Origin of the sequence: Microcystis wesenbergii FACHB-1317, assembly GCF_014696875.1 — a bacterium.
GTDB lineage: Bacteria > Cyanobacteriota > Cyanobacteriia > Cyanobacteriales > Microcystaceae > Microcystis > Microcystis wesenbergii_A.
Window position 1 is genome coordinate 1 of sequence record NZ_JACJQV010000052.1, and the last position, 40,545, is coordinate 40,545.

General features: G+C 42.7%; 48 protein-coding genes, 2 tRNA genes and 3 pseudogenes. 35 read left to right on the forward strand and 18 right to left on the reverse strand.

Features of this window, described 5'->3' with window-relative positions; genetic code table 11:
• Positions 1-511: 511 nt before the first annotated feature.
• From dnaK to rsgA, 4 genes are all read left to right on the forward strand, one after another.
• Positions 512-2,563 carry a molecular chaperone DnaK gene (dnaK, locus tag H6F92_RS02000; RefSeq protein WP_190356603.1) on the forward strand — a complete coding sequence of 684 codons (2,052 nt, stop codon included), beginning with the start codon at positions 512-514 and terminating at the stop codon, positions 2,561-2,563.
• Between the two features lie 242 nt (positions 2,564-2,805).
• Positions 2,806-3,930, forward strand: a complete 1,125-nt coding sequence (gene dnaJ, locus H6F92_RS02005; protein ID WP_190356604.1) for a molecular chaperone DnaJ — start codon at positions 2,806-2,808, stop codon at positions 3,928-3,930.
• A gap of 190 nt (positions 3,931-4,120) precedes the next feature.
• Positions 4,121-4,342: a sulfurtransferase TusA family protein gene (locus H6F92_RS02010; RefSeq protein ID WP_045358511.1), complete on the forward strand. Its 222-nt coding sequence runs from the start codon at positions 4,121-4,123 to the stop codon at positions 4,340-4,342.
• Positions 4,343-5,419 (forward strand): small ribosomal subunit biogenesis GTPase RsgA, encoded by a 1,077-nt coding sequence (gene rsgA, locus H6F92_RS02015; protein WP_190356605.1) that lies wholly within the window; start codon positions 4,343-4,345, stop codon positions 5,417-5,419.
• A 142-nt stretch (positions 5,420-5,561) separates the two neighbouring features.
• Here rsgA and H6F92_RS25630 read toward each other — a convergent pair whose 3' ends face one another.
• A complete protein-coding gene (locus H6F92_RS25630) occupies positions 5,562-5,750 on the reverse strand; it encodes an IMS domain-containing protein (RefSeq protein WP_265795878.1) in 189 nt (62 codons plus the stop codon).
• Positions 5,748-6,186, reverse strand: a pseudogene (locus tag H6F92_RS02020) (protein kinase domain-containing protein); the annotation flags it as partial. The pseudogene H6F92_RS02020 and the gene H6F92_RS25630, both read right to left, overlap by 3 nt.
• 445 nt (positions 6,187-6,631) lie before the next feature.
• Here H6F92_RS02020 and H6F92_RS02025 point away from each other — a divergent pair.
• Positions 6,632-6,704, forward strand: a tRNA-Gln gene (locus H6F92_RS02025).
• Position 6,705: 1 nt separating this feature from the next.
• Here the strand turns inward: H6F92_RS02025 and H6F92_RS02030 are convergent.
• Together H6F92_RS02030 and H6F92_RS02035 are read right to left on the reverse strand one after the other, a co-directional pair.
• On the reverse strand, positions 6,706-7,755 hold the full coding sequence (locus H6F92_RS02030) for an AI-2E family transporter (RefSeq protein WP_190356606.1): 1,050 nt from the start codon (positions 7,753-7,755) through the stop codon (positions 6,706-6,708).
• 21 nt (positions 7,756-7,776) lie between these two features.
• Entirely contained in the window at positions 7,777-7,950 is a 174-nt protein-coding gene (locus H6F92_RS02035; RefSeq protein ID WP_190356607.1) for a hypothetical protein, read from the reverse strand.
• A 62-nt stretch (positions 7,951-8,012) separates the two neighbouring features.
• Between H6F92_RS02035 and H6F92_RS26450 the strand changes: the two genes are divergently transcribed.
• Both H6F92_RS26450 and H6F92_RS02045 read left to right on the forward strand, forming a co-directional pair.
• A complete protein-coding gene (locus H6F92_RS26450; RefSeq protein ID WP_265795499.1) occupies positions 8,013-8,138 on the forward strand; it encodes a hypothetical protein in 126 nt (41 codons plus the stop codon).
• Positions 8,139-8,456: 318 nt separating this feature from the next.
• Entirely contained in the window at positions 8,457-8,849 is a 393-nt protein-coding gene (locus H6F92_RS02045; protein WP_190356608.1) for a DUF4278 domain-containing protein, read from the forward strand.
• A gap of 214 nt (positions 8,850-9,063) precedes the next feature.
• On the opposite strand, the gene H6F92_RS02050 is transcribed toward H6F92_RS02045, so the two are convergent.
• Positions 9,064-9,642, reverse strand: a complete 579-nt coding sequence (locus H6F92_RS02050; RefSeq protein WP_190356631.1) for a DUF4276 family protein — start codon at positions 9,640-9,642, stop codon at positions 9,064-9,066.
• A gap of 11 nt (positions 9,643-9,653) precedes the next feature.
• Positions 9,654-10,553 (reverse strand): annotated as a pseudogene (locus H6F92_RS02055) (AAA family ATPase); the annotation flags it as partial.
• A 548-nt stretch (positions 10,554-11,101) separates the two neighbouring features.
• On the opposite strand from H6F92_RS02055, the gene H6F92_RS02060 reads away from it, so the two are divergent.
• Together H6F92_RS02060 and H6F92_RS02065 are read left to right on the forward strand one after the other, a co-directional pair.
• Positions 11,102-12,379, forward strand: coding sequence for a M16 family metallopeptidase (locus H6F92_RS02060; RefSeq protein WP_190356609.1), 1,278 nt, complete (start codon positions 11,102-11,104; stop codon positions 12,377-12,379).
• Positions 12,380-12,382: 3 nt separating this feature from the next.
• Positions 12,383-13,642, forward strand: a complete 1,260-nt coding sequence (locus H6F92_RS02065; protein ID WP_190356610.1) for a M16 family metallopeptidase — start codon at positions 12,383-12,385, stop codon at positions 13,640-13,642.
• Between the two features lie 302 nt (positions 13,643-13,944).
• On the opposite strand, the gene H6F92_RS02070 is transcribed toward H6F92_RS02065, so the two are convergent.
• A tRNA-Asn gene (locus H6F92_RS02070) sits at positions 13,945-14,016 on the reverse strand.
• Between the two features lie 147 nt (positions 14,017-14,163).
• Between H6F92_RS02070 and H6F92_RS02075 the strand changes: the two genes are divergently transcribed.
• The 4 genes from H6F92_RS02075 to H6F92_RS02090 all read left to right on the forward strand — a co-directional run bounded on the left by H6F92_RS02075 (position 14,164) and on the right by H6F92_RS02090 (position 16,255).
• Positions 14,164-14,637, forward strand: coding sequence for a hypothetical protein (locus H6F92_RS02075; RefSeq protein WP_190356611.1), 474 nt, complete (start codon positions 14,164-14,166; stop codon positions 14,635-14,637).
• 411 nt (positions 14,638-15,048) lie between these two features.
• On the forward strand, positions 15,049-15,450 hold the full coding sequence (locus H6F92_RS02080) for a hypothetical protein (RefSeq protein WP_079208937.1): 402 nt from the start codon (positions 15,049-15,051) through the stop codon (positions 15,448-15,450).
• Positions 15,451-15,683: 233 nt separating this feature from the next.
• Entirely contained in the window at positions 15,684-15,917 is a 234-nt protein-coding gene (locus H6F92_RS02085) for a hypothetical protein (RefSeq protein ID WP_004159876.1), read from the forward strand.
• Positions 15,914-16,255 (forward strand): type II toxin-antitoxin system PemK/MazF family toxin, encoded by a 342-nt coding sequence (locus H6F92_RS02090; protein WP_004159877.1) that lies wholly within the window; start codon positions 15,914-15,916, stop codon positions 16,253-16,255. The genes H6F92_RS02085 and H6F92_RS02090 overlap by 4 nt, the downstream gene beginning before the upstream one ends.
• Here H6F92_RS02090 and H6F92_RS02095 read toward each other — a convergent pair.
• A complete protein-coding gene (locus H6F92_RS02095; RefSeq protein WP_190356632.1) occupies positions 16,236-16,604 on the reverse strand; it encodes a hypothetical protein in 369 nt (122 codons plus the stop codon). The two genes, H6F92_RS02090 and H6F92_RS02095, sit on opposite strands and share 20 nt — an antisense overlap.
• On the opposite strand from H6F92_RS02095, the gene H6F92_RS02100 reads away from it, so the two are divergent.
• From H6F92_RS02100 to H6F92_RS02120, 5 genes are all read left to right on the forward strand, one after another.
• Positions 16,595-16,813 carry a hypothetical protein gene (locus H6F92_RS02100; RefSeq protein WP_002757428.1) on the forward strand — a complete coding sequence of 73 codons (219 nt, stop codon included), beginning with the start codon at positions 16,595-16,597 and terminating at the stop codon, positions 16,811-16,813. The two genes, H6F92_RS02095 and H6F92_RS02100, sit on opposite strands and share 10 nt — an antisense overlap.
• Positions 16,806-17,090: a type II toxin-antitoxin system RelE/ParE family toxin gene (locus tag H6F92_RS02105; RefSeq protein WP_052276670.1), complete on the forward strand. Its 285-nt coding sequence runs from the start codon at positions 16,806-16,808 to the stop codon at positions 17,088-17,090. The genes H6F92_RS02100 and H6F92_RS02105 overlap by 8 nt, the downstream gene beginning before the upstream one ends.
• Positions 17,091-17,274: 184 nt before the next feature.
• A complete protein-coding gene (locus H6F92_RS25635) occupies positions 17,275-17,481 on the forward strand; it encodes a DUF4160 domain-containing protein (RefSeq protein ID WP_242029967.1) in 207 nt (68 codons plus the stop codon).
• A 92-nt stretch (positions 17,482-17,573) separates the two neighbouring features.
• Positions 17,574-17,663, forward strand: coding sequence for a hypothetical protein (locus H6F92_RS26940; protein WP_242029968.1), 90 nt, complete (start codon positions 17,574-17,576; stop codon positions 17,661-17,663).
• A gap of 4 nt (positions 17,664-17,667) precedes the next feature.
• The gene (locus H6F92_RS02120) at positions 17,668-17,913 is read left to right on the forward strand and encodes a DUF2442 domain-containing protein (RefSeq protein ID WP_002737254.1); all 246 of its coding nucleotides are present in this window, start codon (positions 17,668-17,670) and stop codon (positions 17,911-17,913) included.
• Here H6F92_RS02120 and H6F92_RS02125 read toward each other — a convergent pair.
• On the reverse strand, positions 17,894-18,154 hold the full coding sequence (locus H6F92_RS02125) for a hypothetical protein (protein ID WP_190356633.1): 261 nt from the start codon (positions 18,152-18,154) through the stop codon (positions 17,894-17,896). The genes H6F92_RS02120 and H6F92_RS02125 overlap by 20 nt on opposite strands.
• Positions 18,155-18,210: 56 nt before the next feature.
• Here H6F92_RS02125 and H6F92_RS02130 point away from each other — a divergent pair.
• Together H6F92_RS02130 and H6F92_RS02135 are read left to right on the forward strand one after the other, a co-directional pair.
• Positions 18,211-18,318 (forward strand): annotated as a pseudogene (locus tag H6F92_RS02130) (EcoRI family type II restriction endonuclease); the annotation flags it as partial.
• 39 nt (positions 18,319-18,357) lie between these two features.
• Entirely contained in the window at positions 18,358-19,359 is a 1,002-nt protein-coding gene (locus tag H6F92_RS02135) for an adenine-specific methyltransferase EcoRI family protein (protein ID WP_190356613.1), read from the forward strand.
• 604 nt (positions 19,360-19,963) lie between these two features.
• Here the strand turns inward: H6F92_RS02135 and H6F92_RS02140 are convergent.
• The 3 genes from H6F92_RS02140 to H6F92_RS02150 all read right to left on the reverse strand — a co-directional run bounded on the left by H6F92_RS02140 (position 19,964) and on the right by H6F92_RS02150 (position 21,527).
• Positions 19,964-20,503: a hypothetical protein gene (locus H6F92_RS02140; RefSeq protein ID WP_190356614.1), complete on the reverse strand. Its 540-nt coding sequence runs from the start codon at positions 20,501-20,503 to the stop codon at positions 19,964-19,966.
• 247 nt (positions 20,504-20,750) lie between these two features.
• Positions 20,751-21,038 carry a hypothetical protein gene (locus H6F92_RS02145; RefSeq protein ID WP_190356615.1) on the reverse strand — a complete coding sequence of 96 codons (288 nt, stop codon included), beginning with the start codon at positions 21,036-21,038 and terminating at the stop codon, positions 20,751-20,753.
• Positions 21,039-21,236: 198 nt separating this feature from the next.
• Positions 21,237-21,527: a hypothetical protein gene (locus H6F92_RS02150; protein ID WP_190356634.1), complete on the reverse strand. Its 291-nt coding sequence runs from the start codon at positions 21,525-21,527 to the stop codon at positions 21,237-21,239.
• 44 nt (positions 21,528-21,571) lie between these two features.
• Between H6F92_RS02150 and H6F92_RS02155 the strand changes: the two genes are divergently transcribed.
• Complete coding sequence (locus H6F92_RS02155; RefSeq protein WP_190356616.1) at positions 21,572-21,844, forward strand: BrnT family toxin; 273 nt, start codon at positions 21,572-21,574, stop codon at positions 21,842-21,844.
• Positions 21,810-22,031, forward strand: a complete 222-nt coding sequence (locus tag H6F92_RS02160) for a hypothetical protein (protein WP_002757426.1) — start codon at positions 21,810-21,812, stop codon at positions 22,029-22,031. The genes H6F92_RS02155 and H6F92_RS02160 overlap by 35 nt, the downstream gene beginning before the upstream one ends.
• On the opposite strand, the gene H6F92_RS02165 is transcribed toward H6F92_RS02160, so the two are convergent.
• Positions 22,032-22,247: a hypothetical protein gene (locus H6F92_RS02165; protein WP_190356617.1), complete on the reverse strand. Its 216-nt coding sequence runs from the start codon at positions 22,245-22,247 to the stop codon at positions 22,032-22,034.
• Here H6F92_RS02165 and H6F92_RS26945 point away from each other — a divergent pair.
• From H6F92_RS26945 to H6F92_RS02205, 9 genes are all read left to right on the forward strand, one after another.
• On the forward strand, positions 22,231-22,449 hold the full coding sequence (locus tag H6F92_RS26945) for a DUF6888 family protein (protein WP_371731250.1): 219 nt from the start codon (positions 22,231-22,233) through the stop codon (positions 22,447-22,449). The two genes, H6F92_RS02165 and H6F92_RS26945, sit on opposite strands and share 17 nt — an antisense overlap.
• A complete protein-coding gene (locus H6F92_RS02170; RefSeq protein WP_158202151.1) occupies positions 22,446-22,655 on the forward strand; it encodes a DUF6887 family protein in 210 nt (69 codons plus the stop codon). Before H6F92_RS26945 ends, H6F92_RS02170 begins: the two co-directional genes overlap by 4 nt.
• Positions 22,656-23,089: 434 nt before the next feature.
• Positions 23,090-25,660 carry a DUF3536 domain-containing protein gene (locus H6F92_RS02175; protein WP_190356618.1) on the forward strand — a complete coding sequence of 857 codons (2,571 nt, stop codon included), beginning with the start codon at positions 23,090-23,092 and terminating at the stop codon, positions 25,658-25,660.
• Between the two features lie 137 nt (positions 25,661-25,797).
• The gene (gene trpB / locus H6F92_RS02180; RefSeq protein ID WP_190356619.1) at positions 25,798-27,045 is read left to right on the forward strand and encodes a tryptophan synthase subunit beta; all 1,248 of its coding nucleotides are present in this window, start codon (positions 25,798-25,800) and stop codon (positions 27,043-27,045) included.
• A gap of 286 nt (positions 27,046-27,331) precedes the next feature.
• The gene (locus H6F92_RS02185; protein ID WP_190356620.1) at positions 27,332-28,321 is read left to right on the forward strand and encodes a CAP domain-containing protein; all 990 of its coding nucleotides are present in this window, start codon (positions 27,332-27,334) and stop codon (positions 28,319-28,321) included.
• A 178-nt stretch (positions 28,322-28,499) separates the two neighbouring features.
• Entirely contained in the window at positions 28,500-29,129 is a 630-nt protein-coding gene (locus H6F92_RS02190; RefSeq protein ID WP_190356621.1) for a ribonuclease D, read from the forward strand.
• 354 nt (positions 29,130-29,483) lie between these two features.
• The gene (locus tag H6F92_RS02195; protein ID WP_002781787.1) at positions 29,484-30,134 is read left to right on the forward strand and encodes a DUF3318 domain-containing protein; all 651 of its coding nucleotides are present in this window, start codon (positions 29,484-29,486) and stop codon (positions 30,132-30,134) included.
• 114 nt (positions 30,135-30,248) lie between these two features.
• Positions 30,249-31,244: an anti-sigma factor antagonist gene (locus tag H6F92_RS02200; protein WP_190356622.1), complete on the forward strand. Its 996-nt coding sequence runs from the start codon at positions 30,249-30,251 to the stop codon at positions 31,242-31,244.
• The gene (locus H6F92_RS02205; protein WP_190356623.1) at positions 31,231-31,683 is read left to right on the forward strand and encodes an ATP-binding protein; all 453 of its coding nucleotides are present in this window, start codon (positions 31,231-31,233) and stop codon (positions 31,681-31,683) included. Before H6F92_RS02200 ends, H6F92_RS02205 begins: the two co-directional genes overlap by 14 nt.
• A 6-nt stretch (positions 31,684-31,689) precedes the next feature.
• On the opposite strand, the gene H6F92_RS02210 is transcribed toward H6F92_RS02205, so the two are convergent.
• From H6F92_RS02210 to petN, 4 genes are all read right to left on the reverse strand, one after another.
• Positions 31,690-33,135, reverse strand: a complete 1,446-nt coding sequence (locus tag H6F92_RS02210; RefSeq protein ID WP_190356624.1) for a serine/threonine-protein kinase — start codon at positions 33,133-33,135, stop codon at positions 31,690-31,692.
• 130 nt (positions 33,136-33,265) lie between these two features.
• Positions 33,266-34,519: an exonuclease subunit SbcD gene (gene sbcD / locus H6F92_RS02215; RefSeq protein ID WP_190356625.1), complete on the reverse strand. Its 1,254-nt coding sequence runs from the start codon at positions 34,517-34,519 to the stop codon at positions 33,266-33,268.
• A 42-nt stretch (positions 34,520-34,561) separates the two neighbouring features.
• Entirely contained in the window at positions 34,562-34,705 is a 144-nt protein-coding gene (locus H6F92_RS02220) for a hypothetical protein (RefSeq protein WP_002768280.1), read from the reverse strand.
• Between the two features lie 16 nt (positions 34,706-34,721).
• Complete coding sequence (gene petN / locus H6F92_RS02225) at positions 34,722-34,811, reverse strand: cytochrome b6-f complex subunit PetN (protein WP_012265708.1); 90 nt, start codon at positions 34,809-34,811, stop codon at positions 34,722-34,724.
• Positions 34,812-35,225: 414 nt separating this feature from the next.
• Here petN and H6F92_RS02230 point away from each other — a divergent pair, with 414 nt between their 5' ends.
• Both H6F92_RS02230 and aroB read left to right on the forward strand, forming a co-directional pair.
• On the forward strand, positions 35,226-35,621 hold the full coding sequence (locus H6F92_RS02230; RefSeq protein ID WP_190356626.1) for a hypothetical protein: 396 nt from the start codon (positions 35,226-35,228) through the stop codon (positions 35,619-35,621).
• A 199-nt stretch (positions 35,622-35,820) separates the two neighbouring features.
• Complete coding sequence (aroB, locus tag H6F92_RS02235; protein ID WP_190356627.1) at positions 35,821-36,921, forward strand: 3-dehydroquinate synthase; 1,101 nt, start codon at positions 35,821-35,823, stop codon at positions 36,919-36,921.
• Here aroB and H6F92_RS02240 read toward each other — a convergent pair.
• A complete protein-coding gene (locus H6F92_RS02240; RefSeq protein ID WP_190356628.1) occupies positions 36,898-38,034 on the reverse strand; it encodes a geranylgeranyl reductase family protein in 1,137 nt (378 codons plus the stop codon). The two genes, aroB and H6F92_RS02240, sit on opposite strands and share 24 nt — an antisense overlap.
• 389 nt (positions 38,035-38,423) lie before the next feature.
• Here H6F92_RS02240 and H6F92_RS02245 point away from each other — a divergent pair, with 389 nt between their 5' ends.
• On the forward strand, positions 38,424-39,611 hold the full coding sequence (locus H6F92_RS02245; RefSeq protein WP_190356629.1) for an AAA family ATPase: 1,188 nt from the start codon (positions 38,424-38,426) through the stop codon (positions 39,609-39,611).
• A complete protein-coding gene (locus H6F92_RS02250; RefSeq protein ID WP_190356630.1) occupies positions 39,608-40,198 on the forward strand; it encodes a DUF4276 family protein in 591 nt (196 codons plus the stop codon). The genes H6F92_RS02245 and H6F92_RS02250 overlap by 4 nt, the downstream gene beginning before the upstream one ends.
• Positions 40,199-40,545 lie beyond the last annotated feature (347 nt).

Here is a 40,545-nt window from a genome sequence, read left to right on the forward strand (position 1 = left end):
TTTACCTCAACAGACAACAATCATCAATTTTTATTTGGTTCTCTTTCTGATGTAGAGAACTTTTGTTCTAGATTTCTCCCATCTTTCAAATATTTTGAGTATAAATACTCTATCCCGCATTTCTCTGCGATGCAGTCGCACTCGCGGGAGCGCATTTTGTAGCTTGCTTAAAGCTTTGTTTCTGTCTGTATCACTTGTTACTTTTTAAAATGAGAATTGCTGTCGGCCTCGAAAATGTCTTGACGATCAGACCCCAAATGAGGTATTCTATGAAGGTATAGCGGTTTTCAGTCTAAGCAGGTGTAGGAAATCCATTGATAGATAGCCGTTTCAGAGTTTCAGTCGGGACTCACTTCTGGGAAAACCGCTATACTTTTAGGTGGTCATGCAATTAAGACTTGAATTAGCCAAGGTGCGGAGAGGTCAAACAAGGCAAAAAGCCCATCCCTGATTTTGAGATAATTTTTGTCGCCAATCCTATCCTATTAACCACCGTTATTATCAGATTGTCATGGGAAAAGTCATCGGCATCGACTTAGGGACAACCAACAGTTGCACCGCTGCCCTCGAAGGGGGTCAGCCGATTATAATCCCCAACTCAGAAGGGGGAAGAACAACCCCTAGCATCGTGGCATTCAGCAAAAGCCAGCGCCTAGTAGGACAACTAGCCAAACGTCAAGGCATCACTAATGCCGAAAATACCGTCTATAGCATCAAACGCTTCATCGGTAGACGTTGGCAAGACACCGAAGCAGAAAGGGGACGAGTCGCCTATCATTGCCAACGCGGTCGCGATGATACCGTCAACATCAAAATTCGCGAGCAAGAATTTACCCCCCAAGAAATCTCGGCCATGATCGTGCAAAAATTAAAAGCCGATGCCGAAGCCTATCTCGGAGAACCGATCACAGAAGCCGTGATTACAGTTCCCGCCTATTTTACCGATGCCCAACGTCAAGCCACCAAAGACGCAGGTGCGATCGCAGGGCTAGAAGTATTAAGAATTATTAACGAACCCACCGCCGCCGCCCTGGCCTACGGTTTAGATAAACAAAACGAAGATCAGCATATCCTCGTGTTTGACCTAGGGGGAGGAACCTTCGACGTTTCCATCCTGCAACTGGGGAATGGAGTCTTTGAAGTGAAAGCCACGGCTGGCAATAACCATCTTGGCGGAGACGATTTTGATAACCTCTTAGTGCAGTGGCTGATCGAGAACTTCAAAAACCAAGAAAACATCGACCTAGCCACCGATCGCATGGCCAGCCAAAGACTGCGAGAAGCCGCAGAAAAAGCCAAAATCGAGCTTTCTAGCCTGATTACCACCTCAATCAATCTCCCCTTCATCACCGCCGACGAAACCGGTCCCAAACACCTAGAAATAGAACTAACTCGCGCTAAATTCGAAGAATTAACCAGAGAATTAGTAGAAAAAACCCTCCAACCCGTACAACAGTCCCTCAAAGACAGCGAACTACAGCCTAGCGATATCAATCGGGTGATTCTTGTCGGTGGTTCCACCAGAATGCCCGCCGTACAGCAACTCATCTCCCGTTTCTTTTCTGCGGGCCAGATTGATCGCTCTGTCAACCCCGATGAAGCCGTTGCTTTAGGAGCAGCAATTCAAGCTGGAGTTTTAGGTGGAGAAGTAGAAGACGTCCTCCTCCTCGACGTCACCCCCCTTTCCCTCGGCATCGAAACCCTCGGCGAAATCTTTACCAAAATCATCGATCGCAATACCACCATCCCCACCAGCAAATCTCAGACATTCTCCACCGCTGCCGACGGTCAAACCTCAGTAGAAATTCACATTCTGCAAGGAGAAAGATCAATAGCCCAAGATAACAAAACCCTCGGTAAATTTCTCCTCACAGGAATTCCCCCCGCTCCCAGGGGTGTGCCACAAATCGAAGTAACCTTCGAGATCGATGTCAACGGCATCTTAAAAGTGTCCGCCAGCGACCAAGGCACCGGCAAAGAACAAAGCATTTTAATTAGCCATACTGGAGGACTAAAAACCGACGAAATTGAAAAAATGCGCCTAGAAGCCGAAAAAAACGCCGAATTTGATCGCAATCGTCGGCAAATGATCGATATTCGCAACCAATCCGATAGTCTTTTCTATAGCTACGAAGTCACCCTTAGGGAAAACAGTGAGTTGGTCACCCCCGCTATCCGGCAACTAGCCGACCAGAAGCGGCAACAGTTGGAAAGCGCCCTGCGCGACCCCTCCCTATCCTCAGAAAAGCTAAAAACCACCCTGGAAGAATTTCGTCAGATTGTCCTGGAAATTGGTACCCGCATCTACACGGGTAAACAAAAAGAAAACCCAACCCGCAACGGTACTGGTCTTCAACCGCTCAACGTCACCCAAGAACCAACTCAACCAACCCGCACCCAAGCCGCCGCCCCCCCAAATACCATCGCCGACAGGCCAACCCTCCCCCGTACTGGAACCAGAACCCATAGCAATCCAGAAACCAAATCCACCGAATCAGGCAGTTATGATAATACCGACAATGAGGCAGAAGCGATCGACAGTGACTACGAGGCCGTAGATTAAAAAAGGAAAAGCTATCAGCCTTTTCAGTCATCAGTAATCAGTAATCAGTAATCAGTGATCAGATGTGAGTTTTCAGTTTTTTTCTCCCCAACTCCGGCGCTCCCCACTCCCCACTCCGGTGCTCCCCTCTCCCACCCAAAAAATAGTAGGGATAACCCAACTAAACTATTATGTATAGTTTGTTAAAGTAACAACTAGACTTAAACTTTATTTATAAATTGCGAGCAGAACCATAGCCCCCTATGCCCACTGATTATTACGAAATTCTAGGTGTCTCGCGGGATGCCGGCAAAGAAGACATCAAACGCGCCTATCGTCGTCTCGCCCGAAAATACCATCCCGATGTTAACAAAGAACCGGGAGCCGAGGAACGCTTCAAAGAAATTAACCGCGCCTACGAAATTCTCTCGGAACCAGAAACCCGCAATCGTTATGACCGCTTTGGTGAAGCTGGGGTTTCTGGTGGCCCTGCCGGTTTTGATCCCGACAATATGAGCGGTTTCGCCGATATCTTTGAGTCAATCTTTAGTGGTTTCGGGGGCATGGGCGGCCAAGCCGCCGCCCGCCGACGCACAGGCCCTATCCGGGGCGAGGATCTACGTCTCGATTTCAAACTAAAATTCCGCGAGGCGGTCTTTGGCGGCGAAAAGGAAATCCGTATCCGCCATCTGGAAACCTGTCAAACCTGTAAAGGCAGTGGGGCCAGACCAGGAACCAGTTCCCGCACTTGTACTACTTGTAATGGTACTGGTCAGGTGCGTCGCGCCACCCGTACTCCCTTCGGTACTTTTGCTCAGGTTTCGGCCTGTCCCACCTGTGATGGTGCTGGAGAAGTGATCGAGGAAAAATGCGACCTTTGCGGCGGTTCTGGACGTAAACAGGAAACCAAAAAACTGAAAATTACCATCCCCGCGGGGGTTGACAACGGCATGAAATTGCGCGTTGCCCGGGAAGGAGACGCAGGACTTAAAGGCGGGCCGCCGGGGGATTTATTCGTTTATCTAACCGTGGAAAACGATGCAGAATTTCAACGGGAAGGGAATGATATTAAATCGGATATCACGATCAGTTATATCCAAGCGATTTTAGGATGTACTATTAAAGTTAATACGGTAGATGGCCAAGAAGACCTGACTATCCCGGCCGGTACTCAACCGAACACCGTACTGATTTTAGAAAGTAAAGGGGTTCCCAAATTAGGCAATCCCGTCAGTCGCGGTGATCATCGCATTACCGTTAAAATCTCGATTCCTACCCGTGTCACCGGAGAAGAACGGGAATTACTGGAAAAATTAGCAAAAGTTCGCGGGGAAACCGTGGGGAAAGGCGGCATCGAGGGATTTTTAGGTAATATCTTCCATAAATAGGGCAGGCTGAATAAATCTAAAAATCTTGTCGGATAACGGAGGCAGGGGGCGGTCGGCGGTCGGCAGTATTCAGGAGTCAGGAGATAGGAGATTATTTTATTTATTCTCCCCACACCCCACACCCCACACCCCACACCCCACACCCCACACCCTGCCCCCAGGAAACTTTTTCAACAAACCCTAAATAACTATGACTTTAGACCTGCGCGGCACTCCCTGCCCAATTAATTTTGTCCGGACAAAATTGCAATTAGAGAAAATGACCGCCGGGGAACGGTTAGAAGTCTGGTTAGATGCCGGGGAACCGATCGAACAGGTTCCCACTAGCCTGACAGTGGAGGGTTATCAGATAGAATCGATCGAGGACCGAGATAGCTTTTTTGTTCTCCAAGTCTATCGCCCCGATTTCTAAATGGTAGATGCACAATTAACCGATTTATACGGCACAGTGGTGGCCGTACAGGCGAATTTCTATCAGGTACGCTTGGATTCTCCCGTTATGGGCGAGAATCTTCTCTGTACCCGTCGCGCTCGCTTGCAAAAAATCGGTCAATCGGTGATGGTTGGTGATCGGGTGCGCGTGGAGGAAGCCAATTTTGATGATCGGCAGGGTGCGATCGCAGAAGTCCTCCCCCGCAGTACCGAGATCGATCGGCCAGCCGTTGCCAATATCGAGCAGATTTTGCTAGTTTTTGCCCTTGCTGAACCCGTCCTCGATCCTTGGCTGATCAGTCGTTTTTTGGTGAAAGCCGAGTCCACAGGCTTAGAAATTGCGGTCTGTGTCAATAAAATCGATCTGGGGGAACCGGAACAAATAGAGGTCTGGGCCGATCGCCTAGCTGGTTGGGGATACCGGCCTTTTTTTGTCAGTGTGGAGAAAAATCGGGGATTTGAGGCTTTATTGGCACAATTAAACCATAAAATCACTCTCTTGGCCGGTCCATCGGGGGTGGGAAAATCGAGTTTAATTAATTGCCTAATTCCTGAGATTAATCAACGGGTGGGGGATGTGTCGGGAAAACTGCAAAAAGGTCGTCACACTACCCGTCATGTGGAGTTATTTGCTTTACCAAATCGGGGTTTATTGGCCGATAGTCCGGGGTTTAACCAACCGGATATTAACTGTTCACCGGAACAATTAACTTTTTATTTTCCGGAAGTGAGACAGCGTTTAGCTTTAGGAAATTGTCAATTTAATGATTGTACTCACCGTCGAGAACCTAACTGTGTGGTGAGGGGAGATTGGGAACGTTACCAACATTATTTAGAGTTTTTAGAAGAGGCGATCGCACGGGAACAGTCATTACAGAAAACTAGCACAAAAGAGTCAAGTTTAAAGTTAAAAATTAAAGAAGCAGGTCAAGAAACCTACGAACCCAAATTAGCTAATAAAAAATATCGTCGTCCTTCCCGTCGCGGCAAAAATCAAGATCAGGAACGCTACGAAAATAAAACTCTCCAAGACATTTATAATGACGATTCTGAATAGAATCGGTTAGGTTGCCTTTATCTTCAGGGTTGCTTGATAAATACTGTCTAAAGATGAAAATCTAACAGCAATGACTGTATCTATGGGTTTTTATCTGAACTATTTTTGATTTTTATTCTCGCCCTTTTGGAATTAATTTAACTTATCTACGAACTAAATTTTTAAGAGTTCTAGAGTTAGCTATTTTCCATGTTCCCTCGTCATTTTCAAGATTATAGCGAACCAATGAGGTAGTAAAAGCACTATTTTTTCGATCAATTTTACCCTGACTGTTATAGAGTGTTCTTTCTTCAGTAACCACCACATCCACTGTAGCTTGATCGCCAGAGATAGAATTAAGAGAATGTCCCGAATTAGAAACCAGTGTTCCCATAACACAAACCGAAGAACCTAGTTTCTTTAACCGCACCAAAATCAATTAGGATCGGTAAATTATCATAAATCCGTAGAATGATATTATCGGGTTTTATGTCTCGATGGATAATTTTTTGTCCGTGAACATAAATTAAAACCTCTAAAATACTAACTAAAATCTCTTTGACTTGATCATCGCTAAAAACTCCTTTACTCTGTATTCTGTGGCTGAGAGTTTCCCCCTCGATAAATTCCTCGACTAAATAAAATTGATGATTTTCCTCAAAATAAGCGTATAGTTTGGGAATTTGAGGACTATTTTCGCTCAATTTTTCCAGGATAGCAGCCTCTCGCTCAAATCTTTCTTTGACAAGATTGTCAACCTGGGGATTATCATTAATCGGTTTTAAGTAGGGAGGCACAATTATTTGTAGGATGGGTTAGCAGTAGCGTAAACTATGCGGGCGTTGGGTTTCATGCTTCAACCGTTCGGCAAAAGCTCACGGCCGAAGCCCAACCTACGTTGATCTTATATTTAATTCCACCCACCTACTTACTGTTTACTTAATAATCTCCACTGATCAGATTATCGCCGACCTCCCCCCCCATTCAGAACCGTGCTTGAGATGTTCACCTCAGACGGACCTAGTTTGACTGCTCTCTGGTTAAGGATACAGCTTGACAATGATTGTCTGGGCTAACTTCAACTTGACAGACCAGTAGTTCCCACTATAGCTTAGTTTGAGGCTCAGGCGGCCTCCTGATTCTACCCTCGGATGCCACAGTAAGCAAAAAATTTTTAGAAACTTCTTGACAAAACCAGGGAGATAAATGCTAATATTAAAAAGGTCTGTGCAATGGGGATTAGCCAAGCGGTAAGGCAGCGGGTTTTGGTCCCGCCATTTCCTAGGTTCGAATCCTAGATCCCCAGTTTAAGATTTTTTATCCCTAATCCGCCAATGATTGAGAATATCCTCGCTCAAAGCCTCCTTTAGCCAAATACGACCGATAAGCGTCAGGGGAACCGCCAGAAATAGGCCTAAAAAGCCAAAAATCGAGGCAAAAAACAACTGGGCTAACAAGGTAAAAGCGGGTAAAAGCTTGAGCGACCGCACCGTTAAAATGGGCAGCGGTGGATGATGGTCGAAATATTGAATTAACAGATAAATACTGCTGTAGAGTAGTAAAACCGCCCAGGGTTGCCAGGGAGCTTCCAGAAGGGCGATAGAAAAGGGTAAAATCGTGCTTAAAAGCGGTCCGAGATTGGGGATAAAGGTGAGAAATCCCGCCAGGATAGATTGGGAAAAAGCGAGGGGAATGCCGATCAGGGATAGACCTAGGCAACTGCATAAGGTCATAATCAACATATGACAGAAAATCCCTTTCAGCCAAGCTTTTAAATCTCGATCGCACTGTTCTAGGATCGATCGTACCCTAGAACGGTAGAAAGCGGGAAATAAACGCAGAAAACAACGGTGGTAAGCGGCAGGATCGGCGAGAATCATCAAGCTCAGGGCAAAAATTAGCAGTAAGCTGAGGATAATGCCGAAAGTACCGTAAAAAATGCTCAAACCCCGGCCAGCAATTTGGTTAATCAGGGGTTGTAATTGAGCCAGCAGCGTTTTAAAGTCCGGGAAGACACTGGCCAGAGTAGGATCGAGATAATCCTCAAAACTATGGACTTGTCCCCAGAGTCTTTCTATAGCTTGGGGTAATAAACTAAATAATTGGCGAAATTGTTGGACTAAAGCGGGTATAATCCCCACAAACATACCGATAATACCAATAAAGAAGCCAAAAAGAGTGATAATTAGGGCGTAGGAACGCTTGAGGTGATGACGCTGCCACCAAGTCACAGCCAAATTTAAAATCTGAGCCAGAAGAATCGCCATCAATAATAATAAGAGAATCTGTCGAATCTGCCAGAGAATCAACAGACAAAAGACTAACAGAACTAAACCGAGGCTGCTGCCAAAAGTCATGATGAGTAAGGAGAAAAATTCCTAATCAGTTATTGTCCGTCTCCAGAGGGCAAAAACCGTGAGCAGAAAAGGAGTAAAAACCAGAATTAAAGTGTTAAGAGGACTGGGAGCGATCGATAATAAAGGGGCAAGATATTTAATTGCCAGGGAAATTAAAGCCGATATCAAGATTATTTTGATAATAAAGCCGCTCATAGATCAATGTTTAGGTGACACAAGCACTATCTTATCCCTGAATAGGGTAAATTTTGGTTAGAATGTGGCAATCATACCCCATGGATTTGATTAATACTATTGCTCAAGTTAAGGAAAGATATAAAACGGCAAAAATTGAGCTTGCTGGCAATAATAACATTTTTCAGGAATATGGGCGAAGTTGCTAGATTTTCTGGGCGGGGTCGGTCCAGAGGGAAGGGGAAATTATGAAACAATCATGGTATGGCGGTTCCTTTGGTCGCCTCTGGCCCCGAAATTCATCCTCAAAACCCTAGAGGCTCCTTTGGCGGGCGACCAAACTCAGCCGGAAAAGGATACTGTCGCCAGCTAGAAAATATTAAATTTTTATAAAGTTTTTTCAATTTCCCTAACAAAATGTAAAAATAGATACAGAATAATAAATAATATCTTTTCATTTGTTGTCCCTATATAGGGACGACAAGGGGGATTAAAGTCACTTTAAAGCATTGCAGGGAGTCGGTGATATGACGTTAGCCTATCGAGGAGTTAAGTACGAAAGGGATTCTCTCCCCTTGGAGATGAAGACTGGAGATATCGGGGGTAAATACCGAGGTCAAGACTGGAATCACCATTATCCTCGCCATATGCTCCAATTAGAACCGAAACTGCATCGTCAGTATCGTGGAGTTGCCTACAGCACCCGTCCTCATTTTGCCGAGCAAGTCATCCCGAACACTTGTCCGTTGCCCGTTGTCAAACCCCCTGTTGTTGTCCAAGAGGAAACCCTTTCTAGCATCCATCTGAACAATATTCGTCTTCGTCTGGAACGTCGTTTACAAATCGCTCAAGAGAATGGTGACGAAACCCTCGTTAATCTCTTGAAAAAAGAATCCCAAGACTTAGCCTTAAACTGCTAATCTAACGGTTTTTTCCCACTTTCCCCTCGGTTCTGCCGGGGGGAATATTTTTGGGCGCAAAAATGCCTAAATCTTCCCCCCGCTCACTCCCAGGGCCGGCACTTTTTGATTTTAAAAAAGCCTCAAGATATTATCCAACAAGATTTTTAGATTTTTTCAGCCAACTCTAGTTAGGAGCTTACAAGCTTTTAATTATATTAGGTCGAGGTCTATTCTAGTTCTGGTTCCGATTGGGGCGTTGTCTCATTTCCACAACATTTTTGATACCTTGGACAAAAGTTTGAAAACTACGGGATTTATTTTCAGTTAGGGAAAGATGGGGGGCAATCTGTTGAGAGTGGGTTCCTGCATAATACTCTTTCACTAGCTTTGTTAATTCTTGTTTGGCCGAGTTAAGCAGGTCCGGTTCTCTGTATTTACTTTTATTTTGTTTTTGACCGAGACTATTTAAATTATACGCCTTGGCCACCGCTGCTAAATCTCCCAGAAACCAAGATTCTAATTCATGGCAAATAATCCGAATTAAGACTTGAGCATCCCTGGCATTTTGACAAATTTCCCCTAGTTCTTTTTTGAGTTCTTGACAATCGTGAGAATCCTGATCATGGACAATAATAAATTTGGTATTGGGACTAGATTTATTGAAAGCTTTGAGTTTTCTAGGAATAGATTTGGCTAGATATTGTTTACCTTGATGACTAATACATATATAGCTGATTTCTGGGGGAATAAGTTTAGGCAAAAGTTCTTCTAACACATTTTTTATAGATGACTCTTCTAACAAAAATACGATATCATAGTTCCTTAGGGTTCTACTCCTTTAAACCAACCTTGATTCCAAAGATAGCCGGGTAAATCGCCTTCCGCTACTAAGTTTTTGAGGATTTCGCTATCGGCAGCCCTATGGATTTGGGTAATACCTTGGGATTTAATTAGCCAGAAAATACTAGCTAGTGGAACCGCATTGATAAAATCGGGGGAGTGACTAGAAACAAATACCTGACCCCCCCGGTCGCTATAGTGGGCGAATTCTTCGGCTAGTTCTTTTAATAAAGTAGGATAAAGTTGGTTTTCTGGTTCTTCGACACAGAGTAGGGGATGAGGATTGGGATCGAATAGTAATATTAAATAAGCGAACATTTTCATAGTACCGTCAGAAACATAGCGATCAATAAAAGGATCTTTAAAGGCCTGATCTTGAAAACGTAAAATCAAGCGACCGTCTTCGGTTTCTTTGGCTTCCACAGAGGAAATACCCGGAACTCTTTGTTTCATTTTTTCGAGAATTTGCTGAAAAATTTGGGGATATTGTTGATAAATATATTGAGCGACTGTAGCTATATTGTCGCCAGTAGGGGATAAGTGTTCAGCATAAGATATTTCTTTACTTCCTCTAGCTTCGCTAATATGAAAGTCAGAAACGTGCCAATTTTCAATCAGAGAACGAAAGGCTGTAGCGGCTTGAAAACGTTGAAATTGTCCTAATCCTTTAATTGCTAGTATATCTTTAGATTCTAGCTGTTGTTCTTCTCGATCGAGTTCTTTATCCGGTTTACTAAAATCTTCTTCGTTGGTAATAGCATATCCTTGACCAAGTTGAAAATCTAAAAAATGAAAAGGTTTACCGTGTTCACCCCTTTTGTAGCGAAGTATTTCGCGTTTGATAACAGGGCGATTTTTGTTTTGTCCAATTATGAGTATATAGGGCTGGCTGAATAAATCTAAAAACCTTGTTGGATAAGACTTTTAGACTTTTTTGACCTCAAAAAGTGCCAGCCGTTGCGGGGATCGGGGGGAAAATTCCAGGACTTTTTCCCTGAAAATTAGGTAACTGACTACCTCAAAATCGGTAAAACCCCACACCCCCCCTGCCCCTAGGAAAAGCTTTTTGCCGCAAACCCTATTTATCTCGGCATGATTCGACTCATGTTGAGGCGGCTTGCCTAGACGACTACGCTACCTGTGACCCTTTTCAAACATCCTCTCAGATACATGAGGTTCGTTCTTGCATCTGAAATACTTGATTAGCAAGAATGAGCTTGTGCTTCACCTTTACGAGAAAGGCTGTCATACTATTCACTAAAAACTCACATCTGATCACTGATAACTGATCACTGATCACGGAGCACTGATAAGGCTGATATTTGGGGAAATTATCTAGAAATCATGACAAAAGTTTTTTAATGGTTAAACAGACAAGAGAATAAGATAACCTAGGTATAGAATTTAACAAAAAATCTGGTTAACAGACATTGATCAAGTCGATAGCGCAGTGTCAAACAAGTTCTTTTCCCGCTCAGGTATGGCAATTAGATCACGGCTTAACCGTAATTCATCAGTATTTACCAGTGACTCCTGTGGTGGTAGTAGATGTGTGGGTGAAAGCAGGTGCGATCGCTGAACCCGATCCATGGTTAGGTATGGCCCATTTTCTCGAACACATGATCTTTAAGGGGACAAAAAAACTTCCCCCCGGACTCTTCGACTATTTAATCGAAAATTGTGGCGGAATGACTAACGCGGCCACCAGTCACGATTATGCACACTTCTATCTCACCACCAGTGTGGATCAAATTGAACATACCCTACCCCATCTGGCCGAAATTCTCCTCCATGCTGAGATTGACGATGAGGAATTCTATCGGGAAAAAGATGTAGTCTTAGAAGAATTACGGGCCTGTTATGATGATCCCGATTGGATTGCCTACCAAACCCTCTGCGGAAGTATCTATCAAAACCATCCCTACGGACGCTCTATTTTAGGCGATCAACCCCGTTTAGAGCAATTAACCCCCAATCAAATGCGCTGTTTCCATCGCACCTATTATCAACCAGAAAATATGTGTGTGGCGATTATCGGGGGAATTGAACCCCAACCAGCTTTAGAAATTATCCGGCAATCTTTTCGGGAATTTCCCGTCCCCTCAGAATCCCCTGGGAATCCAGTGGCTGCCGAACCACCCATGATTGAAATTCGTCGTTCCCAAGTATATTTATCCCACCTAGAACATTCTCGCCTCTTGATGGGATGGATGGGACCGGGATGCGATCGCCTAGAAGATGCCTTTGGATTAGACTTGCTTTCGGTAATTCTTGCCGGGGGACGCTGTTCGCGGTTAGTGCGACAGCTGCGGGAAGAAGCGCAAATCGTCCTCGATATTAACAGTAATTTTTCCCTGCAACGAGATTCCAGTCTCTTTACCATCGGCGCTTGGCTATCTAGCTCACAAATCGGGACAATTGAAGGTATTATCTGTGAACATCTCCAACATCTACACGATCATCCCGTCACCCCCGCAGAATTACACCGCACTCAACAGTTATTAGCTAACGATTATATTTTCTCCACAGAAACCCCGGGCCAATTAGCGGGACTCTATGGATATTATCAAACCCTGAGAGCTGCCGACCTAGCAACGATCTATCCCCAAGTTATCCAAAGTTTGCAACCGTCAGATCTACAGCGTCTCGCTCGTCAGTATCTCTCCCCGGAGCGATATGCTATTACAATAATGCAACCCTGTGAATAAACGATGTCCGCTTCTCCCATTCACCGCTTAACCTTAGAAAATGGCATCACTCTTTTAGTGGTGGAAAATACGGCCGTGGAGTTGGTTGCAGGGAGGATTTTTCTTAAAAATGCGGGTACTCGTTGGGAAAAAACCGAAAAAGCGGGTTTATTTCGTCTTTTGGCCGTGCTGCTCACTAAAGGTACAGAAAAGTTATCTTCCCTAGAAATTGCTGATCGAGTTGAGTCCACGGGGGCCGGTTTAAGTGCGGACACGGGGACCGATTATTTTGTGGTTAGTTTAAAGACTGTTACAAAGGATTTTCTAGATATACTGCGTCTAGCGGCGGAAATTATTCGTTTTCCCAGTTTTCCACCCCCAGAAATCGAATTAGAGAAAAATCTCACCCGTCAAAGCATTCGCTCTCAATTGGAACAGCCTTTTAATGTAGCTTTTAATCAATTACGCGCCGCTATGTACCCAGATCATCCCTATGGTATGTCTTTATTGGGTACGGAGGCAACGGTTTCGCAATTGCAACGGGAGGATCTGCTGGCCTATCATAGTCGCTTTTTCCGTCCGGATAACCTGGTGATTAGTCTTTCTGGCCGTATTACCCTAGAGCAAGCAGTAAAAGCAGTAACGGAAATTTTTGGCAGTTGGTCAATTCCCGATCTTTCTTTATCTAGTTTACCTCCGGCCGCTTTTGATTTTCAGCCCACCTGTTTAACTACCGTCCAAGCTAGTCAACAGGCGATCGTTATGTTAGGATATCCCGGCTCCTCTGTACAAGAGGATGATTATGCCGTTTTAAAATTATTGAGTACCTATCTGGGGAACGGGTTATCTAGTCGTTTATTCGTGGAATTGCGAGAAAAACGGGGATTAGCCTACGATGTTTCCGCTTTTTATCCCACCCGTCTCGATTCTTCCCAATTTGTCATTTATATGGGAACTGCACCCCAAAACACAGCGATCGCAGTGTCGGGATTGCGTCAGGAAGCAGAAAGGTTATACAAAGTAACTTTGAGTGAAGAGGAGTTACAGTCAGCTAAAAATAAGTTATTGGGTCAATATGCTCTCGGTAAACAAACTAACGCCGAAATCGCTCAGTTATACGGTTGGTATGAAAGCCTAGGTTTGGGGATTGAATTTGATCGCACTTTCTTGGATTCTATTAATCAGATTACTCCCGAACAAGCGCGATCGGTAGCCAGTAAATATTTTCAAAATCCCTACATTTCCCTAGTCGGTCCAGAAAATGCGATCGCTGAAATTCTCTAAGTAGTCGCACAGAAAACGGGTTTCTCGGAGAAACCCGTTTTCTACTCATGCACTCATGCAAAATGGAGAATAAATAATCAGTTTTTAATAACTGGATTTAGTATCAGGAGATAAGATATAGGAGATAGGTGTTGGGGTTTTAGGGTTTTGGGGTTTTAGTTGAAATTCCCCATTTCCCCATTTCCCCAACCCCCGCTCCCATCTCATAGACAGTCTCAACGAGTAATTTAGATAGTCAACAGCTTAGTTAAAAACATCAAAAAGCGGCAATAAAAACTATTGCCGCTGCTATTTTTGATTAACTCCCCGGGTGGGATTCGAACCTACGACCAATCGGTTAACAGCCGACCGCTCTACCACTGAGCTACCGAGGAAAGCTACTCACAATTAATAATTATAATCATAAGTCCCTGAATAATGCAAGTGTTTTCTGGATTTTTTCTCAAAAAAATTTCCGGCGCCGGTAGCGGTGGGCGGAGAATCCACTATTGTGGAGATAAGGACACCATTAAGTCTAGTCTATGCTTGCCCATCACCGCCGTCCCGTTTCCTTCTGTCTGCTCTCGACAGATCTACCCATCCTCTCCACTTTAGACACTGCCGCTACCCTCTACCAAAAGGATCGCCACCGGTTTCATCTTCTCCTCAATCAACCACCAGTCGCTCTCCCAGAAATAGAGACACTTAAACCCGAAAATAATCAAAATAAGTTAATTTGGCTAGAAATTTCGGCCAATCGGGTAATTATGACCATGCAGGGCCAAGGAAAATTCGCCTATCGTCATTTTTGGGAGCAAGGGGTTTTTGGTGTCAGTCGCTACTGGTTAAATGCCGAAAGTCCTCAACCGGATTACGCTTTTCGCCTCCGCAACTATACCCGTAGTCTCCAATTAGAGGGGAATAATTTCCCCGAATATTTGCGTCTAGAGTACGAATTATGGTCAGATAACCTGATTTTAGGTCATTATGTCCTTCATTTGCAAGTACACCAATAAATAGGCTTGGCTGAATAGAGCTAAAAACCTTGTGGGATAAGACTTTTAGGCTTTTTTGTCCCTCAAAAAGTGCCAGCCGGTGGCAAAATTTAGGCACTTTTTCCCCGAAAATTAGTTAATTGTGGGGTGGATTGAAGACTTAGTGCTAGATTTCCCGAAAAGTCTATTTTATTTCAGCTTGCTGTTAGGAATCCACTTAAAAGAGGTTGTTTAATCTGGCTAATACGCTCTTGGGTATGATATGGGGAAAAGTTCCGGCGATTGCGCTAAAATGGGGAAATATGCCGAAAGTTTCCACCTATCGTTACTCTGAAGACTGTTAGACAGAAAGTTTTTGTATAATATGTAGTTAGGCGGTGCGAAAGGTCAGTAGTTAAGGAGCGAACCCGGAAAGTAGTAGGAGTACAGCACATGAAGTGGAATTGGAATACACCGGCTTGGGAGACCCCCATCGGCCTTGCCGATGGGGTAGAGCTGTTTTGTTTGCCTGGCAGTATAGTTCCTGAAGAGGGCTGGCCTGACACGTTCTGGCGCCACGTCAGCGAGAGACATCTTCTTCTTGGAGTTGAAGCTCAGCGAGTGATCCGCCTCTTTCGGGAACTTGAGCCAGGCGAGTCGGCCCGTTGCCACTTTCCGCCGTGGGGGCTGGCGTTCTATGAGTGGGATACCCTGCTCTTCGCGGCGACCCTCTGCTACGAATGCAACAACGCCTACATTTACACTGCTCAGGGCAAGGAGCTACGCGCCTTCGATCCAGCTGGGCCGAACGCTGCCCGACTCCGCGACGTTCTGAAGCAGCATCTGCCGCTGTAGTGCGATCGCTATCGCCGTAGGGTGCGTTCCCTAATGCAAGTCCTGCTACAAAGCGATCGCTTGTGGGGAACGCACCATGCACATTGATTGCAGCTGTGAAGTGCGATGCCGAAGAACGTAGTGCGATCGCTGACCTGGTAGAAACCCAACATTACTTTTTCCCAGATTGCCACCCAATATCTGAGTTATAATCAATAATATCCACTCTACACCTTAATCAAATAATTTAACTTATGTCTGCTACAATTCGTGAAGAACTTCACCAACAGATTGACCGATTACCTGATGACATTGTTGAAAAAATTGCCAACTTTACCCGATTAATTTCCCCTGAGCTAAACAACATTTCAGAATATACTAATTGGCAAGATGAAGACTGGCAAAAATTTTCATTAGAGCAATTTTTCAAAGAAGGAGATGAAATTGAATATTTCCTAGAAGATGCTCAAGAAATTTATCAACCATGAAACCAGGTGATATTGTTCTAATTCGTTTTCCTCAAGCAGACTTGAAATCAGGAAAACTTCGTCCAGCCTTAATTATTGCTATTTCACCAAGTCGCCATCGTGATTTATTACTTGCTTTAATTTCTTCTCGTCTCCATCAAGCTACTCTAGGATTTGACGAAATTATTAATACCTCAGATTCTGACTATATTACTACTGGACTTAAAGTGGCTTCTTTAATTCGGCTAGGACGATTAACAAGTGTCGAATCATCTGTAATCAATGCACGTTTAGGAAATATATCACCAGAAAGACTAATAAGGATTAAAAATCTTTTAATCAATTGGCTAAGAAAATAAAATTAGTGCTGTAGGGTGCGTTCCCTAATGCAAGTCCTGCTACAAAGCGCTCGCTTTTGGGGAACGCACCATGCACATTGATTGCAGCTGTCAGTGGGATGCCGAAGAACGTAGTGCGATCGCTGTCATCTTCTTGATTAAACTCTGAAATTGTCATTGCTTGGGATAGGAACGCCAAGAGCGATCGCTCTTTGGGGATAAGGATTGCGATCGCTTTTTGGGAATGAAGAGGGGCGATCTTTGTGAGTTGGAAAGTTGTCATCGATTCGCGATCGCGGATGTCATTATTGCCCAAGCAGAGTAAAATAAAAGTCTGTATTGAAAAAAGGGAAAGTAACAATGCCGCCAACAATGCAATTTAGTCAAATCTTAGAAATGATTGACTATCTCTCTTTTGATGAACAAGATGACTTGATCAATATTGTTAAACATCGGCAAATCGAAAAAAGACGAGAACAAATTGCTCAAAATATTTCTCAAGCTCGACAAGACTATCAAAATGGTAATGTTTTTCGAGGAGATGTTGATTCCATTATTGCCGAACTAAACAATGATTAACTTGGTTTTTAGCCAATCATTTAAACGCGCTTTCAAAACAAGGATTAAACGACAACCTGACTTAAAATCAAAAATAGAAGCCAAATTGAGACTACTCGCTGACGATCCCTATAATCCAATATTACGCACCCATAAACTAAAGGGGAAATTGTCAGGTGCTTGGGCTTTTTCTGTTGAATATGATTGTCGAATTATTTTCAATTTTGAATCAAACCCTGAAACCCAAGAAGAAGAGATCAACCTAATTGATATTGGAACTCACGATGAGGTTTATTGAATATGATTTTTTATTATGTTAGCAAGGTTTCGGAGTTGGCGATCGCTTTTTGGGGATGAGGAGTGCGATGCCGAAGGCACTGCGTAGCAGATCGCTGATCTTGTCGTTTAGGTGGAGGTAACAAAACCCAACAAGCTTTGTTATAATATTTTTGTCATAAAGCAAGACTTATAAAAATAAATTTATGCCAGAAATTACTCGATTTTATGGAATTATCATTAAAATCTTTTTTGCCGATCATCCACCTCCCCATTTTCATGCGATTTATGGAGAATATAACGCCATATTTAATCTGGAAACCTTAGAAATCATTAGACCTCTTGCAAAAGTCTTAAGTCGATCCTTGTACAGCAACATTTTTGAAGATTATCAACTACTAATAAATAATTAACTGAAAGTCCCTCCCATTATTGTTTCTATCGTTTGTTTTCGGATTTATGCAAGAGGTCTATTGAAGGAGACTTACCTAATAGAGCCACAAAAATGGTTGTAGAATGGGCAACAATCTATCAATCAGAATTATTGAAAATGTGGAACACTCAAGAATTTAATAAATTACCACCTTTGAAATAAAACAATGCTTTATCCCAAAATAACATCAGCCGAAATCATTGAAAACTATACTCTATTGGTGCATTTTTCTAATCATCAAGCTAGAAAATATAACTGTGAAAATCTACTAGAAAAAACGATGTTTTCTTCCCTTAAAAACTATGCTTTCTTTAAAAACTTTCAACTTGATCCATCAGGTAGCGGAATCGTTTGGAATGATGAAGTTGATATAAGCGAGTATGAAATTTGGATCAATGGAATTGAACTATGATTGCCGATCTTGTAGTGCGATCGCTGTCATCTTCTTGATTAAACTTTGAAATTGTCATTGCTCGGGATAGGAACGCCAAGGGCGATCGCTTTTTGGGGATGAGGAGTGCGATGCCGAAGGCACTGCGTAGCAGTACGCTATCGCCGTAGGGTGCGTTCCCTAATGCAAGTCCTACTACTGCAGCGATCGCTTTTGGGGAACGCACCATGCACATTGATTGAAACTGTGAAGTTAGAAGCATGAAACCCAACCCCCGATCATGTTACGTTACCGCTAACCCGTCCTAGAAATAATTGTGCCTCCCTACTTATCAAAAAAATGTTTGATATTATGCTTGAAATTTCTAAAACCTCTCTTCAAGTATTAGGCAGTGAAATATTTAATCAGATAACCAAAAGTAAATAACTAAAAACAAAATATCTATTAAATTTTAAAAGGTTGAATATGGCAAGAAATGCAACAAATAAATTATTACAAAATGCCAAAAAATTAAAAAGTGACGAGTTTTATACACAACTTTCAGATATAGAAAGCGAGTTGCAACATTATAAAAGTCATTTTGAAAATAAAGTAGTTTATTGCAATTGCGATGACCCCCGAATTAGTAACTTTTTTAAGTATTTTGCCGCAAACTTCAAAAAGTTAGGTCTAAAAAAAATAATAACATCTTGTTATCGAGAACAAGTGAGAGATTTATTTAATAGAGAAGAAGATGAAAAGGGTTTTTTCTTTGAATATACAGGCACAGAGAGAGAAAAAAATAAACCTAGTTCAACTGACATTGTTTACTTTAATGGTGATGGGGATTTTCGTAGTCCTGAAAGTATTGAACTATTAAAGAAGTCCGATATTGTTGTGACTAATCCCCCATTTTCATTATTCAGAGAATATGTAGATCAATTAGTTAAATACGACAAAAAGTTTTTGATAATTGGCAATATTAATGCAATAACCTATAGAGAAATTTTCAAACTAATTAAAGAAAACAAAGCCTGGTTAGGAATAAATCTTGGTAGAGGTATTTCTGGTTTCATTGTTCCCCAACACTATCAACTTTATGGAACAGAGGCTCGTATTGACAATTCTGGAAATCGAATAGTTTCTCCAAATAATTGTTTATGGTTAACAAACTTAGACACATCAAAACGACACCAAGATATAGCTCTCACAAAAAGATATTTTGGAAACGAAGCTGCATATCCAAAATATGACAATTATGATGGAATTAATGTCAATAAAACCCAAGACATTCCCTTAGACTTCAAGGGGGTTATGGGTGTACCAATAACATTTTTACATAAATTCAATCCCGACCAATTTGAAATAATTAAATTCAGGAAAGGGAATGATGATAAAGATTTATCAGTAAATGGGAAATGTCCTTATTTTAGAATACTAATCAAGAATAAACGAAGACAAACAGAATATATTGATTTAACAGGGTAAGCGCATCTTAACAATCCTTGACAAAATGAACTTTATGTGAGTTACCTACCCAGGATTCAAGCATATTTGAGGAGAATTTGCCATCTCTTTAAGCAAAAATCGACCCATTTGGTCGATACTATTCTGATTGACTGGTATCACTTGAAATGCCCATGCGGATCATAAAATTGGCCAATTGTCAATAGGTGTTTTTGCTCTACGGTATTGCATCAAGTTAGAATAACATTTATTGGACTGGTGTTTACTCCACTAGCATTGGGTTGAGTACCGATCACCCAACCTACCAAACTGTAACCTTTATTCTGTATGCTTTTTAGCGAATAAGGTAAGCATAACATTGCTGAGAGGGCGATCGCTGATTGGCTCGCTCCAACCCTAATCAATTCGTTAACCTCAAAATGGTCTTTTTGTACTAATAAATATTCGAGTAGAACGCTCAATGCGTTTGCTAGAGTGCATTTGAGACAATTTATCAAATTTTCGGTTTGAGAAATGAGCGCACCGTCAGTTCAATGATTTTAGCTGATGTTATTGGTGCTTTGGCCATGCCCACAAGCGATCGCCTTAATCATCCCTAACCCATCCTACGCCATCAGCGATCGCATTACCACTTCATAAAGGGTGGTGGACTGAAGGGATGTTTTGCAAACCACTCGCGTGCGCCTTTTATGAGAAAGCGGTGAAATCCGTTATTTGGAATGGCCTTTTTGACCTCGCTCACATAGGCGGGAGGAATGCCGAACTTAAAGAAACCAAGGGAGAAATCAACTAAATCGCCCCTTCTGAAGAGTTCCACCAGCGGATAGCGGTCTGTCTTGTAGGTGCGAACCTTATGGTGCATCTCGACCATTAGTCCAATTTCCTCAGACCATTCCTGTTGCCCGGTTTCGGATAAGTACCTCTTTACTTCAGACAGCGAAGGTGGGATGTAGTCCACGGTATGAGCCGACCAAAGACCTAGATCGTGAAAGCAGGCGGCGATCGCTAACTTGGTCTTTTCTTCTTCCGTGCAGGAATGGAGGGCCAAACAGAAATTGAACATTCTATAGACATGACCCCTGTAACCCAAGTAGTCATCACCGATTCGGTCTTTCCATGCAGCGAGAATTTCTTCTATGAGATCGTTCTTGGTCTCTATGTCCATGCACGCCCCTAGTTCGTAGATTATCTATTTATTGGCATTGTAACCCATTGGAAAAAGCTCCGAATAGATCAAGCCAAAGTCAGGTGCGTTACTTAACGCGCCTTTTTGCTTTTAATCATGATGAATTTGTAATTATTAGGCGTTACGCTACGCTAACACATCCTACCGTGCGATTATGGGACTTGAGATAAGAACATAAAGTGCGATCACTGTTTATTCTCTCCTTAAAAAAGTGATTTCTGCGTCATTATTCAGTAATAGATAAATGCTTTAAAATTTTAACAATTTGTTCTTCTGTGCGAGTTTGACGCTCAGATAATACTGCTAATTGATGATAATAATCGGCCTGAACTTCGTAAAAATTGGATTGGGCCGCCGCAATTCTGCCCAAATATTGATATAGCTGGCCACGTTCTGCTCGTCGTTCTTCTCTATCTGCTGCGATCGCCTCTCGCTCAGTTGCCATTGCATCGGATAAAGCCGCAATAGATTTGGCATTAGACTCAATTAGTTGTTTCAATTGATCATCAGTCATAAGAATTACAGTAAACGATTTAATGAATATTGATTATTTGTCTATTATAGCATTGAAGAAAGTTCTGCTTTCCAAGAGAGATTTTGGGGGACAAAACGTGATCGCCCTTGATTGATTTTTCAAAAACTGCGATCCCCTGTTCTCGTTATAACGTAATCGCTGTTATTTTGTTGATTAAACATTAAAATTGCGGCTCTCTTAGGTTTGGTGGGTAAAATGTATTCTAAGATACAGTCTTGCTGGCGGTCGCAACGCGCTCGCTACGCGAGACCAAGTGGAACGAACCACAAAGGCACAAAGGACACAAAGATTGATCGTTTCTATATAAGTTAAATTGGTCGCAACGCGCTCGCTACGCGAGATCACACAAATAATAAGAGAGCCAAATTGCCATTGCTTGGGATAGGAATGCAAAGGGCGATCTCTTTTGGGAATGAGCAATTTTTGGGGAATGGCGATCGCTTTTTGATGATGGGAAAGGGCGATCATGTATAATCCAAAATATTATGAACTAGATACAAAATCTCGATAAAATGGAGATAGAATGGGACAATAATAAAGCTGCTGCCAACTTGCTCAAGCATAAAATTGATTTTGAAGATGCAAAAAACATTTTTCTAGATACCAACTGTCTGGAAAGAGAAGATAAACGTGATTATAATGAAACTAGAATTCAAGTAATCGGTATAGTTAATCAAGTAGTTTTATTGGTCGTCTATACCAAAAGAAACGGCAGATACCGCATTATTTCAGCAAGGAGAGCCAATAAAAATGAACGACGACAATATTACCAGAGTCAGACTTGATCCCGAAAATGTTAGTCATGGTAAGACAGATTGGGAAAAAGTTGAAGCAATGACTGAGGAAGAAATTGACAAAGCAGCCGAAGCAGATTCGGACTGTCTCCCTCTATCTCAACAAGAATTAAATGAGTTTCGCCGTACATCAATCACAGATGCCGATCTTGTAGTGCGATCGCTGTCATCTTGTTGATTAAACTTTAAAATTGCCATTGCTTGGGATAGGAATGCGGGGGGCGATCATTTTGGGAAGGAGCAATTTTTGGGTAATGGCGATCGCTTTTGGGTCAGGGGGAGGAACGATCATTTTTGGAATGAGCAATTTTTGGGGAATAGCGATCGCTTTTTGGTCAGGGGGAGGGGCGATCGCTTTTAACACACCTATTCGATAATTGTTATCATCTTTCAAATTAACCAAAAAAGGAGTTACAATTATAGCTACGTCAGAGCAAAAAACAAGATGTTATGTCCTGTGTTGTTGGTTTACTAGACTTTATTTACCTATTAACATTGTTCGTCTAGATGAGCGCACGGGAAATATTTTTTTCCTGGCAGGAGAGGAAAACATTATTGAAATCTATCCAAACGGAAATTGGAGGTACATTGCATGAGTCAACCTAAATTTCAAGCAATGAGTCAAAAAGAACTGCAAGATTATATGCTTTCTCACCGAGATGATCAACAAGCCTTCTATGCTTATATAGACAGACTACATCAACAAGGAAATTGGATTGAAATGCCTCCAGTAGATTCGGTTGAAGATTTAGAAAAATATCCTGAATTTACAGCACGATTTCGCCAAAACTCTCAACCTTGATTATCCGTCATAAATGTGATCGCTGTCATCTTCTTGATTAAACTTTAAAATTGCCATTGCTTGGGATAGGAATGCAGGGGGCGATCATTTTGGGAATGAGCAATTTTTGGGTAATGGCGATCGCTTTTTGGGCAGGGGGAGGAGCGATCGCATCTCTCCTAGGGTAGAATGCTGATTGCAAAGGATGGTCAGTCAGCCCTAGATAGTCAACAGCTTACCCGAAAAAGCTAGATTTTGTCACAAAATTTAGTATTACTTAGGGCTGTGTATCGAGAAGTTGCGAATTGTTAACCCTAGCTTTGCTAGGAACGCAAAATATGATATTGTGACCCCAAGGCCGTAAAAAACGGACAGGTTTTCAGTCTTTTTAAACATCAGGTCGCTACATTCTACAGCTATTTTCGCTCAAAAAAACCGATTTTCTAGGCATTTCTATGACTTATCTTGTTGAAAATCCTTCTACAACCTTTTATTCCTATACCGATACGGGGGTTGATCCCCTGAAAACCGCTCACGGAGTTTATATCACAGTTCACGGACATTTTTACCAACCACCGCGAGAAAATCCCTATCTAGACAGAATTGAACGGCAGCCGAGCGCCCATCCCTTCCACAATTGGAATGAACGCATCCATCACGAGTGTTATCGTGCCAATGCTTTTGCGCGCATTTACAATGACCGGGGGGAAGTGATCAAAATAGTCAATAACTACGAATATCTCAGCTTTAACATCGGGGCCACCCTCATGTCATGGATGCAATCCCATGATCCCGAAGTTTACCAACGCATCCTGACAGCGGATCAAAAAAGTTGTCAACGCTTAAACGGTCATGGTAACGCCATCGCCCAGGTCTATAATCATATCATTCTGCCCCTAGCCAACAAACAGGACAAATACACCCAAATTCGCTGGGGAAAAGCCGATTTTCAGCACCGTTTCGGTCGTGATCCCGAAGGAATGTGGTTAGCGGAAACAGCCATTGATTTAGCCACAGTGACAGCTTTAATCGATGAAGGGATTAAATTCACCATTTTAGCCCCTTCCCAGGCCCTGCGCTGTCGTCCTTTCCCTAGCGACCATGATCCCCATCCCCAATGGCACGCGGTGGCCGGAGGTCAAATCGATCCCACCCGTCCCTATCGCTGTTACATCCCCGATGGTCGTTATCTGGATATTTTCTTCTACGATGGTCCAATTTCTCGCGATATGGGCTTTAATGATGTCCTAGCCAGCAGTGATTTTCTCGTCGGTCGTCTGGGACAGGCAATTAAAGGGGATCATCGTCCCTCCCAGTTAATCAGCGTCGCTACCGATGGGGAAACCTTCGGCCACCACAAACAGGGGACAGAGAAGTGTCTTAGCTATGCTTTTACGGAATCTTTCCCTAAAAACGGCTGGACAGTCACCAATTTCGCCCATTATCTCAGTATTTGCCCCCCCACTTGGGAAGTGGAATTAAAACCCGTGACCGCTTGGAGTTGTGTCCATGGCGTAAATCGTTGGCAGGATGACTGTGGTTGTGGGGGAGGGGGAAATTACCAGCAAAAATGGCGTAAACCCCTGCGGGAGTCCCTAAATTGGCTCAGAGATGAGTTAATTAAGGTTTATGAGATTCAGGGACAGGAATTTTTCCAGGATCCTTGGCAGACAAGGGATGACTACATTGCAGTTATTTTAGATCGATCCCCAGACGCGATCGAACATTTCCTCGCTTTGCATCAAAGTCGCAACCTGAGTAAAAGCGAGAAAATCGATGCTTTGCGTTTATTAGAAATGCAAAGACAGGCTTTATTGATGTTTACCAGTTGTGGCTGGTTTTTTGAGGAAATTTCTCGACCTGAAGGTACGCAAATTTTGAGATATGCTGGCCGGGCCCTGGAATTAGCCGGAGAAGTGGCCGGCATTCAATTAGAAATGAATTTCCTCAGTCGTCTAGCTTTCGCCCCCAGTAACGTTAAGTTATATCAAGATGGGGCTGATGTCTATCGACAATTGGTCACTTCTGCGCGGGTGGATTTGGAACGGGTGGCGGCCCATTACGCTATTAGTTCCCTATTTACCGATTATCCCGGTCATCATCGGATTTATTGTTACAATACCCGTCAATTGGATTATCAAAAACAAGCGATCGGGTCTTTAACTTTAGCGGTGGGACAGGTGGAATTAACCTCGGAAATTACCCAAGAAAGTGAACATTTTGTCTTTGCTGTTCTACATTTAGGAGGTTGGGATTTTTACTGCTGCATTCAACCTTTTAACGGTCGGTTAATCTATACCAATCTTAAGGATCATCTCTTTGAATCTTTACAACAGGCCAGTGTCTCAACCATGATCGTAGAAATGGGGCGCGGATTGGGAGAAAACTTTTTTGCTTTACCCCATCTTTTTGCCGATGAAAGACACCGGATCATGCAGAAGGTGACAGCCGAAACTAAAAAACGTCTCGATCAATTATACACCCAAGTTTATCGGGATAATTACGGCATTTTAGCGGCTTTCCAACGGGATGAGCTGCCGGTACCTCAAGAGTTACAGGTGGCGGCCGATATTGCCATTTCTCACCGTTGTTTACAGGTGATTAATGCCCTAGAAAAAGATTTTGAGCAGCGGCAAGCGACGGAAAATAATCTCGATCAATTATTGGCTATTGCTAAGGAAGCCAATCATTTACACTGTCAATTAAATATTCCCGAAGCGCGTCAAACCTTAGAAAGTTTGCTCTGGCAATCTCTTGGGAAATTATTACACGATGGTGATCCTTTAACGGCGGAGGAGGATACTCGCTTAATCACCCGTTTAATTGAAGTTAGCCAACAATTAAAGCTAGGATTATCCCTCGATCGCTCTCAGGAATTATACTATAATTATTTCCACGAGCGTCTAGTTCCTAATTGTTTGCGGTCTAATTCAATAGATGTTTCCTGTCCCTGGCCGATGACTCAATTAAAATGGTTATTACTATTAGGACAGGTATTAAAAGTTGATGTGAGTATTTGGATGTAAAATCAGTAACAGGGTGGGCAATGCTCACCCTTTAATTATTGAGTAGGTTAGGTGATGATTGCCCTGAAACTCAGGTTAACCCAGAGACTAAACCCTTAGATTTATAATGGATGATAAGTCTCTCATCGAAGGTTTACATGACTATCACGCCGATTTATACCGCCTCAGCCAGCACAGCAAGCCAGTATCCCGATGCTTTTGGGCGTTTTGGACGCTACGGGGGCAAATACGTCCCAGAAACCCTGATGCCAGCCTTAAGTGAACTAGAAACGGCCTATAATCAGTATCAAGACGACCCCGATTTTCAAGAAGAATTAAATCAACTGCTCAAGGATTACGTCGGCAGACCTAGTCCCTTATATTTTGCCGAACGTCTCACCGCCCATTATGCCAAAGCTGACGGTACTGGAGCGCAAATTTACCTAAAACGGGAAGATTTAAACCATACCGGGGCCCACAAGATTAATAACGCCCTCGGTCAGGTTTTATTAGCCAAACGCATGGGTAAAAAGCGAATTATCGCCGAAACTGGGGCAGGACAGCACGGCGTGGCCACGGCTACGGTTTGCGCTCGTTTTGGTCTAGAATGCGTGATTTATATGGGAATTCACGACATGGAACGCCAAGAACTCAATGTTTTCCGCATGAGACTGCTTGGCGCGACGGTGCAACCCGTGGCCGCCGGGACGGGAACCCTGAAAGATGCCACCTCGGAAGCGATTCGCGACTGGGTAACTAATGTGGAAACCACTCACTACATCCTCGGTTCTGTGGCAGGTCCCCATCCCTATCCGATGATGGTGCGCGATTTTCACGCGGTTATCGGTCAAGAAACCCGTCAGCAAAGTCTGGAAAAATGGGGCGGTTCACCGGATATTCTCCTCGCTTGTGTGGGGGGTGGTTCTAATGCTATGGGTTTATTTCATGAGTTTGTTAAAGAAACTTCCGTGCGTTTAATTGGTGTTGAGGCCGCCGGAGAAAGTATCGCTTCTGGAAAACACGCCGCCACCCTTACCCAAGGTCAACCGGGGGTTCTACATGGGGCCATGAGTTATTTATTACAAGATAACGAAGGTCAAGTTATCGAGGCCCACTCCATTAGTGCCGGTTTAGACTATCCCGGAGTCGGGCCAGAACATAGCTTTTTAAAAGATAGTGGTCGCGCCGAATATTATAGCGTCACCGACAAGGAAGCACTAGAAGCTTTTCAACGAGTTTCTCGTTTAGAAGGGATTATTCCGGCCCTAGAAACTGCCCATGCTTTAGCCTATTTAGAAACTCTTTGCCCGCAAGTAACTGGTAGTCCTCGCATTGTTATTAATTTCTCTGGACGGGGTGATAAAGATGTGCAATCGGTGGCTAAATATCTATCGATGAATGGTTAACAGTGAGCAGTGAGCAGTTATCAGTTATCAGTTATCAGTTATCAGTTATCAGATTTGAGGATTAATTGACCAGTATTAGATAAGCAGTATTAAATGGCGGTTTCTTGCTGTCTTTTCACTTTTGACAGATTAATATTTACTGAGCAATGAAATGCTACCCACTCACCATACCCTCACTGATAACTGCTCACTGTTTACTGATAACTGATAAATGAGAGGGATAAGCTATTGTGCATCTAAATTTGATATTCGTTTTGACCTATTTACCGTTCCAGACTAGCTTAATATGAAAAGTTCTTTTAAGAAACGTTATCATTTAGGAATTTTGATGCTTGTATCGACAAGTTTAATGGCCTGTAGTGCCTTAAACTATAGCTCTTTTACGGAACTTGTACCATCTTTCTCTCCCTCTCCTTCTCCCTCTCCTTTAGATGCGGCAACTTTACTTGTTTTAGAGAATAAAATCTATCAACAGGTCAATCGCTATCGTCAATCTCGCAATTTATCTCCCCTACTGTTAAATCGGGCAATTTCGCGACAGGCAAGATTACATAGCCAACGTATGGCCGCGGGTTTAGTTCCTTTTAGTCATCAAGATTTTGACAAAAGAGCGCAAACTATTGGTGTTTCAGTTCCCTATCAAGCGGTGGGGGAAAATCTGGCAGTTAATCAAGGTTATGATGACCCAGTAATGATGGCTGTGGATGGCTGGATTAAAAGTCAAGGTCATCGGGAAAATATGGGGGGAGATTTTGATAGTACCGGGATTGGAGTAGCGACGGATAATCAAGGAAAATTGTACTTTACTCAAATATTTCTCAAACGTCAATCCGCTCCCGTTGCTACTAATCCCCTTAGCTACGATCCTATTCAGAATCAATCTTTTTTAATTACCCTTGAAGAAAACACTAATTATCAAGTTAATCGCTACCGAATTTCTCAAAATTTACCGCCCCTACGTCTCGATGCTCGCATTAGTCATGAAGCTCGCTTATTTAGTCAAAAAATGGCCAATAAACAGGCTCCTTTTAGTCATGATGGTTTCGAGGGAAGAGTCAAGGCAGTACAAAGGAAGATTCCTTTAGAAAAAATGGGCGAAAATTTGGCTTTTATGAAGGGATATCCTGACCCTGTTGCTGTTGCCGTCAAGGGTTGGATTAATAGTCCTGGTCATCAAAAAAATATGGTTGGTGATTATAATCTCACTGGTATCGGTATCGCTAAAAATAACGCTGGTGAATATTATTTTACACAACTTTTTGTTAAAAAGCGTTGACAAAATGACCAGGATGATATTTAAATTTAATTATCAGTTATCAGTTATCAGTTATCAGTTATCAGTTATCAGTTATCAGTTATCAGTTATCAGGGAAATAAAGGCAGTCGTGCGATAGGCAAAAGCATTACAAATTTCCCTCCTGTCTCCTGTCTCCTGTCTCCTATCTTCTAACTATATGAACTTAGATAATTTTCAAGTGTGCGATCAAGATTTAAGTGATGACCTATTATCCCGTTATTTAGGGGTTAATTCGATCGCTGTAGATACAGAAACTATGGGATTAATCCCGGGTCGCGATCGACTGTGTTTAATTCAACTCTGTGACCCCAGTGGTTTTGTCACCGCTATTCGCGTTTTTAGGGGGCAAACAGAGGCTCCTAATCTCAAAAAGGTCATGGAGGATGAGCGGATAGAAAAAGTCTTTCATTTCGCCCGTTTTGATGTGGCTCAACTATCCCAAACTTTTGGCATTGCCACTCAACCGATTTTCTGCACCAAAATCGCCAGTAAACTCGCTCGGACTTATACCAGCAGTCACGGTTTAAAAAGTCTCGTGCAGGAATTGGAAGGCATAGAATTAGACAAAACCGCTCAAAGTTCTGATTGGGGAAATGCGGCTAATCTTACCCCAAAACAACTGAGTTATGCCGCCAACGATGTGCGCTATTTACTGTCAGTGCGAGATAAACTAATTGTGATGCTGCAAAGAGAAGAAAGATGGGAATTAGCTCAAAAATGCTTTAGTTGTATCCCCATCTTCACCGCTTTAGATTTACAGCAATATAAAGATATATTTGAGCATTAGTCAGCAAAAGTTACGGTCTATTTAATAAGTAAATAGAAGATAGATTTTGTCTTTGATCCCCCCTTAATACCCCCTTAATAAGGGGGGTATCTGACAATTTTTAACACCCACCTACTTAGTATGATTGACTCCCAATCGGACTTTAAAAACCCAGTTATGGATTGTTTCTCCCCCACTCCCCCACTTCTCACGCCCCACTCCCCCACTTCCCCCACTTCCCACTTCCCTCACTGATGACTGATTACTGATCACTGAAAATGCTTCCTACTGCCAAAAGCTGCCAAGATCACAAAAAAGACCGCTATGATCGAAAATAGAAATCATCGTCATTGGTAGAGAATAGGTAAAAAATCTATGACATCTTATGCGGCCTCCTCTGCACGAGCCGAAATGAGCGAACTTCGGCGCCTAAAAACCCTACTACCCCCAGAATTACAAAGTTGGGTAACGGTAGAAGGTTCCACAGAGATTAACCCCCCCCTGATCCGTTGTGAAGAAATTGGCAGAGATGAGGTAGAAATTCAGATAGATTTGGCAAAATGGGAAAATTTAGCCATCGATCAGCGTAATTTGCTCTTTTGGCATGAAGTGGCCAGGATTCAAAATGATAGTATTCCCCGGGAAGGCTGGGAAATGGCCGCCCTCGCTATTGGTTTAGGTGGTGCGGTGGGGGAATTATGGGTACAGGACGGTTTATTATTGCTCTTGGCCATGGGATTGTGTGGGATTTCTGGTTATCGTCTCTGGCGCAAAAATAACGGTGATAAAATTCTCAAAGAAGCGATCGAAGCCGATGAAAAAGCGATCGCCTTGGCCACCCGTTTCGGTTATTCTCTCCCCAACGCCTACAAGAGCCTAGGCAGTGCCTTTAAAACCCTAATTGAACAAACGCCCAACCGTCGTCTGCGTAAGCGTTATGAGACCCGTTTAGATGCCCTGAGAAAGAGTGCAGCCAAAGCGAAAGCCCAAACCCAAGGCCGTCCGCCCCTAGGTGAGATTCGTTAGCCGATAATTACAGATAATCTGTGACATTACCCATTGGTATTTGCGGAAAAGTGTAGTAAACATTTAAGTAGGTCATCAGGCCTTGCTCATCTATCAAACCACCTCGTTGTGTCGATGACTTCCCAAATCCCTGAAACACGTTTTCTGATCATTCCGATGGAGTATCCGGTTTTGCGGATGCCCGATCGCTTGACTGTCTTGGAAGCAGTACAGTTCAAGGATATCTTTCACCATCTCATCGCCCAAACACCCACCCCCGCAAAAGTCATTCTTGATCTGAATGCCACTCAATTTATGGATAGTAGTGGTGTCGGTGCTTTAGTCCATAATCTCAAAGCGGCCAGGGCAGAAAATATCGAGTTAGTGCTGGCTAACGTCCATCCCCCAGTGATGGGGGTTTTATCGATTACGGGACTAGATCAATTATTCACCTTCCAAACCCCCCCCCTAGCACCCCAAGAAAACGGCTTTACTACCACTGAAAACCATCTACCGGAAACCCATCCCTCGATTCGCAGTTGGTTAAAGCGCGGTCTTGACATTGTTGGTGGCATCGTGGGTTTATTAATCACGGGGTTTATTTTTGTCCCCATTGCTATCGCTATTAAGTTAGACAGTCCAGGGCCGATTTTTTTCAGTCAAACCCGCTGCGGTTGGTTGGGAAAGGAATTTAAGATTCTTAAGTTTCGTTCCATGTGTGTGGATGCAGAAACACTCAAGGATAAAATCCCCAATCAAGCGCAGGGAGCTTTTTTTAAGAATAAAAATGATCCCCGGATTACCCGGGTAGGAAAATTTTTACGTCGCACCAGTTTAGACGAATTGCCCCAGTTTTGGAATGTGATCATTGGTGAAATGAGTCTTGTCGGCACTCGTCCTCCCACACCCGATGAAGTGGAACGCTACGATGTTCCCCAATGGCAACGTTTAGATGTAAAACCCGGTATGACGGGAGAATGGCAGGTGAATGGTCGCTCGCGGGTGCGTAATTTTGAAGAGGTAATTCAACTAGATTTGCGCTATCAAGAAAATTGGAGTTTAAGCTACGATCTACAACTTATTTTTAAAACAATTTTGATTCTCTTTCAAAAAAACAGTGGTGCCTTCTGAAGTCTTAAATTCCCCTTCTTTCCCCCTCCATTTCCATCTACAAGTCCGGACGGAATTGGCAGCTTTAATCCCAGTCCTACAATGGTTTGAATCTCACGGCCGCTCTTTTCTACCTGAGTCGGTGCTTTGGCAGTGTAAAGTGGCTTTAGCGGAAGGATTTACTAATACTGTCCGTTACGCTCACCAACATTTACCACCGACTACACCCATCGATCTAGAATTAACTTTACAGTCCCATTCTCTAGAAATAAGAATATGGGATCACGGTCAATCTTTTGATCTGCAAGCAAAACTTGATTCTCTACAACAACATCCCGTCGCACCTTTGGAAATGGAAAGCGATCGAGGATTACTTTTCATGCGTTCTCTTACTGATACTTTACAATATATCCGCACTGGCGAAGGGAGAAATTGTTTAATTCTCCAGAAAAGTTTTTAAGCTAATTTATCCCCTGCTAGAAACTAAGTCAATGGTACAGGTTTCCAGACGAGAAAAAAGAATTATGCCACCACCCACACCCCACACAAGGGTGGGAAGATGTCCGGAGGGTGCTTTGAGAGAGAAAGTAATTTGATCGTAGTATAACCACTTGTTATTAACTCGCCAACCGACTTTTGTTCCAAAAGCGTTCCATTTTTGTTGCTCATAATTGCCGCTTCCTCCCAAACTTTCATAGATTCTTTTCTGAACAGATAGACCAAATTTTCCCTGACTATATTTTAACCAGAGTTGATTGATAGTGGCTAAATCTTCACAGGGAAAGTTATCTATATCTTCTATCTTAAGATATTTTTCTTTAGTTCGATCGGCAACTTTTAAGAATAGATTAGCTGTTTCTCGATCTGCTTCTTGCCATTTTTCTTGCGCTAATAAATCCCGTAGGTTAGTGTAATCAATTTCCTTGGCACTTTTGAGGTTAATTTCCTCCCTGGTGGCGGCTGGAAAAACTGGCAAAACCGTTTCTTGAATTGTATTCTGTGATCGGGGTTTTGGCGGAATCACTACGGCTAATTTTACTGCTAACTCTTGTAGGACTTCCCCGGCTGATTGATAACGTTTTTTGGTGCCAAATTCAATTAATTTATCTAAAATTTTACCTAATTCAACACTAACAGGATTATTAATCAGGTGCTGTCTCCATACCCATTCATGTTCACTCACATCGAATAATTCAAAGGGAGATATTCCCGTCAATAAATAGATACAAGTGACTCCCAAACTATATAAATCACTGCTATTAATTGCTTTGCCATTGCCTTGTTCTGGTGCGATATATCCCGCCGAACCGATCACTGTTCCTGTCAGGGAAAGATTAGCAATAGTGATAAATTTAGAGGCACCAAAATCCACTAAAATTATTTTATTATCGCTGCGTCTCCTAATTATATTAGCTGGTTTAATATCCCGATGAATGACTCTTTTAGCATGGATAAAATCAAGAATTGGCAAAATTTCTAATAAAAGATATTTGATCTTTTCTTCATTGAAAACTCCCGCGCTTTGTAATTCTTGTTCTAGATTTTGTCCTTCAATATATTCTTGAACAAGATATTGTCGCCCATCATTGCCAGTAAAATAGGCATAGAGGGAGGGAATTTGTGGGTGTTGCCCGAGATTATCTAAACTAATCGCTTCTTCTTTAAATAATTCCGCAGCTTTCTTGAGGGCGTTACCATCTTGAGCGCTAGGAAAAAATTGTTTAATCACACAATAAGGTTGAGAAGGTTTATCCTCATCAATTGCTTGGAAAGTTTTACCGAAACCTCCTTGACCAATTAATTTTATGGCACGATAACGATCTTTTAGTAATAATTGAAAGCGACATTTTTGACAGAATTTATCTGTAGGATCATTGTTATATAGACAATCGGGATTAAGACATAAACTCATTGTTAGTTCAAACAGGGATAGGGAAGATGTTTCAGTGAGCAGTAAACTGATAACTGATAACTGATAACTGATAACTGATAACTGATAACTGATAACTGATAACTGATAACTGATAACTGATAACTGATAACTAAATCGAGGTTTCTTCCTCTAGCCAAATTTCTGGCTGTTGATTTAATAAAAGCTGGGCTGCCTCTAACATATCATCAACAATATCGCGCAAATCTTTCTTATTATCGATATAAGCTTTTAATGCTTCCATCGGATCTAATTGATTACCCACCCCTAATTCTGGTAAACGGGGACGGGTTAATTGACTAATTAACTCGGCCCGAATACTATAACTATGGGCAGGTTTTAACGCCTCATCAAGCTGATTGGTGTTGATTAGTTCTAATTGTTCACTGCGAATTTTATAAACTAAGCGGATAACTGCTTCCTGAATATCGTATTTTTTGAGAGCTTTCAGCAGTTCTTTTTGGGGGTTTGCTGCCTCGGAAACATCCACTTCGATGGAACGGAAAGGACGCACGGGTAAAGGGCAAAATTGCCATTTAACCTCTCCTTTAGCCACTTCTATTAAGACATAGCCCTTATCTTCTTTTTCCTCGCTAAAATCCACTCGATCGATGCTCCCCGGATAGACAATGGGCGGATCATTGCTAGGATTAAGATTTTGGTGTTTGTGAACATGACCGAGGGCAACGTACTCGAATTGTGGACGATTTAGCAGGGATAAAGGCACGGTAAAACCTTTACCAACTGCTAAAAATCTTTCTGCTCCTAAACTAGCTCGATCGGCCATTAAATGGGCTAATAAAACTGTTGGTACACTTGTATCTAATTGGCGGATTTCTCCTTCTAAAACTGGTTCCAAACGGTTAATTAATAATTCATTTACTCCACTCAAGGATAAACCCTCGGTTTCGGGACGGGTTAAGAGAGTGGCGCGGGTTAACCAGGGTAAAGTAATTACTTGGATATCGCCGTTGCGGGTGGTGATGCGATGGGTGGTCAAGCGATCGCCAACAATAAACCCCGGCACCGCTAGGGTACGATAGATGGAGAGACTGACACCGCCCTTACCATGAGAATGTTGATCGTGATTACCCACTAATAACACCGTCGGGATATTAGCATCGGCAAGACGACGGAATTGACTGGCAAAAGCTTCGTGGACAAAAGGAGGGGGAGTGGCATCGGGAAAGGCATCTCCCCCAAAAAGCACTAGATCCACAGGGGTAGCAATAGCCCGATCGATACAGAGGCTTAAACTGCCCATAAAATCCTCTAAACGCGTGTTTAATCCCGTTTTTGGATTTAAACGTCCATGGGAAAAACCGCTCCCCATGTGAATATCCGATAAGTGCAGTATTTTAATCATAGTAAAGGAAAAACAGGCGTAATTAAGTACACCTGTTCAGGATTATTTTCCTAATTTTTTATCGCCATCTTGACGACGGCGATCGCGCCATTCTGTAGTCGTCAGGTAGAGAATGCCACCACTAACGACAACGAGAAGAATTAAGGCGACTAGAAAGAGAGTGTTGAGAATCAGAGATGTTTCCATGGTATCTATAGATTACCTAGAAACCGTTACGACCCCAAACCACCATGGCGATCGACCAAGTGAACAGGGCGAGAATGCTAACCCAACCAAGTGTCAAAATATCCATAATTGCCTTTGTTAAACGAATTACTTAGGAGTTGACACTCTCCGCCCTAAAAGTGCGGAGATTCTTGGGCTGAATCTTGCCGCTACTAGCAAAGCTAATTTTGGTCTTACAGTTTCATGTCTAGTCCGACTACACCTACAAGGCAAGCACTCTTAAAGACTACTCCCCAAGCGTAAATTTCTGTGTGTCCCACAGTATTTAATTGTTTTTCGCTCTTACCATGTGGACTTACTATGAAAGCTTTTGTACCAGTGATGGTTAGAGATTTAGGGATTACGGAGTGTCGCTTGTTTCCTGTGTTCCCAAAGTCAACGACTCAATTTAATGCTAACATAAAGTCGCCCTAAAGGGCGAGGTTTTCAACCCAAATTTTCGATAATACTCCATCAGTGACTCCGTTTTAGAGAGGCGATCGTGCAAATTACGCTCAAGGAAAGAATCGAATCCATACAGGTGGGGAGTATCTCGGCGCTGGCTTTCCTGGTTCCCTATCTGCTATTTTTGACTGTTGATCGACTATTTTTAGGGGAATCGCTCACATTAATTGGCGCTTTTGTCAAGATATCCGGGGCGATAATTAGCGGATTTCTCTTCGGTGTCACCTATCGTTATGTCGTCCGCAACGATGATAATCCCCATCTCAAAGATGGTACAGTGGCAGCTTTTGCCCTAGTCCGCGGCCTAGTTCCCCTACAATTATCCACAGACTTGATCGCTGACAGTGGGCAATTAAGTCTCTTTCTGGGAGAGAGCTTTATCTGTTTTTTATCCTCTCGTCTGCTGTTAGAGTTGACTAAGCTGCGCCAATAACCGACTCAGTTATCAGTTATCAGTTATCAGTTATCAGTCATCAGTCATCAGATTTAAGTTTTCAGTGAGCAGTATGTATTAAGTGAGCAGCATTAAATGGCAGTTTCCCACTGTCTTTTCACTGTTTACTGATCACTGTTTACTGATTACTGTTTACTGTTTACTGATCACTGATCACTGAAACATCACCCCACACCCTATGGCTATTTGTATTCCCGTTAATTTACCCGATCGCTCCTATAATATTCTGATCGAGAAGGGCAGTTTAGCTAATCTCGGTGCAGAAATGAGCCAGTTAAGCTTAGGTAAAAAGGTTTTATTGGTTTCTAATCCCGAAATTTTTGACTATTACGGACATAAAGCCGTTAATTCCCTAGAAAAAGCGGGATTTGTCGTTTTTACTCATCTGATCCCCGCCGGCGAAAATTATAAAACCCTCGATGCGATCGCTCAAGTTTATGATAGCGCCCTCGCTCACCGGCTGGAACGTTCCTCGACTATGGTTGCCCTCGGTGGTGGTGTAATCGGGGATATGACGGGATTTGCGGCAGCCACATGGTTACGAGGCGTTAATTTTGTCCAGGTTCCCACCACTCTGTTAGCGATGGTGGACGCTTCCATCGGGGGTAAAACTGGTGTTAATCATCCCCAGGGCAAAAATCTGATCGGGGCGTTTTATCAACCGAAATTAGTTCTGATCGATCCTGACGTGCTTAAAACTCTACCCGTGCGAGAATTTCGGGCTGGAATGGCAGAAGTGATTAAATACGGTGTAATTTGGGATGCTGAGTTATTTCAACAGTTAGAAGACTCGGACAATTTAGCCAGTTTTTCTCAGATCGATGGCGAGCTATTGCAAACAATTATTACAAAGTCTTGCCAAGCTAAAGCAGATGTGGTATGCAAAGACGAAAAAGAAGCGGGTTTGCGGGCGATCTTAAACTATGGTCACACGATCGCCCACGGCATTGAAAGTCTAACGGGATATACTAGCGTTAACCACGGGGAAGCGGTGGCGATGGGGATGGTGGCGGCAGGTGCGATCGCAGTTAAACTGGGAATGTGGACCGCCGGGGAAAATCAACGTCAAACCGATTTAATCGAAAAAGCCGCCTTAGAAACCCGTATTCCGCCTTTAAATGCCGATGAGATGGTTAATGCTCTTACTGCCGATAAAAAGGTTAAAGATGGCAAGGTTAGATTTATTTTACCAACGGCAATCGGCCAAGTGACCATTAGCGATCGAGTCACCCCCACCCTGGTGCGCGAGGTGTTATCACCAACCGAATCCGGGCAGTAAACGCTTTTTCAATTGTTGCATCGCTTGTTCCGTAACATCCCGGTATTTTAAATCTCCCACGAGAATACGTCCCATCAGTTGACCGGCGATCGGCCGTTTAACGGCGACATTGTAGGCGATTTGGGTAAATTGATAGAATAAACCGGCTAATTTGGCCGCTAAAGCCATATCTTCCCCCCATTCTTCCCGAATTATCCGACTATAGCCTGCTAAAGCCCGATTATCACCAGTTAAAGCTCGATCAATCGCCTCGGCTGCCTTAACTCCCGTGAAAATTGCCGGACGGATACCCTCACCGATGAGAGGATCGAGAATCCCCGCCGCTTCTCCTGTAATTAGGGCATTTTGGGCGTGTAGCGGTTGATTTCCGTTCCAAAGGGCTAAAGCATAATCACTATAGCGATAATCCTCTAAATTCCAGCCCTTTTGACGGGCATAATTTAACAGTTGTTTTTTCAGATCCTCGGATTTGATGCTGCCCTTAAAACAACCACCGCTAATTGTGTAACCATTAGACTTGGGAAAAGCCCAGATATAACCATTTTTTAGGGAACCAAAATCAAAAAAAGCTTTTTGGGGGGGAATAGTAGCCCCTGCGTTAGTAATTTCCAGAGTAGCCCCGATCGCTTCGTTTTTCGCCGGTAATCCCAACCAGCGACTGGTATTGCCCCTAACACCATCGGCAGCAATCAGATATTTGCCTGAAAATGTTCCTTGGGATGTGATAACTTGCCAGTGATCTTGGACGAATTTGATCTGGGTAACTTCGCTGTTATCTTGGATAGTTGCCCCGACTGCGATCGCCTGTTGACCTAAAAAATCATCGAAACGATCCCTTTGTACCATCCACATCGGTTCTAGCATATTTAACTTGGTGGTGACGGCATCCCCCTGTTTCCAAGTAAACTGTACTTGCGTGACGGTATTCTCGATCACGGGGGTAAAGTCAAAATCAAACCACTGCTTAATTGCCGGGGATACCCCCCCACCACAGGGTTTATAACGGGGTAATTTCGCTTTATCGAGGATCAGGATCGATCTTCCCTTTTTAGCTAGATGATAACCCGCCGTCGCTCCTGCTGGTCCCGCACCGATGATAATACAGTCAAACATTTGTACTAATTTAAGTCGTTGAACAAATTTATAGACAATTTACGCTATTTTGGGCAACTTGTGTTGAGTCTGGTTTCTTGTCCCTTCCTCAGTCGGTTGAGCTTGCCTCTCTAGTTTCTAGCTGATTAGCCCTCTTATTCTTTGTGTGATCAGTTTAACTTACTATAGAAGCGATCAATCTTTGTGTCCTCTGTGTCTGGAGTGGTTCCTTCCATTCGCTCGCCGGCAGGACTATATTTTAGAATACATTTTACCCACCAAACCTAAGAGAGCCGCTGATTTATACCCCAATTTCCCAGAGAGCCTAATCTCTGGCTTTTTTGACTAATTGATCAATCTTCACCTGATCAATCGTATAATCAAAAAAACTATAATGACTCGATTATATTATGAAAATTGTTTCTATTAAAATAAAAAACTATCGTATGTTTAAAAATATACACATAAGAGATATTCCCCCTTTTTGTGTGATTATTGGAGCTAACGGCACGGGAAAATCTACTCTATTTGATATTTTTGGTTTTCTGCGAGATGCCCTCAAAAACAACATTCGCCAAGCCTTACAAATTCGCGGCGGTTATAGAGAAATTATCACTAGAGGTCAAGAACAGGAAGATATTGAAATCGAGCTGCAATTTCCCATGAAAATCTTAGATACAGAACGTCTGGTTACTTATATACTTATAATTGGACAAAACAATAATCGTCCCGTTATCAAACGCGAAATACTTCGCTATAAACGGGGTGAACACGGTGCACCTTTTCATTTTTTAGATTTTAAACTTGGCCAAGGATATGCTATCACCAACGAAGAAGATTTTAGTAAACCAGATAAAGAACTCGATCGAGAAGAACAACAGCTAGAATCTAACGATATACTAGCGATCAAAGGATTAGGACAATTTCAACGTTTTAAAGCCGCTACAGCCTTTCGTTCTCTGATTGAAAATTGGCACGTTTCTGACTTTCATATTAGCGAAGCTAGAGGAAGTAAAGAAATATCTTATGCTGAACACTTATCCCCCACTGGAGACAATATAGCTACAGTTGCTCAATATATTTATCAACAATATCCCGAAATTTTTCAGCAAATTCTCGAAAAAATGAAACAACGAGTTCCGGGTATTTCTTCTGTGGAAGCCAAAGAAACCGAAGACGGTCGCTTGATTTTACGTTTTCAAGATCAGGCCTTTAAAGACCCTTTTATTGATCGCTATGTTTCTGACGGGACTATGAAAATGTTCGCTTATTTAATATTACTATTCGATCCCAATCCTCATCCCCTACTCTGTGTCGAAGAACCAGAAAACCAACTTTATCCTACTTTATTAAAAGAACTAGCCGAAGAATTCGCCCACTATAGCTATCGGGGGGGTCAGGTATTTGTTTCTAGCCACTCTCCCGATTTTCTCAATGCGGTTCCACTAGCTAGTATTTTCTGGCTAATTAAATCCCAAGGTATCACCCAAATCCATAGGGCTACCGATAGCGAAATCATCAAAAACTTAGTAGCGGAAGGCGATTTACCCGGCTATCTTTGGAATCAAGGCTGGTTTAAAGGAGTAGAACCCCAATGAACTATGATATCGTATTTTTGCTAGAAGAGTCATCTATAAAAAATGTGTTAGAAGAACTTTTGCCTAAACTTATTCCCCGAGAAATCAGCTATATATGTATTAGTCATCAAGGCAAACAAGACCTAGCCAAATCTATTCCTATAAAACTCAAAGCTTTCAAGAAATCTAGTCCCAATACCAAATTTATTATTGTCCACGATCAGGATTCCCACGATTGTCAAGAACTCAAAAAGAAACTAGGGCAAATTTGTCAAAATGCCAGTGATGCTCAAGTCTTAATTCGGATTATTTGCCATGAATTAGAATCTTGGTTTCTGGGAGATTTAGCAGCGGTGGCCAAGGCGTATAATTTAAATAGTCTCGGCCAAAAACAAAATAAAAGGAAATACAGAGAACCGGACCTGCTTAACTCGGCCAAACAAGAATTAAAAAAGCTAGTGAAAGAGTATTATGCAGGAACCCACTCTAAACAGATTGCCCCCCATCTTTCCCTAACTGAAAATAAATCCCGTAGTTTTCAAACTTTTGTCCAAGGTATCAAAAATGTTGTGGAAATGAGACAACGCCCCAATCGGAACCAGAACTAGAATAGACCTCGACCTAATATAATTAAAAGCCTGTAAGATCCTAACTAGGGCTTGCTGAATAATGGTAAAACCCTTTTAAAATAAAGCTTTTGACCTGTTAAAGTCCGATGTTAGTGCAAGAAAATAGGATTGGGACTTTCAAAAACCTTGCATTATCCTTCTTGTAGTACATCGCTTGGTACAAAAAAAGGGCAACAAAGCCTGAAACGACCGGCTACTGACTCGGAGACGACCGACTCCTACCCCCAGGAAAAACTTTTTGCCGCAGACCCTACTTATAGAAAAGATAATTAAGTGGATAAATTGGCGATGCCGGTCGTACCCAAAATTGATATTGTTGAGTCAGT

Coding starts and splice junctions, on each gene's coding strand:
- H6F92_RS02045 (WP_190356608.1), top strand. CDS start 8,457: ATGACGTTAGCCTATCGAGGAGTTAAGTACGAAAGGGATTCTCTCCCC.
- H6F92_RS02035 (WP_190356607.1), bottom strand. CDS start 7,950: ATGAGCGGCTTTATTATCAAAATAATCTTGATATCGGCTTTAATTTCC.
- dnaK (WP_190356603.1), top strand. CDS start 512: ATGGGAAAAGTCATCGGCATCGACTTAGGGACAACCAACAGTTGCACC.
- H6F92_RS02065 (WP_190356610.1), top strand. CDS start 12,383: ATGTCCGCTTCTCCCATTCACCGCTTAACCTTAGAAAATGGCATCACT.
- H6F92_RS02240 (WP_190356628.1), bottom strand. CDS start 38,034: ATGTTTGACTGTATTATCATCGGTGCGGGACCAGCAGGAGCGACGGCG.
- H6F92_RS02175 (WP_190356618.1), top strand. CDS start 23,090: ATGACTTATCTTGTTGAAAATCCTTCTACAACCTTTTATTCCTATACC.
- H6F92_RS02125 (WP_190356633.1), bottom strand. CDS start 18,154: ATGCTTCTAACTTCACAGTTTCAATCAATGTGCATGGTGCGTTCCCCA.
- H6F92_RS02195 (WP_002781787.1), top strand. CDS start 29,484: ATGACATCTTATGCGGCCTCCTCTGCACGAGCCGAAATGAGCGAACTT.
- H6F92_RS02085 (WP_004159876.1), top strand. CDS start 15,684: ATGTCTGCTACAATTCGTGAAGAACTTCACCAACAGATTGACCGATTA.
- dnaJ (WP_190356604.1), top strand. CDS start 2,806: ATGCCCACTGATTATTACGAAATTCTAGGTGTCTCGCGGGATGCCGGC.
- H6F92_RS02090 (WP_004159877.1), top strand. CDS start 15,914: ATGAAACCAGGTGATATTGTTCTAATTCGTTTTCCTCAAGCAGACTTG.
- H6F92_RS02160 (WP_002757426.1), top strand. CDS start 21,810: ATGAACGACGACAATATTACCAGAGTCAGACTTGATCCCGAAAATGTT.
- H6F92_RS02200 (WP_190356622.1), top strand. CDS start 30,249: ATGACTTCCCAAATCCCTGAAACACGTTTTCTGATCATTCCGATGGAG.
- H6F92_RS02100 (WP_002757428.1), top strand. CDS start 16,595: ATGCCGCCAACAATGCAATTTAGTCAAATCTTAGAAATGATTGACTAT.
- H6F92_RS02140 (WP_190356614.1), bottom strand. CDS start 20,503: ATGGACATAGAGACCAAGAACGATCTCATAGAAGAAATTCTCGCTGCA.
- rsgA (WP_190356605.1), top strand. CDS start 4,343: ATGGTAGATGCACAATTAACCGATTTATACGGCACAGTGGTGGCCGTA.
- H6F92_RS02120 (WP_002737254.1), top strand. CDS start 17,668: ATGCTTTATCCCAAAATAACATCAGCCGAAATCATTGAAAACTATACT.
- trpB (WP_190356619.1), top strand. CDS start 25,798: ATGACTATCACGCCGATTTATACCGCCTCAGCCAGCACAGCAAGCCAG.
- H6F92_RS02150 (WP_190356634.1), bottom strand. CDS start 21,527: ATGATCGCCCTTTCCCATCATCAAAAAGCGATCGCCATTCCCCAAAAA.
- H6F92_RS02135 (WP_190356613.1), top strand. CDS start 18,358: ATGGCAAGAAATGCAACAAATAAATTATTACAAAATGCCAAAAAATTA.
- H6F92_RS02145 (WP_190356615.1), bottom strand. CDS start 21,038: ATGACTGATGATCAATTGAAACAACTAATTGAGTCTAATGCCAAATCT.
- H6F92_RS02220 (WP_002768280.1), bottom strand. CDS start 34,705: ATGGAAACATCTCTGATTCTCAACACTCTCTTTCTAGTCGCCTTAATT.
- H6F92_RS02250 (WP_190356630.1), top strand. CDS start 39,608: ATGAACTATGATATCGTATTTTTGCTAGAAGAGTCATCTATAAAAAAT.
- H6F92_RS26940 (WP_242029968.1), top strand. CDS start 17,574: ATGGTTGTAGAATGGGCAACAATCTATCAATCAGAATTATTGAAAATG.
- H6F92_RS02155 (WP_190356616.1), top strand. CDS start 21,572: ATGGAGATAGAATGGGACAATAATAAAGCTGCTGCCAACTTGCTCAAG.
- H6F92_RS02105 (WP_052276670.1), top strand. CDS start 16,806: ATGATTAACTTGGTTTTTAGCCAATCATTTAAACGCGCTTTCAAAACA.
- H6F92_RS02030 (WP_190356606.1), bottom strand. CDS start 7,755: ATGACTTTTGGCAGCAGCCTCGGTTTAGTTCTGTTAGTCTTTTGTCTG.
- aroB (WP_190356627.1), top strand. CDS start 35,821: ATGGCTATTTGTATTCCCGTTAATTTACCCGATCGCTCCTATAATATT.
- H6F92_RS02190 (WP_190356621.1), top strand. CDS start 28,500: ATGAACTTAGATAATTTTCAAGTGTGCGATCAAGATTTAAGTGATGAC.
- sbcD (WP_190356625.1), bottom strand. CDS start 34,519: ATGATTAAAATACTGCACTTATCGGATATTCACATGGGGAGCGGTTTT.
- H6F92_RS02185 (WP_190356620.1), top strand. CDS start 27,332: ATGAAAAGTTCTTTTAAGAAACGTTATCATTTAGGAATTTTGATGCTT.
- H6F92_RS02080 (WP_079208937.1), top strand. CDS start 15,049: ATGAAGTGGAATTGGAATACACCGGCTTGGGAGACCCCCATCGGCCTT.
- petN (WP_012265708.1), bottom strand. CDS start 34,811: ATGGATATTTTGACACTTGGTTGGGTTAGCATTCTCGCCCTGTTCACT.
- H6F92_RS02075 (WP_190356611.1), top strand. CDS start 14,164: ATGCTTGCCCATCACCGCCGTCCCGTTTCCTTCTGTCTGCTCTCGACA.
- H6F92_RS02210 (WP_190356624.1), bottom strand. CDS start 33,135: ATGAGTTTATGTCTTAATCCCGATTGTCTATATAACAATGATCCTACA.
- H6F92_RS02245 (WP_190356629.1), top strand. CDS start 38,424: ATGAAAATTGTTTCTATTAAAATAAAAAACTATCGTATGTTTAAAAAT.
- H6F92_RS26450 (WP_265795499.1), top strand. CDS start 8,013: ATGTGGCAATCATACCCCATGGATTTGATTAATACTATTGCTCAAGTT.
- H6F92_RS02010 (WP_045358511.1), top strand. CDS start 4,121: ATGACTTTAGACCTGCGCGGCACTCCCTGCCCAATTAATTTTGTCCGG.
- H6F92_RS02170 (WP_158202151.1), top strand. CDS start 22,446: ATGAGTCAACCTAAATTTCAAGCAATGAGTCAAAAAGAACTGCAAGAT.
- H6F92_RS25635 (WP_242029967.1), top strand. CDS start 17,275: ATGCCAGAAATTACTCGATTTTATGGAATTATCATTAAAATCTTTTTT.